Raw genomic sequence first — 57,671 nt, 5'->3', positions numbered from 1 at the left:
AGCAGAGATTTGATAGCAGGTAAAATACCAGATGTATATCCCGAGCGATATAGTGCCGAAGAGTTGGCGGCTATTACAGATAATGCCTCAAATACTACTCTATATGGAAAAACTCTTGCATATGATGAATTTATTTGGGAGTTTGATATACCAAAAGATGTTACTGGTTTTTCTTATAGTGGAAGTGACTCCCCGAAAGTCGATTTATTAGATGCTGACGACAATATCCTTCATACTTTCCCTCGTTTAAGATATGATACGAATCCGGGGGCGCCTATTGTTGGTGTGAAAAAAGTAAAGCTTTACCGTGTAGATAGTTACGTCGGGGTCAACAAACTAAGCATATTTGGAACAGACTCACAAGGTACCGTACCTACACCAGAGCCAACGCAAAGCCCTAGTCCAGAACCGACACAAGATCCTACACCAGTGCCAACACAAAGCCCTAGTCCAGAACCAACACAAAATCCTACTCCTGAGCCGACACAAAGCCCGGATCCTTCAGAAAACGAAAATGCAATTTTGACGATAACTTTGGATAATGGTTTTGAAAAAGAATACGACCTGACTGCAACTGAACTTAACGCTTTTTTAAATTGGTATGATGCTAAAGCGGGTGGAACAGGTTCGGCGAAATATGGATTTGAAAAAGACTGGAACAAAGGTCCGTTCACAACTCAAACGGAATATATCATTTTTGATAAAATCTTGACCTTTGAAGTTAGCAAGTACACGCTAAAGTAATTAGTAAGCAGAATGCAACTCAATGATTGGATATATGTATATCAACAAAATATTGAACTGAAAAAGAATATGGAAAACTTGAAAACAGTCCGTTCCTTAACCAAGGGAGGGCTGTTTTTGTTTGACTGCAAAATGCTGCTGTATGGCTGTCAGGATTTTAGAGATGAAATGACTTGGCAACAGAAGGATTGATTGCACTACTCAAGTAATGGATGCTAATAAAAGCCTTTAAAATGTCAAAATCCAAGACGCTTTATTCAAGTTATATCTCGATTGTATTCGCTTACAATAAATTGTTTGACAATTCTAATAACGCGGTGTTATAGTCAAATTGTGGGCCACATGAGTAAGGTGTTTCACAGTATTTGAAGATGAAGGGACTGTTTATGCATGCAAGGTAAAGTTAAATGGTTTAACGCGGAGAAGGGTTATGGATTTATCGAAACTGATCAAGGCGGCGACGTATTCGTTCACTTCTCGGCTATTCAAACAGAAGGCTTCAAAACTCTTGACGAAGGCCAAGCGGTTGAATTTGACATCGTAGAAGGCGCACGCGGTCCACAAGCTGCTAACGTCACTAAACTGTAATCATCAGGCTGTATTAGCCAGTCTATAGGATTCATTTATATGTAACTTTAAGCTCCGGGCAACCGGGGCTTTTATTTTTTTTGTCAAAAGCCTTTGATTAGAGAGGCTGTACTAGTAAGGATTCTAAGAATAAAAATAAAATATGGTGATGATGTTGTCACGGATAACGATTTGATTTACATTGTGCAGCAAATATGGGAGAACGCCAATTATACGCCAAACAACTAAATTATTAATCTAACCAAGTTGCAATTGTGTAAATGGTGATTGCACGACTTACACAACAAATAGCATATCAAAAATGCATCATCAGAAAAAGCTTCGGAAGCTCGAGGGGGACTACCCCGGGCTATTCCGAAGCTTTTTTTGCCATCTGCCTACCCACCCCAACCTCTGTTCAAACCTTCGACATAAATTATTAGAAAATTCTAAATAAATAGAAAATAGTTTTACTATACCTCCCCTACTATGTTATAATAAGAACATGTAAAGGAGGCATGCCCCATGGAATACATCATTCGAGGTCAACATTTACAAGTGACAGATGCACTCAAGGATTATGTCGAGAAGAAGCTCGGCCGCTTAGAGAAGTATTTTGAAGCCCCTACCTCCGAAACAACCGTAACCTTATCGGTAACGAAAGGCATACACGCTGTCGAGGTCACGATTCCGATTGCCCGCAACTTTTTGAGAGCGGAGGAGAAAAGTGCCGACATGTACGCCTCTATTGATACAGTTGTGGATAAGCTGGAAAGACAAATTCGCAAACACAAAACGAAAGTCAACCGTAGATTCCGCCATGATAGCGGTGTGAAATCGCTGTTCAGGGAAGAAGGTTCCGCCGTAGGCGTTCTCGAGCATGAGGAAGAGGATTTCGAAGTCGTAAGGACGAAGAAATTTCTGCTCAAGCCGATGGATGTGGAGGAGGCCATTTTGCAAATGAATATGGTCGGCCATAACTTTTTCGTATTCGCCAATAGCTTAAATGAAGAGGTGAACGTCGTATACAAACGCGATGATGGAACATATGGATTAATTGAACAAGGCTAATAGAAGGCCAGTCGTACTTATACATCTATTGCAAATTCAAGCCTTTCCTCCTGCGGGAGGGAGGGCTTTTTCATTTTTTTGAAATATAGGAAAGGATATGATTTTCCCACCCTTTCTCTATATTTCTCGGAATGAAACGCGCTGCACCGTCAAAGGACGGCGACAGCCGTTTCACCTTGAAATATAAGATCTTATAAGTTTTACACTTATAAAGGGGCTTTTATTCCACCCTCGAAACAGCAGCTTAGCCGCCAGAGGACGGCTTCAGCCGTTTACGCTTGACATGGTGCATTTAACCATAGGGGAGAGAGCCGCTTTTTAATAGGAAGTCGTTTTGATTTCGCCCTCTGCGCGATGTATAATGAACTCAGTTGAATACGTAGGCGATACGCCTTTTTTCTTTTTGGTAAAAATGGTTATATTCTTACCTGAAAATATTGGTGATGCGTTGCGGTGCATCCTGCAAACTGTTACAATTTAAGGCAAACAAGCGTAAGGTGAAAGGGGAAGCCCCATGCTCGGATTAGTGAAAAAAATATTTGGTGATGCGAACGAGCGCGAGGTTAAGCGCCTCACGCGTAAAGTAGAAGAAATCAATGCACTGGAGTCCACCATCTCGGCTTTGTCCGATGAGGAGCTCGCAGCTAAAACTGTACAATTCAGAGCTCGCCTTGCTAAAGGGGAGACGATTGATCAAATATTGCCAGAAGCTTTCGCAGTTACTCGTGAAGCTTCGAAGCGTACGCTCGGCATGCGTCACTTTGATGTGCAGCTGATGGGCGGTATCGTTCTTCATGAGGGCAAAATCGCTGAGATGAGAACCGGTGAAGGTAAAACGCTCGTAGCGACACTGCCTGTGTATTTGAACGCGCTGCTCGAGAAAGGCGTGCACGTCGTAACGGTCAATGATTATTTGGCTTCTCGTGACAGCCAGCTGATGGCTCAGCTTTACAATTTCCTCGGCATGACGGTCGGCTGCAACCTGAACGGCTTGTCGCATGAGGAGAAGCAAAGCGCCTATGCTTGCGATATTACGTACGGTACGAACAATGAGTTTGGCTTCGATTATTTGCGCGACAACATGGTTCTTTACAAAGAACAAATGGTTCAGCGCCCGCTTTATTTCTCAATCATTGATGAAGTTGACTCCATCCTTGTCGATGAGGCGCGTACACCGCTTATTATTTCGGGACAAGCTGCCAAGTCGACTGAGCTTTATTATTCGGCAGACCGCTTCTTGAGCCGTTTGAAGGCGGAAGAGGATTACACGATTGATGTGAAGCTGCGCAATGTCATGCTGACGGAAGAAGGCGTGGAGAAGGCGGAGAAGGCGTTCCACATTGAAAATCTTTTTGACCATGAAAATGTGACGCTCAATCACCATATCCAACAGGCGCTTAAGGCTAATGTCATTATGAAGCGCGATGTCGATTATGTCGTTCAAGATGACGAAGTCCTCATCGTTGATGAATTCACTGGACGTCTAATGTCTGGTCGCCGTTACAGTGATGGCTTGCATCAAGCGATTGAAGCGAAGGAGCAGCTCAAAGTACAAAATGAGAGCATGACCTTGGCTACGATTACGTTCCAGAACTATTTCCGGATGTATCGCAAGCTTGCGGGCATGACGGGTACGGCGAAGACGGAGGAAGAAGAATTTAAGCGGATTTACGGCTTGGACGTTATTCAAGTTCCAACGAACCGCTCCATGATTCGTAAAGACCTTCAAGATGTCGTTTATAAATCGGAAAAAGGCAAATTCAATGCCGTTGTGGAAGAGATCGTAGCTCGCCACGCGAACAAACAGCCTGTACTAGTCGGTACGATTTCCATTGAAAATTCCGAGCGTCTGGCAGAAATGCTTAAACGCCGCGGTATTGCACATAAAGTACTGAATGCGAAGTTCCATGCGGAAGAGGCTGAAATTATTTCGCGTGCCGGTCAAGAGGGCTCCGTTACTATTGCTACTAACATGGCGGGACGCGGTACCGATATTATGCTCGGTGAAGGGGTAGCTGAATTTGGCGGCCTTCATATTATTGGTACGGAGCGCCATGAGAGCCGCCGGATCGATAACCAGCTGCGTGGTCGTGCCGGACGTCAAGGCGATCCGGGCTCGTCCCAGTTTTATTTGTCGCTGGAAGATGAACTGATGCGCCGTTTTGGCTCGGATAATATTATGGCCATGATGGATCGTCTCGGTCTGGAAGAGGATCAACCGATCGAGAGCCGGATGATTACCCGTGCAGTAGAATCGGCTCAGAAGCGTGTAGAAGGAAACAACTTCGATCTGCGTAAAGTCGTTCTTCAATATGATGATGTCATGAACCAGCAGCGTGAAGTGATTTACAAGCAGCGTCTGGACGTGCTCACTTCCGATAACATTCGTGAAATCGTCATGGAAATGATTAAAGCGGTCATTGATCGCACGGTTAAAGCTCACTGTACGGAGGATATTCCAGAAGAGTGGGATTTGGAAACCATTATCGACTTCGTAGATGCGAACCTTCTGAATGAAGGCACCGTGACGAGAGACGATATTTGGGGCAAGGAAATTGAGGAAATTACCGAATTTATTTATGACAAAGTCGTTGCTTATTATGACGAGCGTGAAGCAGAGCTTGGTGAAACGACGATGCGTGAATTCGAGAAGGTCGTTTCACTTCGCGCGGTTGACAGCAAATGGATGGATCACATCGATGCAATGGATCAGCTGCGCCAAGGTATCCACCTTCGGGCATACGGCGGCACGGATCCGCTGCGCGAGTACCAATTTGAGGGCTTTGAGATGTTCAAGGCGATGATTGACACGATCCAAGAAGAAGTTGCCAAATACATTATGAAGTCGCGCGTAGAAAGCAACCTGGAGCGCCAAGAGGTAGCTCAAGGCCAGACGACGACGAACAGCCCAGGCGAAAGCCAGGAAAAGCGTCCGGCGAAGCGTTTGGACCGGGTCGGCCGCAATGATGATTGCCCATGCGGCAGCGGCAAGAAATACAAGCAGTGCCACGGTAAATAAGGTGCTGTGATCGGATAGGCAAGGCTTAACGCGCCAGTGTGCGGAGCAATGCGGCAAAAGCTGCAGCGCTTCGCAGCAGGCGCGTTTATGCCATCAGGCAGTAGCAGAGCAGCAGAGCAAGAAAAAGCTGGGCAACCAGACAAGATGAGAAATTTGAGGTGAAACGTACGCTATGATAGAACCAACGGTGAAACAAGATTTGCGGGAAATAGCGAAGCGGCTCCAAGATCTCAGGGGGTCTCTTTGACTTAGATCTAAAAAATGAATTAATCGCCAACTATGAGGAAAAGATGACGGCGCCTGATTTTTGGGATGACAATGACAAGGCGCAAAACGTTATTTCCGAAATGAATGCGGTCAAATCGGTCGTCGATCAATATTTGCGTTTGAACGGCGAGATGGAAGATTTGCAAACGATGCTGGAGCTGGCAGAGGAAGAGCAGGACGAGACGCTTGAGCCTGAGCTGCTGGAAGGAACAGCCCAGCTGCTGCGCAAGCTGAATGATTTTGAGCTGACGCTGCTCCTCAACCAGCCTTATGATAAGCTTAACGCAATCGTTGAGCTGCATCCTGGCGCAGGCGGCACCGAGTCGCAGGACTGGGGCCAAATGCTGTACCGGATGTATACGCGCTGGGCAGAGAAAAGTGGTTTCAAGGTCGAGCTGCTGGATTATCTTCCAGGCGATGAGGCAGGCATCAAGAGCGTTACGATTTTGGTCAAAGGCTACAACGCCTACGGCTATCTTAAAGCGGAGAAGGGCGTACACCGCCTCGTTCGCATTTCGCCGTTTGATGCGTCAGGCCGTCGTCATACGTCCTTCGCATCTTGCGATGTAGTTCCGGAAATAACCGATGACATCGATATTGAAATCCGCAGTGAGGATTTGAAGGTTGATACATACCGCGCCAGTGGAGCGGGCGGACAGCACGTCAACAAGACGGAATCGGCGATTCGTATTACGCATATTCCTTCGGGTATCGTCGTTGCCTGCCAGCAGGAGCGTTCGCAAATCCAGAACCGTGAGCGGGCGATGAATATGCTGCGCTCCAAGCTTTATGAGCGGAAAATTGAAGAGCAGCGGCAGCATCTCGCGGAAATTCGCGGTGAGCAATCGGAAATTGCCTGGGGCAGCCAAATCCGCTCCTATGTTTTTCATCCGTACAGCATGGTCAAGGATCATCGCACCTCGGTGGAGACAGGCAATGTAGGCGCCGTTATGGATGGCGACCTGAATGCCTTCATTAACGGATATTTGCGCCATCAAATTCGCCACGACTAAACGGCAGGCTGTTATAGCGCTCCTAGCAGTTAGCTACCGCATCTGGCAAATGCGGTTATAGGTAATAGGATATGGATGAATACGCATGGATCAAGCCATATTGACGTAAGCTAAGAAGAGTTCCGACTCGAACAAGGGTGGAACTCTTCTTTTTTATGAGCGCTTATAGGTATGACTTTATGAATTTGGGTGGGATTCGAGATGAGCAAAGAGACGAATGATGCACGAAACGGCAAGCTGCATGCGGCCAATTCGAAGGTAATAAACAAACGGAAGAAAAAACCGCTCAGCCCTGGTAAACAGCTCATTTGGAGCATGCTTCTGGTGCTGCTGGGCTCTTTTATAATGGCGGCAAGCTTTAATTTATTTCTGGTGCCTAATGAGATTGCCTCAGGCGGTGTTTCCGGCATTTCGATTTTGGTCCAGCGTTTTGCTGACATTTCGCCAGCATATACGCAGTGGGCTGTTAATATTCCTTTGTTTTTTGTAGGGCTGTGGCTGCTGGGCAAACGCTATGCGCTTAAAGTGGCGCTTGGCTCCGTCGTGCTGCCGTTATTCGTCCTGCTTACTTCCCATTGGGATACACCGACACATAATCCTTTGCTTGCTGCTATTTATGGCGGGATCGGCGTTGGGCTCGGGCTTGGCATCGTCTTTCGCGGAGGCGGCTCAACGGGAGGGCTTGGTTTGGCTGCGCAAATTTTGCATCGTTACACGGGATTGTCGCTGGGGCTCTCCGTCGCTATTTTTGACGGGTGTGTCATCATTGCGGCGGGCCTGCTTATTTCGCCGGAAGTGGCGTTGTATGCTTTAGTCGGGCTGTTTGTAACGAGTAAAACAATTGATATTATTCAAAGCGGGCTGCCGGTGTCGAAGGTTGCTTTTATTATTAGCAGCGAGCCGGAAAAATTGTCAGAGACGATTCTTTATGATCTCGACCGCGGTTTGACGAGGCTTGATGGACATGGCGGCTACAGCGGGGAGGGGCGGACCGTACTTATGGTCGTCGTGGGGCAAATGGAAGTAGCGAAGCTCAAGCAGCTCGTTCGTACAGTTGACCCAGCTGCTTTCGTCATCATTAGCAATACATCAGAGGTAGTAGGGGAAGGTTTTAAGCTGGAATAGGAATAGCGACATTGATCCCAAACAACGGGTTGTACGAGCGTGCTAGGCACAAAAATACATCCATTCGCTCATTGTATTAATATGAAATGACATGTATAATAATACGGAAAAACAGTGTATTTTAATCGACTGCCGAATCATGTACAATATACTTTTAGATAGTCTCATAGGGAGAGATGATGGATATGAGCGATAAACTGAAAATAGCTATTATCGGTTCAACCGGCTACGGCGGCGTTGAGCTTATTCGATTGTTAGCCTCACATCCTCTTGCTGAGGTGACCTCGGTTATTTCATCATCCAGCGCGGGGACGCCGATTACGGAAGGATACCCGCACTTAACAGGCATTCGCGAAGAATTGCTAGATGATGTAGAGCCACAAGCGATCCGCAGCAAGGCGGATGTTGTATTTTTGGCAACACCAGCGGCTGTCGCATCTAGGCTGGCACCTGATTTGCTTGCTGTAGGTCTTAAAGTGATAGATTTATCCGGCGACTACCGCCTGCAAGATAGAGCTTTATATGAAAAATGGTACAAAAAGCCCGCTGCGAACGAGGAGTATTTGAAGCAAGCGGTGTACGGATTGGCTGAAGTGTACGGCGACCGTGTACAGGGTGCTAATCTCATTTCCAACCCGGGCTGTTACGTTACGGCGGCGCTTCTCGGCCTTGTTCCAGCTGTGCAAGCTGGCTTTATCGATCCGGACAGCATCATAATTGATGCGAAATCCGGCGTTTCTGGAGCGGGACGCGGCGCGAGCCTTGGCACTCACTATTCCGAGCTGAACGAGAGCTTGAAAGCGTACAAGCTGAATCAGCATCAGCATACGCCGGAAATCGAAATGGTGCTTTCCGATATTGCAGGCCGCTCGGTTGTGATTACGTTCTCGACGCATCTCGTGCCGATGACGCGCGGCATTATGACGACGATGTATGCAACGGTGAAAGACGGCAGAAGCGCGGATGATTTTATGGACCTGTATCGCAGCTATTACGAGAACCGTCCATTTGTGCGCATTCGTCCTGAAGGACAGTTGCCTGCCACGAAGGAAGTATGGGGCTCGAATTATTGCGATATCGGCTTTGCGTTCGATAGCCGTACGGGCAGAGTGACGATTGTTTCGGTCATTGATAATTTGGTCAAAGGCGCAGCGGGACAAGCGATTCAGAACATGAACCTTATGATGGGCTGGGATGAGACGCTTGGTTTGCAGTTTGTTCCTGTTTATCCATAAGAAGCAGCATAACCTAATTTAGAATGAAGCGAAGGAGAACGATGTAATTATGGGACAGGGACACACTGCACCCCTTTATAAGGTTGTGGCGGAAGGCTCGATTACAACACCGAAGGGCTTTACAGCGGGCGGCATACACTGCGGCCTCAAAAAAACGACGCGCAATGACCTCGGCGCAATCGTATGCGAGGTTCCGGCGGCAGCGGCGGGCGTTTACACGACAAATGTTTTTCAGGCGGCACCGCTTAAGGTGACGCGCGAGAGCATTGGCGAAGGCGGCCGCCTGCGTGCTGTGCTGGTCAATAGCGGCAACGCCAATGCATGCACTGGCGAGCAGGGCGAGGCGGATGCCTATGAAATGCGCAATAAATTCGCTGAGCGTGTTGGCATTGCAGCAGATGAAGTGGCGGTAGCTTCTACCGGCGTCATTGGCGAGCTGCTCAAGATGGACAAAGTGCGCAGCGGCATCAGCGAGCTGCCAGCTAAGCTGGGTTCGGACAAGCAAGCGGCAGAAAGCTTCTGCCAAGCGATTTTGACGACCGATTTGGTGCAAAAAATGGTCTGTGTATCTGTTGAAATTGACGGACAGCTCATTCATATCGCTGGAGCGGCGAAAGGCTCCGGCATGATTCACCCGAATATGGCAACGATGCTTGGTTTCGTTACGACGGATGCGGCAATTGGCAGCGAGGCGCTGCAGCAGCTGCTGCGTGAAGCGACGAACCATACTTTTAATATGATTACGGTAGATGGCGACACAAGCACGAACGATATGCTCGTTGCGATGGCGAGCGGACTTGCCGGCAACAGCGAGCTTAATGCGCAGCATGAAGGCTGGGCAGCTTTCGGCGCGGCGCTTCGCCATGTGTGCGAGGTGCTTGCGAAAGCGATCGCGCGTGACGGCGAAGGCGCAACGAAGCTTGTCGAGGTTCAAGTGCGTGGAGCGGTTAGCGATGCATCGGCGCAAGCGATTGCGAAGACGGTCATAGGTTCTTCCCTTGTGAAATCGGCAGTGTTTGGCGCAGATGCGAACTGGGGCCGGATTATTGCGGCAGTAGGCCGCGCTGGCGAGCCTGTCAACCCGGATACGGTCGACATTTCGCTGGGCAGCATTGTGACGCTGCAGCAGTCAAAGCCGGTCGCTTTTGACGAGGAGAAGGCGCTGGAGTATTTGAAGGGCGATACGGTCGTCATTCATGTGGATCTGCATATGGAAGCAGGCGCAGCAACGGCTTGGGGCTGTGACCTGACTTATGACTACGTGCGAATTAATGCGGCTTACCGTACATAACGGTGCATGAGGCGGCATTAAGCGATAAAGGAGCTCATAATAGCATGACGCAACGATTTGTAATGAAATGCGGCGGCAGCACACTTGCTGCGCTGCCTGAATCCTTCTTCGGCGAGCTGCGGGAGCTGCAGCAATCTGGCGTTAGCCCGGTTATTGTACACGGCGGCGGACCGGCGATCTCGGAGACGCTGGCAAAGCTCGGCATTGAGACGGAGTTTGTCGGCGGCTTGCGCAAGACGAGCGAAGCGGTGCTGGATGTCGTCGAAATGGTTTTGTCGGGACGCATCAACAAGGAAATTGTACGGAAAATGTCTTCCTGCGGCGCACAGGCGCTCGGCTTATCCGGTGTGGATGGCCAGCTGATTACCGCACGTCCTGTGGCGAACGCCGATGAGATCGGCTTTGTAGGCGATGTGACGGACATTAACGCTGCTGTTATAGAAGGCGTGATGGCAATGGGTTATATTCCTGTTATCGCGCCTGTAGGCATTGATGCACAGGGGCAGCGCTACAACATTAACGCGGATACCGCGGCTGGGGCTGTAGCTTCCCATCTGGGTGTCCATCAAATGATCGTAGTAACCGATGTGCCGGGCATTATGCGCACGGTTGATGGTGTGAAGCAGGTGCTGCCTGTGGTCACCGTTGCCGATATTGACGAGATGATCGCAAGCGGAGAAATATATGGCGGAATGATTCCGAAGGTCCGAGCAGCTGTACAATGTATACAAGGACAGGTGCAGGAAGTCGTCATCGTCAGCGGCGAGGAGCCAGGCGTATTGACTAAGGCAGTGCGCGAGGGCGGAGTCGGTACGCGTATTGTCAAAGGGGTTTAAATCGCGAGAGCGGGAGGGAGGATATAAACGATGAGTGAGAAAACAACATCTGCGGCAGCGGCAAATTCGCTGCTGCCTACTTATGCGAGATACCCAATCGCGCTGGTGAAGGGCGAAGGAAGCTGGCTGTGGGATGATCAGGGCAAGCGTTACCTCGATTTCATGAGCGGCATCGCCGTTACGAATTTGGGACATGCGCCTCGCAAAATCAAAGAAGCTTTAGTGAAGCAGCTCGATGAGCTGTGGCATGTATCCAACCTGTTTCATATTCCGAATCAGGAGGAAGCTGCTAAGTTGTTGACGGACAACAGCAGCGGCGACGCTGTATTTTTCTGCAACTCGGGCGCAGAGGCGAATGAAGCGGCAATCAAGCTGGCGCGCAAATACCAGCAGAAGATTAAAGGCAATGGCCGTTACGAAATCATTACATTCGAAAATTCCTTCCATGGACGGACGCTGGCAACCTTGACAGCGACAGGCCAAGAGAAGGTTAAGGAAGGCTTTGCTCCGTTGCCGGAGGGCTTCCGCTACATTCCTTACAATGATATTGAAGCTTTGGAAGCGGCAATCAGCGACAAAACAGCGGCGGTCATGCTGGAGCTTGTTCAGGCAGAGGGCGGCATTTATCCAGCTGATCCGGCATTTGTGCATGCGCTGTGCAAGCTGTGCCGCAAGCATGGCATTTTGCTTATTGTCGATGAGATCCAGACAGGCATGGGCCGTACAGGCAAGCTGTTCGCTTACGAGCATTACGGCATTGAACCGGATATTTTCACGCTGGCCAAAGGGCTGGGCAGCGGCTTCCCGGTAGGGGCGGCTGTGTGCAGGGAAGAGCTTCGCGAAGCGTTTGGCCCAGGAAGCCACGGTTCGACCTTTGGCGGAACACCTATCGCAACAGCTGTTGTGAAGGCGACGCTGGAGACGATTGTCGGCGACCGTCTGTCTGAGAGTGCGGAGGAGAAGGGCGAATATTTGACGTCGCAACTGAAAGCGAAGCTTGAAGGCAATCCTTTCGTGAAAGACATTCGCGGCAAAGGGCTGCTCGTAGGTATCGAATGCGCGGCACCAATCGCTGGCTTGCTTACTGCAGCGCAGGATAAAGGGCTGCTCGTCATTTCGGCGGGGCCGAGTGTCATCCGTCTGCTGCCAAATCTGCTCGTGACGAACGAGGAGATTGATCAAGCGGTGGGCATTTTGGCAGAGCTGCTGGCAGGCGCAGGCGACAATAAATAACAGCTATCATTAATAAAATGCATAGATGGAAGTGGAGGAGATACGATTGCAAGAAGCAGTAAAAGAAGAAATGGCTGCGAGCCTGAAAGGCCGCGATTTTCTCATGCTGGTCGATTATGCGCCAGCGGAAATCCGTTACCTGATCGATCTCGCTATCGAGCTTAAGCAAAAGCTGAAAGCGGGCGAAACGCATCATTTGCTTAAAGGAAAAACACTCGGGATGATTTTTGAAAAATCCTCGACGCGTACGCGCGTATCGTTCGAGACAGGTATTTACCAGCTCGGCGGTCACGGATTGTTCCTTAGCGGCAATGATTTGCAAATCGGGCGCGGCGAGTCCATTTGGGATACGGCACAGACGCTTTCCCGCTATTTGGACGGCATTATGATTCGTACATTCGCTCATCGCAAAGTAGTGGAGCTGGCGCGCGGTGCAACGATTCCGGTTATTAACGGCTTGACCGACCTTTCACATCCTTGTCAGGCGCTGGCCGACTACCAGACTATTCTGGAGCATAAAGGCAAGCTGGAAGGGCTGAAAGTAGCTTACATCGGCGATGGCAACAACATGGTTCACTCCCTGCTGATGGGAGCGGCTAAGCTGGGCATCGACATGTCGGTAGCTACTCCGGAAGGCTACGAGCCGGATGCGGACATCGTGCAGCAAACGAAGGATCATGCAGCTGAGACGGGCTCGCGCATTCATGTATGCCGCGATCCTAGAGAAGCTATTGAAGGCGCTGACGTCGTTTATACGGATGTTTGGGCGAGCATGGGACAAGAAGCGGAGCAGAAGGAACGCGAGCTTGCTTTTGCCGCTTATCAAGTGAATGAAGCCTTGACTGCACATGCCAAGAAGGACTTTTTGTTCATGCACTGCCTGCCTGCACATCGCGGCGAGGAAGTGAGCGAGGGCGTCATTGACGGCGACCACTCGATCATTTTTGACCAGGCGGAAAATCGTCTTCATGCTCAAAAGGCCATCATGGCCGCCATTATGTAATAAAGCTTAACTCGGCGTTATTCGGCTTGCCACCCGCATAGCGGGATATTCGCCGAGATTATTCATATTGATTTTAAGGAGTGCGACAATAACAATGGCTAAGGAAAAAATCGTATTGGCATATTCGGGCGGTCTGGACACGTCCGTTATTCTCAAATGGCTGAAAGAAACGTATGATGCGGAAATTATCGCATTCACAGCAGACATCGGACAAAAGGATGAGCTGGACGGACTGGAAGCAAAAGCGCTTGCGACTGGCGCTTCGAAAGTTTATATCGACGATCTGCGCGATGAGTTCGCGTCTGATTTTATTTTCCCTATGTTCCAAGCTGGCGCTTTCTATGAAGGTCAATACCTGCTGGGAACCTCAATTGCCCGCCCGCTAATCGCGAAGCGTATGGTTGATATTGCCCGCGCTGAAGGTGCGACTATTATCGCTCACGGCGCGACTGGCAAAGGGAACGACCAAGTTCGTTTTGAGCTCGGCGTTGCTGCGCTTGCTCCTGATATTAAAGTGATTGCGCCTTGGCGTGAAGAGCAGTTCCGTGAAGAGTTCCCGGGACGCGCGGAAATGATCGCTTATGCGGAGAAGCACAACATTCCAGTTCAAGCTTCGGCAGCCAAGCCCTATTCCACTGACCGCAACCTGCTGCACATCAGCTTTGAGAGCGGAATGCTGGAAGATCCTTGGTTCGACCCTAGCTCCGATGAGAACAAAGATATGTTCGTGCTCAGCGTAGCGCCGGAAGATGCGCCGGATCAATCCGAATACGTGGAGTTGTCCTTTGAAGCGGGCAACTGTACGGCGATTAACGGCGAGTCGCTTACTCCGCTGCAAGTCATGGACAAGCTTAATGACTTGGGTGGCAAGCACGGTATTGGCCGCGTGGATATGGTCGAGAACCGCTTTGTCGGCATGAAGAGCCGTGGTGTGTATGAGACGCCGGGCGGCACGATCCTGTTCAGCGCCCACCGCAAAATGGAGTCGCTCACGATGGACCGTGAAGTCATGAATCTGCGTGATTCCCTCATTGCAAAATACAGCCAGCTTGTATATAACGGCTTCTGGTTTGCGCCTGAGCGTCTTGCGCTGCAAGCACTTGTGCTGGAATCCCAGAAAAACGTGACTGGTACTGTACGCCTGAAGCTGTACAAAGGCAATATCATCGGCGCTGGCGTACAAAGCCCTGTGAGCTTGTACAATCCAGAAATCGCTACGATGGAAGCTGATCCGACACAAGCCTATGATCAAGGCGATGCTACAGGCTTTATCCGCCTGAACGCGCTGCGTTTGAAAGTCGGAACGAAATACAGCGGTAAATAAAAATAAGTGTACGTCATTTATTAATAGATGCCGGAAGCAAAGGAGAGGCCGCTGCATGCAGCGGCCCCGCGCCTTTTCCGGGAGGGAGTGCGATAACGTGAGCAAGTTATGGGGCGGCAGATTTACGAAGAAGACCGATCAGCTGGTGGAGGAATATACAGCATCCATCCTGTTCGACAAGGAACTGGCGGAAGAAGATATTCAAGGCAGCTTGGCTCATGTAACGATGCTGGGCAAGCAGGGCATTTTGCCAGATAAAGATGTGGAGACGATTCAGGACGGCCTGCACCGCGTCTTGCAGCGCATTAAGCGCAATGATCTGGAGTTTTCGGTGTCCGACGAAGATATTCATATGAATATCGAGAAAACGCTCATTGACGACATTGGCTCGGTAGGCGGCAAGCTGCACACCGGACGCAGCCGTAATGACCAGGTTTCGACCGATATGCATCTCTATTTGCGCAAGCGTGTTGTTGAGTTTGTGGATTTGCTGCAAAAGCTGCAATCGTCGCTCGTAGAGCAGGCGAAAGCGAATACGGCTACAATCGTGCCGGGCTACACGCATTTGCAGCGTGCCCAGCCGATTTTGTTCGCCCATCATCTGATGGCTTACGTAGCGATGTTCGGACGCGACATTGAGCGCCTGCAAGACAGCTACAAACGCATTAATATGCTGCCGCTAGGCGCAGGCGCGCTTGCGGGAACGACGTTCCCAATCGACCGCCATTTTGTAGCGAGCCAGCTGAAATTTGATCGTGTTTATGAAAATAGTCTGGATGCAGTCAGCGACCGCGACTTTATTTTGGAATTTCTCTCCCATGCTTCGATCATTATGATGCATCTGTCGCGTCTGAGCGAAGAGCTAATCCTGTGGTCCAGCACAGAGTTCAATTTCGTCGAGCTGGATGATGCTTTCTGCACAGGCAGCAGCATTATGCCGCAGAAGAAAAATCCGGATGTGCCTGAATTGGTTCGCGGCAAAACAGGCCGTGTCTATGGCAACCTGGTTGGCCTGCTGACGGTTTTAAAATCGCTTCCGCTGGCGTACAACAAGGATATGCAGGAAGACAAGGAAGGCATGTTTGATACAGTTCGCACGCTGCAAGGCGCGCTGCAGCTGTTCGCGCCGATGATTGCGACGATGAAGGTCAACAAAGACCGGATGCGCCAAGCGGTCAATCAGGATTTCTCCAATGCGACGGATATTGCCGATTTCCTCGTAGGCAAAGGGCTGCCTTTCCGCCAAGCGCATGAAGTTATTGGCAAAACGGTGCTTTATTGCATCGAGCAGGGCAAATACTTGCTAGATCTGAAGCTGGAGGAATTCAAGCAATTTTCCGAGCTGTTTGATGATCGCATTTATGCGGTGCTCCAGCCGGAGCAGGTTGTCGATGCCCGCAACGTCTATGGCGGCACAGCGACTGTACAGGTTGAAGCAGCTATTGGCCGTGCCGATGAGGACCTGCTGAAGGTAGCTGCATGGGTAACGGAATACGCTGAGCGCAGCCGTTAAGCTATGCTTAGGGTTTAAAATCAAAAATCTCCAAACCCGCCGTAAAGGTGGGTTTGGAGATTTTTTTGCTTTCTCGCGTGAGCTTGTGATCATTGTAATCGCAAGTGTAGGTGCTTCTCCTTTAAGGGGCAAGTACAGGAGCGACGCGATGCTTCGTCCCTTGCTCGTATGAGTAAGCCAGCTTGATCAGTGTCGGCTCGCTGTATTCGCGGCCGAGGAATTCAATGCTCGCTCCGAGCCCTTCAGCTGTGTAGCCGGCAGGCACGGTAATGGCTGGGAACCCGGAGAACGGGCTGAGGCGATTGTTGCCGCCTGCATTTTGCGCTTCGCCAATCAATGCAGCTGTTTGCGTAGTGGATGGATAGACAATCGCATCCAGCTTATTGTCAGCCATCACCTTCAGCAGCGCGTCTTTTGTCGTTTTGGTACGGAACAGCACGATGTCCTTGTAATCCTCTGTATTCAGCGATTGCCGGGCATCACGTGTTTTGAGCGAAGCTTCCATCGATTTGTCGAATTGGCCGGAAGCGATAATTTCAGTAAGCGAGTGGTAAGGGGCTTTGGAGCCCAGCTCTGCCAAATATTCATTCAGCTGGAATTTGAATTCATAGCCGCTGAGGCTTGGGTAAGCCATAATTTCCTTCAGGTTCGGAATGGTAACATCGACAGTTACCGCACCTAGTTTAGCTAAGTCTTTAACAGCTGCTTGTACCACTTCAGTGGTCGGCTGCTCCGCTTCTGTAGTACCGAATAGCTCTGTCGCCACTCCGATGCGTGCGCCCTTTAAGCCTTTTGCGTCCAGATAGCTCGTGTAGCTGCTTGGAATGTGGCTAATGCTTCCTGCTGTCGCTACGTCGTCAGGGTCATAACCGACCGTTGCATCGAGTACGATGGCTGCATCCGTTACGGTGCGGGTCATAGGTCCGCCTACGTCCTGCGACAGGGCGAGCGGAATGATGCCGTCGCGGCTGGAGAGGCCGATTGTTGGGCGAATGCCGACCAGACTGTTATAGGTCGATGGGATGCGGATGGAGCCGCCTGTATCGGTGCCCATGCCGATGACGCCGAAGTTTGCTGCAATGGCAGCGCCTGTGCCGCCGCTGGAGCCGCCGGGGTAGTGGTCAAGCGCATAAGGGTTCAAGGTTTGGCCGCCTAAGGAGCTGCTCGTTGTAATGCCGAATGCAAACTCATGCAAGTTGGCTTTGGCTAAAATAATGGCGCCAGCTGCCTTAAGCTTGGCAACCTGATCGGCATCCTCAGAAGGAATGGAATCCTTTAGGCACAGACAGCCTGCCGTCGTAGGCATATCATTCGTGTCATAGTTGTCCTTCACGATGACGGGAATGCCGTGCAGCGGGCCGCGAATGCCAGAGGCTGCGCGTTCTTTATCCAGCTCCTCGGCCATTTCGAGCGCCTTTGGATTAATCGTCAAAATCGCATTCAGCTTAATGCCTTGATCATCGTATTTCTCGATGCGATCCAAATATTGCTGAACCAGCTCTTTGTAGGTGAGCTTGCCTTGGCCGACAGCCTGCTGAATGCTGGCAATCGTCGCTTCCGGCAGCAGGAATGGCATGCTGTAATTATAAATGCGATAGGCAAGTGCATAGGCGCCCGCATAAGTCAGCGATTGGTTTGGTGCAAAATGGGATTGGTTCACGCCAAGCATCAGCTTCGCTTCCATAACTGCTCCTACTGATGAAGCATAGGATGCTTTATCCGGCACATCTTTATATGGCTCGGCAGCTGGGGACAAATGCAGTCCCTTTGCAATCATAACTGCAGCATCCTTGCGAGTGATGGTCGCCCCTTTCGCCGCAGCTGTAAACGTAGCGTCTCCGCCTGCGAGCTTGGCGCTTTGATCAAACAGTTTTTTCAGCTCCGCAGCTGGGATGAGCTTATCAGGGGAAATGCTGGCATCCCCCAGCTTAAGCTCTATCGCTTTCGTAGCTTCTCCTTGATAGACAGCTGCTGCCGCAGCAGCGGTAGAGGCTGTTAGAGGCCCTGTGAGCAGCAATGCGCCGGCAAGCAAAGCAGCACTGTGTTTTTTCCATGATGAAAGAAGATTTGGCATCTTTAAACTCCCTCTCTAATATGTAATGTAACCTAACATTAATAAAAGAGTATAGTAGGGGGCTTAGAGAGCGCAAGTCTTGAAAACCATCCAAGTAAGCGATTGAATAAGTATATTTCTAACTATATCGACTATTTAATCTCGTTATCTCATTATGTTAATAATAATGACATTATTTATAACTAAGAACCTATTTGCATTATGTCTATGTTACATTTTCCGGGCATGAAATGAACACTAGCTAATGCCATCTTCAAGCAGCGGCCCTGTCGGTGTGCCCGATCCATTTGGTGTACTCGGTGCGTTTGGAGCCGGATCGAGTTGTGGTGCTGGTGCTTGATCGGTGCCCCCTGCTTTCCCCGTGCCAATATGAATGACAGTAGGCTGGGCACGGTAAGTGTCGCGCGAAATGCGTTCCTTAATTGGAGGTTTGCCATTTTCCAGCGTCACTCTGAATGTGTCGACGACATAGCCGTTTCGTCCTGGAGCAATCACCTTGCGTGTGCCAGCTGGCAGCGCAGGGTCTTGAAGCTGCTGCACCTCTGGAGACAAAGTGCCGACGGTAACCGATTCAATGCGGTATTGGACATCCTCGGACATTTTTCCGAACAGTTTGATTGTCAGCTTGCGGCCCGCAGATGTTGCGCGAATGACGATGTACTTGTCCGTTGAATTGCGAAATCGAAAGTTTATGGCGCCGTCGGCATAGGTAGCGTCTTGTCCAACGGGCAAATAAGAGACGGGCAGCGAGTGGTTGCGTCTTTCGACAATTTCAAGGCCTGCGCGCAGTGCGGCGTTGTAAAGTGTGCTGGACACTTGGCAGATGCCGCCGCCGATACCGGGAACAAGCTTGCCGTTCAAGATGACGGGAGCTTCCCGAAAGCCGTATTTTTCCTCAACCCTGCGAATGACTTTGCTGTAATCAAAAATTTCGCCCGGAGCCAGCAGCCAGTTGTCGAGAGCCGCCGCCGTTGAGGCGACATTATAGGCGCGGCCCTCGGCGCTTGCAGCAAAGTCGGTCGTGAATGACATCAGTTTGCGCTCAACCCCTTGCGCCTTAAGCTGCTCGAGCGTGACGGAAGGAGACAGGGTAAGGATAGGAAGCTCAGTGTTATATGCCGCTTGCTCCGCAGGGGATTTAGCATCGGCGGCGAGCCAAAGCCAGCTCTTCACGTCAGCGGATAGTCGGCTCATTTCAATACGGTATGCTTCTGCTTCCGGCTCATAAAAAATTTCATCCTGGTCCGTAATAATACGAGCAGCGTCCTTGGGCTCATTTTGCTCCAGCCAGCCCCACTGCTGGCGAATAAGCTTTTCGAACAAAGCTTGATCAAACGTCTGCGCAAGCTCAAAGTTTCGCGGAAAATGATAGCGGTATTTCACTGCTTCCCATAACTCTCCTTTGCCAAGCTGCTGCAAAGCCCTGCGCACCTCGGAGGTATCGGCCTTGTAGCCAAACGCTTCGGCCTTCCACGTGCGCCTGTCCGAGCCGGCATTGCCGGTAGCGACCGTCAGTTCACGCGCTCCAAGCGCCTGCTCATAGTCATTCAGCAGTTTAATCGCTTCTGGAATAGGCAGCCCGCCAATATTCAGCCCTCCCGCCGTTACGCCTGCCGGCACGGTGCGCTGCTCGGCATAATACGTGAGTCCACCTGAGCTGACGGACGCTACAAGCAGCAGGGCAAATACAAAAATGCTGATGAGATGCAATTTTTTCAATGGGACAATCCCCCTTCCTTCGGGTCAAGCAAAAATGACTTCGTCGTCCTTCTGGGACGAGCGAAGAGCTTTGCCCTAGAATTCTAAGCGGATAAAAGATGAAACTTTTAAATTCTTAGAATTCAAGGTGAAACGGCTTTCGCCGTCCTTTGGCGGCGCAGCTCGTTTCACTCCGAGAAATATAAGCCCATTTATAAGTGCGTAACTTATAAATTCTTATATTTCAAAAGTGACTCTGTTATGTATATGCAAGCAGCTAGAATGAATATGAGAATTGTGAAAAATGAGGAAAGAAACCGTCGAAAAGAAAGGATTTACCACGTCATTGTCGAATTACTAATGCTGACTAAAAACAGGATGTGATAACGTGATTGAAATGCAAGACATTTGGAAGACTTACGTCGACGGTACTCATGCACTGCGAGGGGTGTCCGTACGCATAGATCGCAATGAATTTGTGTATTTGGTAGGGCCTTCCGGGGCAGGGAAATCAACCTTCATGAAGCTGATCTATCGCGAGGAAGTGCCTACGAAAGGGCAGCTTTCCGTAAATGGTTTTAATATAGGCAAGCTGAAGCCGCGCAAAATTCCATTTGTACGGCGGAACATAGGCGTTATTTTTCAAGATTTTAGATTGCTTCCGAAGCTGACCGTGTTTGAAAATGTCGCTTTTGCGATGGAGGTTATCGAAGCTCCCAAGCGGATTATCAAAAAAAGGACGATGGAGGTTCTCGATCTCGTCGGCCTCAAGCATAAGCATGCCAGCCTGCCGGCCCAGCTTTCAGGGGGAGAGCAGCAGCGTGTGTCGATTGCCCGGGCAATAGTGAATAACCCGTCGGTTATTGTAGCGGACGAGCCTACCGGCAATTTGGACCCGGAGACGTCCATGGAAATTATGGCTTTGCTGGAGGAAATCAACTTTCGCGGCTCGACCATCGTCATGGCGACGCATAACCGCGATATAGTAAACAGCTTGCGCAAGCGTGTCATCGCAATCGAGAATGGCTTGGTCGTTCGGGATGAGGCGAGAGGGGAGTACGGTTATGAAATTTAGAACCCTGCTCCGCCACCTTAGAGAAGGCTGTAAAAATATTATTCGCAACGGCTGGATGTCGTTTGCTTCCATTAGCTCGATTTTTATTTCGTTGTTTTTGCTCGGGGCTTTTATGCTGCTGGCGCTGAATGTCAACAATTTTGCCTCCTCGGTGGAGAGCAAGGTGGAAATTCGCGTATTTCTGCAGCTGGATATAGACAAGGCGAAGATGAAAGAGGTCGAGAATAAAATTCTCGCCCTTTCTGAAGTGAAGCAAGTTACGCTGGTTACGAAGGAAGAGGGACTTGAGGAGCTTCGCAAAAACTTGAGCGACGAAGGCTTGCTTGACGGCTATGATGATGCGAGCAATCCGCTGCCGGACTCTTTTACGGTAGAAGTATTTAAACCTCAGTCTGTCAGTATTGCAGCTGCGCAGATCGAGGCACTTAACACAGGCGATGAAACAGCGCCTATTACGAGCGTGAAATATGGGGAAGGCAAAATCGAAACGCTGTTCAAAATTACGAATGCGGTACGTACCATTGGCCTCGTGATCGTGCTTGCGCTTACGGTAACCGCTATGTTCCTCATTTCCAACACGATTAAAGTGACGATTGTTGCTCGGCGCCGGGAAATTGGCATTATGAAATTGGTAGGCGCGACGAATGCGTTTATCCGCTGGCCGTTTTTTATTGAAGGTGCGCTTATTGGCATGATTGCTTCGATATTGACGACGGTTGTGCTGCTCATCAGCTACGCACAGTTTGTTACATTGACGCAGGAGGGACTTGGGCTGATGATGCTTAGTCTCGTATCGGTTCAGGAAGTAGGACTTCAAATTAGCGGTGTATTGATTGGACTTGGCACCTTGATCGGCATATGGGGCAGTACGATATCCATTCGAAAATATTTGAAAGTGTAGGTGGAAGCGTCGGTGAAGAGAAGAAATCTAATCGTTCTTATGGTGATAATGACGGTATTGCTTGTACAGCCACTGAGCAGTAGTGCCGCATCGCTGGACAGCATTAATAAGCAGCTTTCGGATGCCAAGAAGGCCATTGACAAGGCACAGAAGGAAGCTGACGCGACAGAGCAGCAAAAGACGGAAGTATCGACACTCAAATCTGATGTACAAGCTTCTATCAAAGCCGTATTGGCACAGCTGGATGCTGTTGTAGTCAATATGAATAATACGCAAGCAAAGGTTGATCAAACGGAGTCGGAGCTGCAACAGGCTGGCGCGGAGCTGGTAGAAGCGGAAGGCCGTGTCAAAACACGCGACATTCTGATTCAGCAGCGTCTGCGGCTTATGTATGAGAACGGCTCGGTGTCGTATCTTGACGTTTTGCTGAATGCGAGCAGCTTTTCCGATTTTATCGACCGCTTCGATTCGCTTCAGCTGATTTTAAGCCAGGATCGCAGCATTTTAGAGCAAAACAAGGTTGATCAGGCGCTGGTTGAGGAGAAAAAAGCTGAGGTCGAGCACAAGCTTGAAGAAGTCAAAACGATGTACACCAAGCTGCAAAACTACCAAAGCGATCTAGCGAAAAAAGAAGCCGAGAAAAACAAGCTCGTTGCTGAATATGATCATCAGCTTGAGGATCTCGAAGATATAAGCGCAGAGCAGGAAGCGCTAATGATTGAATTTGCACAGAAGGTATCCGAGCTGGAAGCCGAGAAGGTGGCGAAGCTGGAAGCGGAAAGAATCGCGAGGGAAAAAGCTGCTGCAGCTGCGGCGGCGGCTGCGGGTAAGGGCAATGGCAGCAGCGGAGGCGGAAGCGGCGGTACGGTCTATACGGGCGGTAAGCTGGGCATGCCTATTTTTGACTCTTATCGTGTCAGCTCGGGCTATGGCTATCGGATTCACCCGATTACGGGTGCCAAGAAGCTCCATACCGGCATCGATTTTGCAGCTCCGCAGGGAACGGCTATTCATGCAGCGGAAAGCGGCGTTGTTATTATGGCGCAGCGCTGGAGCGGTTATGGCAATGCCGTCATTATCGACCATGGCGGCGGCATGTGGACGCTGTATGGCCATATTCGCGAAGGCGGCATTAAAGTAAGCAAAGGCGACAGTGTTACAAAAGGCCAAAAAATTGCCGAGGTTGGCAGTACGGGCAATTCCACCGGACCGCATTTGCATTTTGAGGTGCGTATTAACGGGACAACAACCGATCCAAGCAGCTATTTAAAATAGGACGATCAGCAACAAGCGGCAGCCTTCGGGCTGCCCTTGTTCGAAATACAAGCAATTATACATGACTTTATAATAAGTCAGCTTCTATTTCTGCTTCTGCGTGAAACGAGCGTTGCCGTCAAAGGATGGCAGCGCCGTTTACGCTTGAAATATAAGCATTTATAAGTTACCCACTTATAATGGGCTTATATTTCAACGCGAAACGGTAGCTTGGCCGCCAGAGGACGGCGACAGCCGTTTACGCTTGAAATATAGAGAAAGGATATTCTAACGCTATCCATTCTCTATAGTTCTCGGAATGAAAAATATGGAATGAGCAGGTCGCTGGTCGGACGCAAATAAATGGACAGAACTTGTCATATACTAGGGCGTGTCCTCCAAGCGGGAAGGCATGAACCGAAGTAGGTTCTATTTAATGCTGTGGTCAAACGAGAAGGTGGTGTCCTGAATATGCAGTTTAGAGGCCGTACAGTCATTGCTTTTGTAATGATTACGATGCTCGCTTCTGTTCTGGTCACGCTTGTAGTGGCTCGCGATCTTGTCGTGAGCAGCTACCAGGCGTCAGGCTCCGCTCCGGCAGCTGCCGAAACTAGCGGGCAACATGATCTGAATGAAGCCGAGATTGACAAAATGAATGCGGTGCTTGATTTGATTGAAACCAAATATGTGAAGAAGACGGATCGTGAAGAGCTGGTAGACGGCGCAGTCAAAGGCATGCTGGAATCGCTGGATGATCCTTACTCCGTTTATATGGAGAAGACGTCAGCGCAGCATTTTTCCGAATCCATCGAAGGATCTTTCACAGGTATTGGTGCGGAAGTGACGCTGCAAAACGGCAAGCTCGTCGTCGTATCCCCGATCAAAGGCTCTCCTGCCGAACGGGCGGGACTGCTGGCGAAGGATGTCGTCATTTCGGTCAATGGAGAGAAGCTGGAGGGTCTTGGGTTGAATGAGGCCGTAGACAAAATTCGTGGCCCGAAAGGGACGAAGGCCAAGCTGCAGATCCAGCGGGTGGGCACAAGCGAATCGATCCAGCTGATTTTAATACGGGATGATATTGATGTGGAAACCGTATATGCCCATTTGTCCGATGACCGGATTGGCGTCATTGAAATCCGTCAGTTTTCGCTCAATACGGCCGAACGCTTCAAGGAAGAGCTTGCCCGTCTGGAGCAGGAAGCGAAGCAGCAGGCAGCAGGGCAGGCACAGGTACAGTCTGGTGCCCAGGTCAGCGAAGGAGCAGGCGATAAGGGACGGCAAGGGCTTAAGGGCCTCGTAATTGACGTCCGCAATAACCCTGGCGGCGTATTGCCGGTCGTTGTAGAAATTGCCGAGCAGTTTATTGCGAAGGGCAGTGCGATTGTTCAGGTGGAGGATCGCGACGGCAAGCGGGAGAAGACGTTGTCCAAGGGCAGCCGCAAAGCTTATCCGGTCGCCGTAGTCATGAACAAAGGCAGCGCCAGCGCCTCAGAAATATTGGCTGGTGCGCTGGGCGAGGAAGCCGGTGCGATACTGGTCGGTGAGACGACGTTCGGCAAAGGAACGGTACAGGTGAGCTACAATAAAGCGCTGGGCGATGGCAGTCTTGTGAAAATGACGATTGCCAAGTGGCTGACGCCAGAAGGCATCTGGATTCATGAGAAGGGCGTTGAGCCGACCGTGGCCGTAGCCCCGCCTTCGCTTTACACCGTTGCGCGGCTGACGATAACCGAAACGCTGAAGCGCGATATGAACAATGAGCAAATTCGCAGTGCGCAAATTATGCTTAAAGGGCTTGGGTATGAGCCGAAGCGCGATGATGGTTATTTCAATGAGGAAACCGTGCAAGCCGTTAAGCAATTTCAGCGAAACTCAAGTCTTCCGGTGACGGGAGAACTGGACAAGTCAACAGCCACAGCATTGGAGAAGGCGGTTATTGCATGGATTAAAGACAAGAACAACGATGTGCAGCTTCGGGAAGCGATTGAACGGGTAGGCAGGAAATAACGCCTCGTTGTCGAATCCATTACAAGGTTGACTCTGTCTTCGGAGTCAGCCTTTTCTTTTGAATCGGCAGCAGGTGTGAGACGAGAAAATGCCGCAAAGGCGGCTTGAGGAATAAGTTGGTAAAAATGAAGGAGTGTATGCGGTGAATCAGGCTCTTGCTTTGTTGCAGCAATTCCAGCTGGCGTTGCTTCAACTGCTGGTACAACCTTTTTATTATGTGGCTATTTTATTTATTTTGCTCCAATACACAAAGCAGATTAAGCTTGAACGGCAATTGTTCGCCGTCAAGCTGCATATATGGCCCCGGCTGCTTGGCCGGGCAATCGTCACAGGCTTGCTGGTAGGACTAGCTGTATCCCTTGTAGGCGCGTTTATTGGCGTTGCAGTTACCCAGCAATCAGTGATGTGGTTATGGGGCGTCTCAGCGCTGCTCATGCTGTTTCGCATCCGTTATTTATGCTTCGCTTATGCTGCCGGCGTACTTGGCATGCTGCAGTGGATCGTTGGGTTTACGCCGCTGGCTTCGGGCGAAGGCATAGCCAGTCAAGCTGCAGCTTCACTCGCCGCCATGGATATGACGGGGTTGTTCATGCTGGTAGCTCTGCTGCACTTGGCAGAGGCGCTGCTTGTGCGAAATCAGGGCGGCAAGCTGGCGACGCCACTGTTCCTCTCGGGCAAGAGAGGGAAAATTGTCGGCGGCTACATGCTGCAAAGCTTTTGGCCGGTGCCTTTGCTGCTGCTCGTTCCTGTTGGTGGAGGTGCAGGCACTGGCGCTGCAACAGCAGCATTGCCGTGGACGCCGCTGCTCGGTGCAGACTGGTCGCAGGGCTGGACGATTGCCGCGCTGCCGATGATTATCGGCTTTAGCGAATTGACACGCTCGATGCTGCCTGAGGAGAAGGCCAGACACGCCGCGAAAGGCTTGCTGCTTTACAGCGTCGCACTCGCAGCAGCAGCTTTGCTGGCTTGGTGGCTGCCCGTGCTGCTGCCAATTGCCGCGCTCTGCTCGCTGCTGCTCCATGAAGCGATCATTTGGCGCAGCCGCAGGCTGGAAAATGCCAGCAGCCCGCTATTCGTCCATGACCAGCGCGGCTTGCGCTTGCTAGGCATTTTGCCGCAAACGCCGGCTGAGGCCCTGGGGCTTCAAGCTGGAGAAATTATTTCCAAGGTTAATGGTGTTCGCGTGCATTCGAAGGCTGATCTGCATGCCGCGCTGCATCTCAACTCGGCTTTCTGCAAGCTGGAAGTGCTGAACTATGCGGGTGAAGTAAAGTTTGTGCAGCGCGCGCGTTATGAAAATGAGCATCATCAGCTCGGAGTTATTTTGGCGCCAGACGAGGATGCGAATTTCTATGCGGCCTCAGGCCCTGCCTCGCTGATTGACTTGTTGAAGCACAAGCGTACGGCGCATCGCCGGGGTTCATCTAAAGTGTCGGCTTCTGAAAATAATGCTGCGTCTGGCGAAAAAACGCCAGTATAGCACAAGCTTCAGTACTACCGTTCTAAATGGCTTTTGTCTAGGCTTGCTTGACAGGCTAATAGCAAATATTGTTCCAAAAGCGTGGTGACAGATTTTTCGATTCTGTCCCTACGCTTTTTATTTGGCCTCATGTAGGGAAATTTAGCTGGTTGCATCGGAGAATGCTTAGAGCTATAATAAACGGGAACACATATTCTTATAAAAGAGTAGATTTGCCTGAATGAAATGGAATTACTTGTAACAGCATGAACAAATTGAGGCTTGCTGCTTCTTTTGCACGATATTGACTATAATGATAGATAGCTGAGGAACGAAGAAGGAGTGGATGGCTGAAGTGAGTAATCTTGCACCGCAAGCCCGTAACTTTGAGATTAAGTCCGACTATACGCCGCAAGGCGACCAGCCGCGTGCTATTAAGCAGCTGGTTGAAGGCGTTGAAGCAGGACAGAGATTTCAAACGCTGCTTGGGGCGACTGGAACGGGAAAGACCTATACGATTGCCAATATGATTGCGCAGGTGAATCGGCCTACGCTCGTTATTGCGCATAACAAGACGCTCGCAGCGCAGCTGTGCAGCGAATTTAAGTCTTTTTTCCCCGATAATGCAGTTGAGTATTTCGTCAGCTATTACGATTATTTTCAGCCGGAAGCTTATATTCCTTCAACCGATACGTATATTGAGAAGGATTCGAGCATCAATGAAGAGATTGATAAGCTGCGCCACTCTTCGACCAGCTCGCTGTTCGAACGCAGAGACGTTATTGTTGTAGCCAGCGTTTCCTGTATCTATGGCTTAGGTTCGCCGAAGGAGTACGGCAGCATGCTGCTGTCGCTGCGCGTAGGGATGGAGAAGCCCCGCGATGCGATTTTGCATAAGCTGGTCGATATTCAATATCAGCGCAACGATATTAACTTTATTCGCGGGACATTCCGTGTCCGCGGCGATATTATAGAGATTTTTCCCGTTGCCAATAATGAGCGGGCGATTAGAATTGAACTGTTCGGCGACGAGATTGAACGGATTACGGAAATTGACGTATTGACCGGCGAGATCGTGGGCGAGCGTGAGCATGTAGCGATTTTTCCAGCGTCTCACTTTGTAACTCATGAGGAGACGATGAAGCTTGCGCTCGTTAATATTGAGCGAGAGCTGGAGGAGCGGCTTGCTGAGCTTAAGGAAGCGGGAAAGCTGCTGGAGGCGCAGCGGCTTGAGCAGCGTACGCGCTATGATATTGAGATGATGAGCGAGATGGGTTTTTGCTCAGGCATCGAGAACTATTCGGGTCCATTGACGTTCCGGGAACGGGGAGCAACGCCTTATACGCTCTTCGATTATTTTCCGGATGACATGCTCATTGTGATTGATGAGTCGCATGTATCGCTGCCGCAGATTCGCGCCATGTACAATGGCGACCGGGCTAGGAAGGAAATGCTCGTCAATCACGGTTTCCGGCTGCCATCGGCGATGGACAATCGGCCGCTTAAGTTCGAGGAGTTTGAGGCGAAGGCTAAGCAGACGATTTATGTCTCTGCTACACCGGGGCCTTTTGAACTGGAGCAATGCCCGACAATGGTAGAGCAAATTATTCGCCCTACCGGCCTGCTTGATCCGATCATTGAGCTTCGGCCAACGAAGGGACAGATCGATGATTTGCTGGGCGAAATTCGCGATCGGGTAGCGAAGGATGAACGGGTATTGGTGACGACGCTGACGAAGAAGATGGCGGAGGATCTAACCGATTATTTTAAGGAAATTGGCGTGAAGGTGCGTTATTTGCACTCGGATATTAAGACGCTGGAGCGGATTGCGATATTGCGCGATCTAAGGCTTGGCGTGTTCCACGTGCTGGTGGGCATTAACCTGCTTCGGGAAGGACTTGATTTGCCCGAAGTATCGCTGGTAGCGATTTTGGATGCGGATAAGGAAGGCTTCCTGCGCTCAGACCGCTCGCTCATTCAAACGATTGGACGCGCGGCACGCAACAGCGAAGGCCGGGTTATCATGTACGGCGATAAGGTGACGGATTCTATGGGCCGTGCGATGAAGGAAACGGAACGTCGGCGGACGATTCAAGAAGCTTTCAACGAGAAGCATGGCATTACGCCGCAGACGATTCGCAAGAAAGTATTGGAAGTGATTGAAGCGACCAAGGTTGCCGAGCAGAAGGCCGATTATTTGGCGGATGCCGGATCTGGCAAGATGTCGAAGAAAGACCGTCAGTCGATGATTAATAGATTGGAAGTTGAAATGAAGGATGCGGCGAAAAACCTGCAATTTGAGCGGGCAGCCGAGCTTCGTGACGCGTTGCTGGAACTGCGTGCAGGATTGTAGAAGCGAAGCAAGAGGATGGACAGGATAGAGGAGGAAATAAGATTGGGTAGCGACAAAATTGTAGTCAAAGGCGCTCGTGCACACAATTTGAAAAATATTGATGTCACCATTCCGCGCGACAAGTTTGTTGTATTAACGGGATTGAGCGGCTCAGGAAAATCGTCCCTTGCATTTGATACGATTTACGCCGAAGGACAGCGCCGTTATGTGGAGTCCTTATCTGCCTATGCCAGACAGTTTCTCGGCCAGATGGAGAAGCCCGATGTGGATTCCATTGAAGGCTTGTCTCCGGCCATTTCGATTGACCAGAAGACGACTAGCCGCAATCCTCGTTCGACTGTAGGTACGGTAACGGAAATTTACGATTACCTACGCTTGCTGTTCGCGCGGATTGGCAAGCCGCATTGTCCGGAGCATGGGATCGAGATTACTTCGCAGACCGTAGGACAAATGGTTGACCGTATTATGGAATATCCCGAGAAGACGAAGCTGCAAATTTTGGCTCCACTCGTATCCGGCCGCAAGGGCGAGCATACGAAGCTGTTTGCCGATATTCAGAAGCAGGGCTTTGTCCGTGTTCGTGTAAATGGCGAGCTGCGCGAGCTCAGTGAGAAGATCGAGCTGGAGAAAAATAAAAAACATAGCATTGAGGTCGTTGTCGACCGCATCGTTGTGAAGGCAGACGTCCACAGCCGCTTGGCTGATTCAATAGAAACGGCGCTTAAATTAGCTGATGGCCGGGTGCTCGTTGACGTAATGGAGAAAGAAGAGCTGTTGTTCAGCTCAAACCTGGCTTGTCCAGTATGCGGCTTTAGCGTAGAGGAGCTCGCGCCGCGGATGTTTTCGTTCAACAGCCCGTTCGGTGCTTGTCCGGATTGCGACGGTTTAGGCGCGAAGATGATCGTCGATCCAGATTTGCTCGTTCCCGATACGAGCAAATCCATTAAAGATGCAGCATTTCTTGCCTGGGCCGGAAGCACATCCAATTATTATCCGCAGTTTTTAAGCTCGGTTTGCGAGCATTATGACATTCCACAGGATGTGCCCGTTTCTGAGCTCAGCGACGAGCAAATGAATAAGCTGCTTTATGGTACGGGCGGAGAACGCGTTCGCTTCCTATATGAAAACGATTTTGGTCATCGTAAAGAGGCTTATGTGCCGTTTGAAGGTATCGTTAACAATTTGGAGCGGCGCTACCGCGAGACGGCGTCTGATTCCATGCGGGAATATATCGAAGCTTATATGAGTGCCAAGCCATGTGGCGGCTGCAAAGGCCAGCGGCTGCGCAAGGAAACACTAGCTGTAACGATTGCCTCCCAGAACATCGCTCACGTCACTTCGCTTTCCATCGGCGATTCGCAGCGTTTCTTCGAAGGATTGGTATTAACGGAGAAGGAACAAACGATTGCCAATCTGATTTTGAAGGAGATCAATAGCCGGCTGGGCTTCCTTGTCAATGTCGGGCTGGAATATTTGGCAATGAACCGTGCGGCTGGGACGTTGTCTGGCGGTGAAGCACAGCGAATTCGATTGGCAACGCAGATCGGTTCGAGCCTGATGGGCGTTCTTTATATTTTGGATGAGCCGAGTATCGGACTTCATCAGCGGGACAATGATCGGCTGATTGAGACGCTTGTGCACATGAGGGATATCGGCAATACGCTTATTGTTGTAGAGCATGATGAGGATACGATGCTGGCGGCTGACTACATTATTGACATTGGCCCTGGTGCGGGCATTCATGGCGGTACCGTTATCGCCGAAGGAACACCAGCGGAGATTATGCACAATGAGCATTCGTTGACAGGCCAATATTTGAGCGGTCGCAAGTTTATTGAGGTACCGCTGGAGCGCCGCGCTGCGGGCGATAAGTGGCTGGAAGTTCGCGGTGCGAAGGAAAATAATTTGCGCGGGGTCAATGTAAAAATTCCGCTTGGCATTTTTACGGCGGTTACTGGCGTATCTGGTTCGGGCAAATCGACCTTCGTCAATGAAATCGTATATAAGACGCTTGCTCGTGATTTGAACCGAGCGAGAACACGTCCAGGACAATATAAGGAAATGCGCGGTATCGAGCATTTGGAGAAGGTCATCGACATTGACCAATCGCCGATTGGCAGAACGCCGCGCTCGAACCCCGCTACGTATACAGGCATGTTTGATGACGTTCGCGACCTTTATGCCTCGACTAATGAGTCCAAGGTACGGGGCTATAAGAAGGGCAGATTCAGCTTTAATGTGAAGGGCGGCCGCTGCGAGGCTTGCCGTGGAGATGGCATTATCAAGATTGAAATGCATTTCCTGCCTGACGTGTACGTTCCTTGTGAAATTTGCAAAGGCAAGCGTTACAATCGCGAAACGCTGGAAGTGAAATATAAAGGCAAGAGCATTGCTGATGTTCTCGAAATGACGATTGAGGATGGCTGCAAGTTTTTTGAAAATATTCCGAGAATCCAGCGCAAATTGCAGACGCTGCTTGATGTAGGCTTAGGCTATATGCGCCTGGGACAACCTGCAACTACATTGTCTGGCGGTGAAGCACAGCGTGTTAAGCTGGCTTCCGAGCTGTATCGCCGGAGTACGGGCAAAACGATGTACATTTTGGATGAGCCGACGACAGGCTTGCATGCTGATGATATTGACCGTCTGCTAATGGTGTTGCACCGCCTTGTTGATTCGGGTGAATCGGTACTCGTCATTGAGCATAATCTGGATGTTATTAAGACAGCTGATTATTTGATCGATTTGGGCCCGGAAGGCGGAAGCGGCGGCGGAATGATCGTGGCAACGGGAACGCCTGAGGAAGTGGCCAAGGTAGACAAGTCCTATACAGGAAAATACCTGAAGCCTATTATGGAGCGTGACCGGGAACGGACTATTCAGCGGCGCGAGACGGAATCTTCCGTTGCGGCAGCATCTAATTAAGCTTAGTATTATGAGGCTAGCCAACCGATGGGGGCTAGCCTTTTTTCTATGTTTGATTTTTCCTCTAGCTACATTTCATGACGGCCGCAGGTTATAAGGTTGGACAAAGCTGGACACCGTATAAGGAGATAGCAGCAAAGCCTCCTGCTAGCGGTTAGTCAGGATGCGGCGTACTTCATGGACAAACGTGACAAAGTTGTTACGAAAACAGATTCGGACTTGCGTCAGACGCATGGAAAAGATAACATATAGGTTAGGATAGGATGAGTATGGCCAAATGGATTTTTTAAAATATAGGAAAGGATATGATGTTTCCATCCTTTCTCTATATTTCTCGGAATGAAACGCGCCGCGCCGTCAGAGGACGACGAAAGCCGTTTCACCTTGGTTTGGAAGACTGGTCCTAAAGCAAGTGGAATGGAGCAAAAGCTTAACTGTGGGAGGGGTCATTCAAATGTTTTTGGCAGAAGAAGCAGCACAAACGACCAGCAACATTAACACGTTTGACTGGTTCATGCTTGCGTTTACAATTTTGTTATTGATCGGCTTTGTCCGGTTGGTCAAAGAGCGCAAGAAGAACATTTTTGCGATTGGTTTCACAGCTGTATCTTTGGGATTGTTTTTGTTTATTGATTACATCATGATCGCCAAAGTATGGTTGGCATAAGGAAAAACAAAAAAAGTTCGTCCAAGTTGAATCCAACCTGGGCGGACTTTTTTTGTTGCCTACTTGACAATATACCAGTGATCCGATAGGATTTAAATCAAAACTGACTGACGAGTCAATCAATGGAGGCGATGCTTTATCGGAACCGTAGATCGGAATACGGCGAACAATGCGGAGCGCAAACACCAGATTATGGAGTCCGCACTGAAGCGTTTTGCCCTTTATGGTTACCATTCGACGAAAGTTTCGGATATTGTAGCGGATGCAGGGGTTGCACAAGGCACTTTCTATTGGTATTTCAAAAGCAAAGAAGCGATAGCTATAGAAATTGTACAGGATGGTCGGGAGCGGCTGCTTACGGTTATTGGACAAGGCTACCGTAAAAATGCTGGTTCGGTGCAGGACATGGTTTCGGCCTCCGAGCATTTGTTGACCGAGCTGTTCCATTTTGCCAAGGAAAATCGTTATTTAATGGGAATGCTGCTGGATGGCACGGGATTCAGCGAAGTCGTTAGACAAGAAATAACGGTTACTCAAATGGCGATGGAACAATCTTTTGTACTCAATATTGAACGCGCCACTGAGCTGGGCATGCTGCCGGCTACCATTGATGCCAAGCTGCGAGCAGCATTTCTGATGAGTCTTATTGAAGGCGTATTGTCTCGTTGGCTGTTTCGCAGCACGCCGGAAAGCGATGCTATCGCGGTGAAATCTGCGGAATTGCTGGCTGCAGAAACGGCGCGCTTTGAATTTTTCGGATTATTAGGCATTTAGCTGCATTTCCCTGAGAAAGCCGGACACATTAATAAGCAACAATATAAATATTAGAGAAGCTATGAAGGAGAGAGTGGAAGATGAGGATTCAAATGAAAAAAACAACATTATGGATGATGACAGCTATTTTGCTGCTGGCGGTTATTGTGGCGGGCTGCGGTTCGAAGAACAGCAACAGCGGAAATGCGGGTTCGGCATCGCCAACAGCGGAAGCAGGAGCAACTGCTTCTTCTAATTTGCTGGAGCAGGTGAAACAGGCTGGTGTAATTAAGGTGGGGTTAATGGGAACCTATGCCCCGTATAACTTTTTGAACGAAAACAAGGAAATGGATGGCTTCGACGCGGATATTGCCAAAGAAATTGCGAAGCGCCTTGGCGTTAAAGCCGAGTTTGTCGCACAGGAGTTTTCCGGCATGATTGCCGGTCTGCAGGCGAAGAAATTTGATGTCGTCATTAGCCAAATGACGATAACAGACGAGCGCAAGGAGCAGATGGATTTTACCGAACCGTATATTACGAACTCTGTAAAAATCATCGTTGCCGAGAAAAACGATACAATTACGAAGCTGGCTGATTTTAAAGGCAAAAACATTGGCGTAGGCCTTGGTACGAACGACGAAACGTATCTTCGCAAAACGGTGCTGCCTGAAGTCGGCAACTTCACCATCAAAACCTATGACGATGTCATTACGTCGCTGCAGGATTTGAATGCAGGCCGTATCGATGCGACGATCAACAATATGTATGCTCTGAAGCCGATCGTCGAGAAAAATGGCTTTAAAATCAAAGCGGTTGGCGATCCAATCAAATCGGACAATGCAGGCATCGCAGTGCGCAAAGACAATCCTGAATTCCGCGACGCGCTGAATGAAGCTTTGAAGGCGATGAAAGCCGACGGCACGTATAAAACTATTTTTGTAAAATGGTTCGGCGAGGAGCCAGCGGCTGAGTAAGCCCGGCTCTCGTCAAAATTTTTGGCTCATATGAAGGGAACCTTCACGATATGAATCTCGTTTTTGAAAATTTCTTTTTTCTGCTTAAGGGCGCTTATTATACGCTGCTGCTGACGATGATGTCGATGTTTTTTGGCCTTATTATCGGCGGAGTAGTAGCGATTGCCCGTTTGAAAGGCAACCGCCCCATTCGGCTATTGGCTCGGGGGTACGTCTCGATTATTCGGGGAACACCGGTGCTCATCCAAATTTTTGTCGTTTATTATGGGCTGGTTGATTACGGCATTGTATTCGGGCCGCTTACGGCGGCAACACTAGCGCTAAGCATTAATGTGGGTGCGTATTTATCGGAGACGTTCCGCGGGGCGATTGTGTCCATTCCAAAAGGACAGATGGAGGCCGCTTATGCAACGGGCATGACCTCATGGCAGGCGCTATACCGGATCGTGCTTCCGCAGGCGGCAAGAGTGGCCATTCCGCCAATGGGCAATACGTTTATCGGAATGCTCAAGGAGACCTCGCTCGTTTCATTTATTACCGTAACCGAGCTGCTGCGCCAGGCGAATTTGCTTATCGCGCAGTATTACGTCAATATGCCGTTTTATATCGGAATTGGAGTCATGTATTGGGTGATGAGCACCGCTTTTTCAGCTATTTTGGAAGCGATTGAGAAGCGCTTGTCCAAAGCTTATTAAAAATATAAGAAATGATAAGTTTCACTCTTATAATGGGCTTATATTTCATCGCGAAACGGAAGCTTTTCCGCCAGAGTACGGCGACAGCCGTTTACGCTTGGGTTGGGGCGTGAGAAATACAATGATTACGACAGAAAAATTAACGAAGTCCTTTCAAGGCACCGAGGTGCTGAAGGGGATTAATCTTCAAGTCAACGCTGGGGAGATCATTGTGCTGCTCGGGCCAAGCGGTTCGGGAAAAAGCACACTGCTTCGCTGCCTGAATGGGCTGGAGACGCTGAGCGGAGGCAGTATTGAGATGAACGGTGTTCACCTGAATACACAAATGAAGCCACGCGAGCGCACGCAGAATGTCCGAACCATTCGCCGCCATAGCGGGATGGTCTTTCAGCAGTTTAACTTGTACCCGCACAAAACGGCGCTAGGCAACGTCATTGAATCACTGCTCATCGTGAAAAAGCTGCCCAAAAGCGAAGCCATCGCGATCGGCAAAAAAATGCTGGAGCGCGTCGGGCTGGAAGGCAAGCTGGATGAATATCCATCCAGGCTGTCTGGCGGGCAGCAGCAGCGGGTAGCGATTGCCCGGGCGCTCGCGATGGAGCCGGACGTTTTATTGTTTGACGAGCCGACCTCGGCGCTTGATCCGGAATTGGTCGGCGAGGTGCTCGATGTCATGCAGCAGCTGGCGCGCGAAGGGATGACGATGCTGGTGGTGACGCATGAAATGGCTTTCGCTCGCCATGTCGCGAACCGGGTTGTGTTTATGGATGACGGGCAAATTGTCGAGGAGGCTGCGCCGGAGATATTTTTCGACCATCCAGCTACCGAACGGGCCCGACGATTTCTAAATAAGCTGGGCCAGCACAGAGGGGTGCAGCAAGAGCAGCAATAACGAACAACAGAACATTATAAAATAAGTTTCACATAACGAAGCGACCTAGGCAATACACGAACTTCAGAGTTAAAGTAGGAGGCATGGCCTTCGATTCTTACGAAAGAAAGAGGGTACACCGCAATGAAGGTTACAACAACATGGACAGGCAAACGTGCATTTACATCTGTAGGGCCATCTGGCTACAGCGTTGGAATGGATGCAACCGCAGCATATGGCGGCGACGGACAAGGAGCTACACCGATGGAGCTGCTGCTGGCGGGCCTCGCGGGCTGCATCGGCATCGATATTACGATGATTATGGATGCGTTCCTCGGTTCAATCACCAGCATCGAGATTGATGCGGAAGGCACGCGCAAAGAGGAGATGCCAAAAGGCTTTACGGCTATCGATCTGATTTTCAAAGTGAATGGCGATGTGCCGGATTACCGAATTTGGAAAGCGATTGAGCTCGGCAAAGAAAAATATTGCGCCGTCTCGGATTCGCTGAAAGCGGACATTCGTTACCGTCTAGTGCTCAACGGAGTAGAAATGACGCGGGGATAAGCTAATCTCAGCGAACACAAAAAAAGAGTCGTGATCCGATGCTGCCGTGGACGGTTCGGGTTACGGCTCTTTTCTTATTCAGAGAGGCTATTTAGCTAGAGAGGCAACGAAAATTCTCATGGAAATAAACAGGGATAGTGAGAGGATTAGGATCAATCCAAGAAGCAAACAGCATACTAAAAGCAATGGGTTCATCATGACAAGGGCTTCTAAGGATAGCTTCCCAGAATTAATAAGAAAAGCGCCTCCTGACGAGGATAGGATAACGATTAGCATCACAATGGAGCTGCCATTGGTTCCATTATAGTAAATGGAGGGGATCAGCAGGGACAGGTAAATAAACCCGATGGACAGCGCTGCGAATAAGGTCAGTATATGAACCGAAAAGGATAGATCGCTAAATAAGAAATAATAAAGTACATTAAACAATAATAGACCTAACAATACGGTGGTTATAATCGAAAAGCTCACAATATAGCGGCTTCCAACGATTTGTTTCTTGGATAGCGGTGAAGCTGCAACATAGGTGTGCCATCCCGCTTTCTCATCCTCTTGGAATACAGGTATGGCGAGAGCGCAGAAATAGATTGGGATAAATACGTTCAAAGCAATTACGCCAGTAGAGCCAAGTAAGTAAATGGCCAAAATTTCCAAAATACATAAAAGTATAAAGGGAATGATTTTCACTTTGCTTTTCAGCACCAATAAATCTTTAATTATTAAGCCTTTCAATGGAGTTCTCCCCTTTTACATATGATCTCATCATGTCTTCAAGGCTCCCATTCTGGGTGGCGTTTGAAATTTTTTCAGAAAAAACCACGTTTCCTTTGTGTAAAAAGGTTAATTTATTCGCTATACGTTCAACATCCGAGAGGATGTGTGAGGATAGGAGGACGCTACTGTTATTTGCGGTGACATAGTCATTCAGAACATCTAAAATTTCAATCCTCATTATAGGGTCCAGCCCGCTTGTAGCTTCATCTAAAAGCAATAATTTAGGATGATGTGACAAGGCGACAGAAAAATTCAGCTTCACCTTCATTCCCTTGGAAAACTGATTTATTTTTGTGTTTACGGGTAAATGGAACATTTCCAAATAATTATAGTAAGCCTGTTGATTCCATTGCTCATAGATACTGGACATCACGTAGTTAAATTGTTTGAGTGTTAACAATCCATGTAAATAATTTTCATCGAAAACAACGCCCAGCCTATTTTTAATGTACGATTCATGACCTTCATAATTTTTTCCGAATACTAAGATTTCCCCTTTTTCGGGAGTCAGCAGATTAAGCAGCAATTTCATTAGCGTTGTTTTTCCTGCTCCATTTTCTCCAATCAAGCCCATGATATCCCCAGGCAGCAATTCCAGATTTACATTCTTTAAAGAGAAATCTGAATAGCTCTTGTTAAGCCCGTTCACCATTAGTATTTTTTCCAATCCCAGCCCTCCACATGTTGTACAATAAATTATTAAGTCAATTAATTTTCTGCTATAAGTCCTTATATGTAAGCTGAATTCTGGTCTGCTCAGTAGACTGGTAAGTTTATGACCACTCTTGCTTAAGGTAAGGACCTAATCCCTTTTTAGTTCCATTTTATTTATCCATTTACTGAGATGGTAATTATAATCAATTCGACAAACAGACCTGAAAATCCTTATTTTCAGACAAAGAAATCTCCCCTGAATAGAGGAGACCTAAATAGTAATCTTTTTCCTTGGCTGTTTTGGGAAGGTAGTACTGGTATAATGAATGACTTGATCTGATTGAAGCTGATACTTAGGAGTAGGTTAGGCCGTTTTCTAAAACTGCAACATCGATGATACCCGCGAATTGGCCCTGTTCATTCGTAATAACGATACAATCGCTGCGCAGCTCGGGGTGACGATCAATAGCTTTATTTTTCAATGAGGAGATGCTGCCCAGATTAAAGTCTGTGTCAGTGGATGAGGCGACGGTGGAGAGAAAGCGGGTATTCATGAGCTTGGTGATGTCCGTCTGGTAATAGCCAAGGAAGCTGCTAGATAATTGGAGAAAAAAACGGTCGCGCATTACGAGCCCAACAGGCTCTGCCAGCGAATTGCAGACAACTGCGCAAGGTGCTTCCGGGTAGCTGCGAAAAAGCTGGAGCGCTTCATAGCAGCTTTGGCTTGTACTGACCTGAGGGACGAACGAAGAAGAAGCAGAAGTATAGCCAGTCATGCGGATCACCTATCCTCTGTTTTAGTGGGGGGTGCACTTATAGAGTACGTTAGCAGGATTAACGCGGAGAGTGTTATTTATTAGCGGAATGTAAAGATTACAAGCCCTCGTCCACAGTCTTATTGCAAAAAAACGGCCACATCCTCATCGGATGCAGCCGCCCTCCTTCAATCTATACCCACCACATTTCGCCTAGTGGTTCTTTAATCAGCACTTGCTGCAGGTTTTGCACCGCTTTCGTGAAGCCTTCATCAACGGACATCAGGCCGTCCTCATGCTCAATGCTCACGACATAGTCGTAGCCGACTAGACGAAGCGCGCTAATAATATCTGCCCATACTTTCAGGTCATGCCCGAAGCCGACGGTGCGGAATTGCCAAGCGCGATCCAGCATCAGCGAATACGATTGCATATCCGTTACGCCGTGATGGTTGACGTTGATTGGATCAATCGTCGTATCCTTCGCGTGGAAATGGTGAATCGCGCCAGCGCGACCCAAAATTTGCACTGCTTGAACCGGATCAATCCCTTGCCACCACATGTGGCTCGGATCCAAGTTGGCGCCGATAACCGGGCCAACCGCTTCACGCAGGCGAAGCAGCGTTGCCGGGCTGTGAACGGAGAAGCCGCCGTGCAGCTCAAGTCCGATTTTCACACCATGCTCGACAGCAAGCGCTCCGATTTCAGTCCAATAAGGGATAACTTTGTGCTCCCACTGCCAAGCCAAAATTTCTTGAAAATCATTTGGCCAAGGTGCAACCGGCCAGTTCGGATATTTAGCATCCTCGTGGTCGCCTGGGCAGCCGGAAAATGTATTGACGACAGGAACGCCCAAACGTCCTGCGAGTTCGATCGTTTTGCGAATGGTCGCATCATCTGCAGCAGCAAGATGCTTCTGCGGGTGCAGCGGATTGCCGTGGCAGCTCAGGGCGCTGATAATCAGGCCGCGTGATTCTACCGCATGCTTAAACGCTTTCAACTTTTCCTCATCAGCAAGCAGGACATCAGGATCACAGTGGGCTGTGCCAGGGTAACCGCCAGTGCCGATTTCAATAGCATCCAGTCCTTTGGCAGCTATGTAATCGAGCGCTTCTTCAAATGACTTCTGTGCGAAAAGCACGCTGAATACTCCTAATTTCATGTGCAATCATTCCTCCTATTTATAAGAAAAGCTAATTCTCATTATACCATTGCCCGATTGCCGATATCTAATGAAAAGTGCAAATTTGACATAATCGCATATAAACAAAACAAAAGGTTACCAAAAGCCTTCTCGTTCGTACAAGTTATAGATAAGGCTTGACAGTTTTTTCTGAGCATAAGCTATAATTTTGAATAGAAACTGCCGAAAACTATGGAGAAGCCACAGGAGAGCGGGAGGAACAAAGAGATGGCAAGTGTCATGCTGGTAGATGATGATCCAGATATACGCGAGCTCATGCACGCGCAGCTTAGCAGTGAGGGATTTCAGACGATTCAGGCAAGCCACGGCATAGAGGCCATTCGGCTGCTGCGAAAGCAAAAAGCAGACTTAGTGGTGCTTGATGTGATGATGCCCTTCATGGATGGCTGGGAGCTATGTAAATATGTAAAGGAAGAATACCCGAATATCCCTGTGCTGATGGTAACAGCAAAGCGTGAAATTAATCAGAAAATCAAAGCGTTTGGCCTGGGAACTGATGATTATATGGTGAAGCCTTTCGAGCCCTATGAGCTAGTGCTGCGTGTTCGGGCATTGTTGAAACGCTACCGAATTGAAGCGTCAATGCGGCTGCAGTTGGGCGATTTTGTGCTGGATCGGCATACGTTTGAGGTGATGCAGGGGCAGGCACGGGTGGCGCTGCCGCTGAAGGAATTTGAGCTGCTGTTCAAGCTGGCGGGCAACCCGGGTAAAATTTTCACGCGCAACGAGCTGATCAGCCAAATTTGGGGTCCGCAGTTTTTCGGCGATGAGCGGACAGTGGATGTACATATTAAGCGATTGCGCGAACGTTTTGCAGAAATGGATGCGCCGTTTACGATTGTAACTAAGCGTGGGCTTGGCTACAGGCTTGAAATGGTGGATGCATGCTAAGAACGTTATATGTCAGGGTTATTATTAGTTTTATAACGGCGGTGCTGGTCGGTCTGGTCAGCGCCTTCTTTATTACGATTACGCTGTTTAAGGACCAGGTGATCACGGAAGTGAAGAAGGAGGTTTTAGGATACGGACAATCTATCGCGACCATATATGAGCAATATGGCATAGACGAAGGGAAGCGTATTGTAACGATATTGCAGCCTACTCCGTCCTATACATTCATGGTTATGGATGAGAAGGGCTGGTTGAATGAGGAGGGGAAGCCGTTTGCAGAATACGGTATTACGCCTGGAGACAGCATTTCAAAATCTGTCATAGGCGGCGAGCCGTTCGTGAATATTGGTTTTGGCTTCACAGCAGGGAGTGGCCTTGTGCTCGGGATGCCATTTACATGGGATCATAAATCTTACGGGCTGTTCGTGCACCAGCAGTCGAGCCAGGTGGCTATTTTCAACCAGATGCTGTTCGTAGCGCTTGCTGTTGTTCTGGGGGTTGGCGGCCTGTGTATTTTTGTGGCGGCCATTTATTTGGTACGTCCGCTTAAGGAAATGAAGCAGGCGGTGGAACGAATGGCGAGTGGGCGTTTCGACATTCAGCTAAAGTCAGGCAAGCGTACGGATGAGCTAGGGCAGCTGGCACAAAGCTTTAGCGGCATGGCAAAGGAGATCCAGCAGATGGATGAACTGCGTGGGCAGTTTGTCAGCAGCGTCTCGCATGAAATCCAATCGCCGCTGACGTCAATTGCCGGATTTTCACGGATGCTTATGCTGGATGCGGTGGAGGATCCCGAGCAGAAGCAGCGTTATTTGCAAATTATTTATACAGAAAGCCAGCGTCTGTCGCGTCTTAGTGATAATTTGCTAAAACTGGCGGAACTGGATTCAGCCGTGCCTGCTTTTGATCCGGTGACCTACGATCTTGATGAGCAGCTGCGGCAAGTTATTGTCGCCTGCGAACCGCTGTGGTCGGAAAAGTCGCTTGAAATGATATTGGAGCTGCCCCATGTGAAAATTAATGCCGATGAGGATCAGCTGAGCCAGGTATGGATCAATGTCATCGGCAACGCGATCAAATTTGCTCCGGAAGGCGGTTATATTCGCATTGAGATGAGCCTTGATACAGACTCCGTTAAAGTATCCGTATCGGATAATGGCAGCGGGTTTCCTGACGAAGACGGCTATAGGTTGTTTGAACGATTTTATAAGGCAGACAAATCCCGCAGCAAAAAGCTGGGTGGCAGCGGTCTTGGCCTATCCATCGCCCAAAAAATCGTCAATTTGCATCAAGGCGTCATCCGTATTACGAACCGGGCGGAAGGCGGGGCACGCGTAGATGTGACGCTGCCGAGCATGGCAGCCAAGAAGCGGATTCCCTGACAGGCTGAAGGCGCCGCCCGCTTCCTCTCAGATGATGGGCTAACGATAAGATCATCCCTTGAACGCCTATCATTTCACTTCTGCGAAGGCGAACGCTGCAAAAAAAATGGTCGCTTGCATCATTTTTTTTGCATGGTTCACGTTATGTTCATACAGAAAGTTTAACGTTGAGGTATACACGCGAGTAGGAGGGGTTCTGGTTGAATGGTTTAATCCGCTTTTCGATGAATAAAGTGGCTGCAATGGTTATATTGATTGCCCTGCTTGTAGGAGGGGGGCTATACGCAACGGCGACTCTGAAAATGGAGACGATCCCCGATATCTCTTTTCCAGTTGTCATGATTCAAACGACATATCCGGCACCGCCAATGGATGTGATGGATGAGGTGACGAAGCCGATTGAGGATAAAATCGCGAACATACAAGGGCTGGATACACTCAGCTCAACGTCTAGCGATAATGTTTCCAGCATCGTTGTCCAGTTCAAGCAAGGCTACGATGTAAAGGAGAAAAAGACGGAGCTGGAAAGCATGCTGCAGGAAGTAGTGCTTCCGGGTGGCGCGAGTACGCCAAAAGTTCTGACCTTCGGCTTTTCCTCCCAGCCTGCTTATTACTTAACGCTTTATGCCGGGGAGGGCATGTCGCAAACCGAGCTTAACAAGCTTTATGAGGATAGCATCGAGCCATCGCTGGAAGGCGTTAATGGCATTGACCATGTCAATTCGATCGGGGTCAGTTCAACCTCGCTTGATATTTTACTGGATGCAGATGCTTTATCCGTCTTCAACTTGTCTGCGATAGAGGTAACGAATGCCATTCAATCTGCTCTGACGGATGGTGCAGTCGGTTCTGTAGAGCTGGACGGCAAATCGCAGATGGCGCGGGTGACTGGCGATTTGAACAGCATTTACGGCCTCCGCAATTTGGAGTTTGCGACGAGTACAGGCCAAACGGTGCTGCTTCAGGATTTGGGAGATGTCCAGGCTGTAAACGAATCAAAGTTTATTGCCCGCTTCAACGATCAGCCTGCGCTGGGCATTCGTCTCTATAAGATGAGCGAAGCCAATGCGGTTGATTTCTCCAATGAAGTCAACGCGGTGCTTACCGATTGGGAGACCAAGCAGCCAGCGATTACATTCCAAAAAATCTACGATGGCGCCGATGAGGTTAGAAAATCGATCAGCGGCATTTTGAAGGAAGGCTTAATCGGGGTTGCGCTTGCCTCGCTTATGATTCTGCTGTTCCTTCGCAATATTCGGATGACGATGATCGTTCTCGTCTCGATTCCGCTCTCGATTTTAATCACCTTGATTATGATGTCGAGCATGAATATTACGCTGAACATAATGACGCTTGGCGGCATGTTCATCGCCATTGGGCGAATTGTGGACGATAGTATCGTCGTCATTGAGAACATATACAGCAATCTGGAAAAAGCGCAGGAGCGCGGCGAATCCGTCATCATTATGGCGACCCGCCAAGTTTCCATGGCGATTACGTCCTCGACGCTCGTTACGGCAGGCGTGTTCCTGCCGCTCGCTGTCGTTGGCGGCATCGTTGGACAGATGTTCCGGCCGTTCGCGCTGACTGTATCTTGTGCCCTGCTTGCTTCACTGCTCGTGGCACTAACGGTCATTCCAATGATGACAAAGCTGCTCGTACTTCGCAGCCGCAAGCAGATTAAGCAGAATGAGCATGCGCATGACGGCAAAGTAACGCGTCTATATGAGCGTATTCTAGTATGGTGTTTGTCTAATCGGATCAAAACCTTGCTGATGTCGCTTGTTATGCTTATCGTGACAATGGCGATTACGATACCGAATTTGGCGGTTAACTTTCTGCCTTCTAGCGGTCCGGAGAAGCTTGTGTTCTTCCAGGTGAAATACCCATATGAAACGTCGCTGGAAAGCAATGACATGCAGTCACAAGAGATTGAGAAGATGCTGCTGGATGCCAAAGACAGCCAAGGCGGCAGCCTGTTCACCTTCGTGGAGTCCTTGGTCGGATATGCAGACAGTGACGATACCGTTCCTTATACAACCTCGCTTACCGCTGAGATCAGCGAAGCAGAGGATGCGACGCTAGTCTTGAACAACTATGTAGAAATAATTAAAAACCAGCTGCCCCAAGGCACAGAAGTAACGGGCCAAATGGCAAGCGGCGGTGGAGGCCTTAGCGGCGGAACCTTCTCTTATGTGCTGAAAGGTGACGATCAGCAGCTGCTTGAGCAGGGGGCTGCGCTCATCAAGGATAAAATGAAAGAGTTCCCTGAGCTTACCAAAATCACCGATACGCTTAGCGACGCCAAAACGGAAATCAGCATTTCCGTTTCCCAGACGAAGGCTAGAGAGCTTGGACTTAATCCTGCTGGGGTCAGAGATTCCGTCCGGATGTGGCTTGCAGAGCAGCGTCTCGGAGATGTTCGCTTTGATAATGTTTTGTATTCCACGGTGGTTAAGCTTCGCGATGAAGATAAAGGCTCGCTTGAGAAGCTTGGCAGAATGCCGATTTTATCGCCAACGGCAGGCATCGTTTATTTGCAAGAGGTTGCTAAAGTAGAGGAAGTACAGGCTCCTGCTGCTTTGAGCCGGGAATCGCGCTCGCAAGTCGTGAAAATGTCGGCTACCATCGATGCAGCGAACCAGACCGAGGTCAGCACAAGAGTGGCGGCAGCGCTGGATGCGATTGAGCTTCCAACGGGTGTATCTACCGAGATACAAGGCGTGTCGGAAGACATCGCCGAAAGCTTCACGCAGCTGTTTATGGCTATGGCTGTATCTATCGCAATCGTTTATTTTATACTCGTTCTGTGCTTCGGCAATGCCAGCACGCCATTTGCAATTCTATTCTCGCTTCCGCTCGCCATTATTGGCGGTTTGCTCGGCCTGCTGGTTACGAATGAATCGATTAATATTACATCGCTCATCGGGTTTATGATGCTGATCGGCATCGTCGTGACCAACGCGATCGTATTGCTCGACCGAGCGCAGCAGCTGCGGCATGAAGGCTTCTCCGTCCGCCATGCACTGGTTGAAGCGGGCAGAGTCCGGTTGCGTCCGATTATTATGACGGCAGGCGCAACGATAGTAGCGATGATACCGCTGGCAATGGGCGCTGGTGAAGGCGTACTTATTTCTAAAGGACTTGCGGTCGTTGTTATCGGCGGCTTGATCACTTCTACACTGCTCACGCTTGTGGTTGTACCCGTCGTATATGAGATGCTTGAAGCGATTACGGGCAAACTGTTCCGCAAAGGGAAAGGCCAATCTGCACCAGTAGATTTCAATAAGCCTGCTAATTTGGAAGGTTAACCATTTAGCACATAAATGATTAAGAGGGTTAACAATATAGAGGGGAGCTGGAACATATGTTTTTTCGTTTGATCAAGCAGGAGCGGCGAAGCAAAGCCGCACTCGCAACCGTGTTTGCGGTGGCTTTAATGGCTGCCGGATGCTCGAGCGCGGCACCTGCTGCAGAGGAGACAGTAGTAGAGCAGCAAGTGACAGTCATTAAAACTGAGGCGGCAGCCAAGCACAGCATGGGAAATCCGCGCGAGCAGGTCGCTGAGGTAAGCGCCTCGGTACGTCTGGATATCCCGACAATGGCTTCTGGCAAAATCGCCCGCGTGCTGAAGAACAATGGCGACACGGTTAAAAAAGGAGAAGCCATCATTCGATTGGAGTCGAATCTCGCAGAGCTGGACCGCAAGCGCGCGGAAACCAGCTTGACGGCAGCAGAGCAATCATTGGTAAAGGCTAAGCAGGATATAGCTTCAAGCCGTTCCACTTTGCTGAATAATATTGCTAGCCTGGAGACGCAGTACATTCAAGCTAGTGCCGGTGACGATCAAAATTTGATTGATGCCGCACGCCGCAATCTGGAGTCGGCCAAGCAGCAGCTTTCCGATCTGGATAATGGCAGCTCGCTTTCCGGCTTGCAGTCCCAAATCGATGCGGCGAGATTAGCCGTCGAGCAGGCGGATATTCAGCTGGACAGCTATCAAATTACCGCTCCAGCGGACGGTACGATTACTGATTTTTCCGTGAGCGAGGGCATGACGATTAATGCAGGTACGGTAGTAGCTGTGGTGCAAAATGTGAAGCAAATCTCAATTAAAACCGAGCTGAGCGAACCAGCGGCCGAGCTTGCACGAGGCAAGAAAGAGCTCGTTTACTACAATGCCGATAACCCTTCGGTGAAGAAAAAGGCGAAAGTGGTCTACCTCGCTTCGGTACCTAATGCCAAAACGAGAATGTACGCGCTTGAGCTTACAACGGAAAATACGGATGGCTCGCTAAAACCAGGCGGACGCGTTCAGGTGGAGCTGACGACGGTTGCAGAGGAAGAGGTTATTGCCGTTCCTTCGCTGAGCATTGTGCGTGAAGGCAGCGAAACTTTCGTCATGCTGTCCAATGCGGGTACAGCCGAGAAGCGCGCAGTTAAACTGGGCCGCGTCAATGGCGTCTATCAGGAAGTATTGGAAGGATTGAAAGCAGGCGAGACCGTTGTCGTCTCCGGCCAGCATACGCTGAGCGATGGGCAGAAGATTGAGAACGAAGAGGCTGCGAAGCAGTCAGAGAGCAAGTAAATATTTTAATAAGCCGTAATTTAAAATAGTTATTCATCCCGTATTTGGAGTCTTGCTCCTCATAATGCGGGATGTTTTGCTATAAAAGCATATTGTTCAGGGGGATACAAAATGCGTATAAATATGTCAATCAAAATACTATTAAGTTTGATTATGATATTTTCCTCGGTGCCGGCACTAGGCATGGCGGAAGCTCCGGCAACGGAGAAACAAAGATTAAGGCATATGATTGATTTTGATTATTGGGTTTTTGGTGACTCGGTTAATTTAACAACTTATAAAATAAGCTACGATACAGGCTTGGTTAAACGTGCGGATTATAGGTTTACTGATGAATCTTTACTTCCGCAAGTAGGTGATGGGTATTTACACAACGGAATAGCCAGTGTTGTAGAGAATACTCCTTCAGGTCTTAAAGGTTATGGTTTGGTTGATTTGATAAATAAATCAAAGCAAAGGGTAGTAATCATTTATGAGTTTGATTATGCAATGCTTACTTTAAGGAAGATCAACGAGTTTTCATTGAAACAAGATCAAGAAGCTTATTTGAATTCAGGTATTGGTTTATACTCCATTAAGTCAAAAGGTTCGAATTCGAAATATTACTCATTAGCCGATAATCAACCTGTTTTTACGGGAGGAGTCATGATAGGAGGCTATCAGGTTGGGAATACCGACTATAGCGTGAATCCTCTTCCTGAAGGCAGAGATTATATGGTTTATTGTTCGGATTCGAAGCTTAATGATTGTCATCAAATACTATTTGGTGGGGAAAAGGGCAAGAAAATAAAAGTTATAGCAAATAAGGCCAAGTATCATGCTACTGAAAAAATACGTTCTCGTACATTTACAGCAGGAGATGCAAAAGTAACGCTGGAAGAAAATCGAAAGTTCAGCCCCCCTAAATGGAAAGTAACAGCCGTTAAAAACGGTCAAACTAACGTTTTCTTTGAAGGTTACGCATCCGATATTAAGGCATTCGCTTCGCCTCATGAAAAAAATCTGCTTTTAACGGTGGAAACCAACAAAGGAAAAAAGGTGGAGTCCTCAGTTGTTTATATGATTAGCCTGGATAAATTCCAATTGGTTAAAAAATATAAATCGCCTTATAACAAAGAAATGACGGGGGTAACTTGGGTTTCCGACAATCTATATGTTAGTGAATACAGTCTAGGTATAATTTCTGATTATCCAATGTACTTCACCAGTTTTTCAAGTCTTTCGAGTATAAAAGCTAAATATGATCCTTATTTAGATGAATTTATGTATTCGGGCTGGACAACTTTTAGTTATGACGATTTTTTCATAGTCGCTGTTCCTGTAGTAATTAAAGCAGGTAGTACTGTGCTTGAGTCGAAAGACCAAAATGCTTTTTATTTGAATGAGAAGTATTATGTCCCCTTGAAAGAGTTTTCCGAAGCCTTCCATATTGATTATTCTGTGGGCAAAGAAAATATAACCTTTTCTAGAAATGAACGTCGTGCATCACTCTTAATGAAGGATAGTGATGTAATTAAAAGAGGTAATAATATTTTTCTTCCATTAGGGACATGGAATGAATATCTTGGTTTAGTGGTGACTGAAACAAAAGGACCTTCTTATACCCAATTTTTAAATAAAATGAATATGGAGGTTACCCTAGTAGATAAAGAAATAGAAAAAGGCGATGGTATGAGTGAAGATGTAAATCTTATTGAAGAGAACGTCCGTATGCTGAAGCGTGACTATCCTGAAGCTCCCTTTGAAGAATCAGATGAAGTGGAAATTAGTCGTTATAGAGCTAAAGTAACGTTAGAGCATAATAAACGATTAAACATTGAGGGCTACAATTTTCATTATAAGGATCAAATAATAATGATTGAAGTATATACTACTGACTTGAAAAAGCTTCTCGCGAAAATTCCTGTAGATGTGGGTTGGGGAAAAATTGATATGCATATACCGGCTCAGTTTATTGAAGATAGTGCTACGATTGTCATACCGTATAAAGAGAATCAATATGAAGCCAAAACCGTTCACTATCAACCATTCGATAAGGAAGTATTCTAAAAAGCATCGTTTCTTAAAAAAATCATAAAATAGCGCTTTTGCAGCATTTTGCTTATGATTCTATTATTTTGTCAACAATGTATGGTGGAATAGCTGGCGGCGGTTTGTTACACTAGTAGCAACAGATTGCTAACTATTGAGGAGAATGTGCGGTACTATGAAAGCAAATATAACGCGTCAAGATGTAGAGTTGCTTGCTCCGGCAGGCGACTGGGAATGTATGCGGGCGGCGGTTGCGAACGGTGCGGATGCTGTCTTTTTTGGTGTGGAAAAATTCAATGCGCGTGCGAGAGCGAATAATTTCCGCAGCGAGGAGCTGCCTGAGATTATGGCCTTTTTGCACAGCTATGGCGTGCAGGGCTTTTTGACTTTTAATATTCTAGTGTTTGAGGACGAGCTTCGCGATGCTCAGACGCTCATTGAAATGTGTATAGATGCAGGTGTGGATGCGGTTATCGTGCAGGATTTGGGACTAGTGAAGCTCATTCGCGAGCTTTCCCCGGATTTTCCGATTCATGGCTCGACGCAGATGACGATTACTTCTCCGGAAGCGGTGGAATTTACGAAGCCGTTTAATATGGAGCGCGTCGTTCTCGGCCGCGAAAATAACTTAAAGCAAATCAAAACGATCGGCGAACAAGCGAAGCTTCCGATGGAAGTATTCGTGCATGGCGCATTATGCGTATCGTATTCCGGTCAGTGTCTAACGTCGGAAATGTGGGGCGGACGCTCGGCGAACCGCGGCGAATGCGCGCAGGCGTGCCGTCTGCCTTATGATCTGATGGTCGATGGCAAGCATCAGCCGATGGGCGATATTTCGTATTTGCTGTCACCGAAGGATTTGGCGGCGATCGATCTCGTGCCTGAGCTGATTGAAGCAGGCGTCGTTTCCTTCAAAATCGAGGGACGTCTCAAAAGCCCGGAATACGTAGCCAATGTGGTCAGCAAATACCGCAAGGCGATTGATAAATATTTTGACGGCGACCTGTCCAAGCCATCGGTAGAGGAAGTTCGCGAATTGCAGCAAAGCTTCTCGCGCGGCTTCACACATGGCTTCCTGTCGGGCACGAACAATAAAATGCTCGTCGAAGGCACGTTCCCAAAAAGCCGGGGTGTCTTCATTGGCCGTGTCGAGCGGATTCTCCGCGATGCGGTAACGGTGCGTCTGGAAGCTCCGCTTAAGCGTGGCGATGGCATCGTCTTCGACGCTGGCGATCCGACGAAGAAGGAAGAGGGCGGCCGCGTCTACGACATTCGCCGCCAAGGCGTGAAGATTGAAGGCGAAGCGCAGGAAGGCACGCTGCTGGAGCTCGTTCCAGGGCGCAGCGATGTTGATTTGCGCAAGGTGCATGTGGGCGACCGCGTCTGGAAGACGAATGACCCGGCGCTGGATAAGCGTCTGCGTGCGACCTATGAGACGGAAAAGCCCTACCGCGTTTTCCCGCTTCATGTTTCGGTAACAGGCAAGCTTGGCGAGCCGCTGCGGACGATATGGACAGATATGCAAAAAGGAACGACGGTAGAAGTAGTATCCGAACTGATGCTGGAGCAGGCGCAAAAGCGTCCGATGGATGCCGAGCTGCTTAATGATCAACTGGGCCGTCTAGGCGGAACGGTTTATCAGCTCGATCATTTGGAAGTTCTGCTTGAGGGCGAACTTATTGTGCCCGTGCGCGAGCTTAACCGGATGCGCCGCGAAGCGGTGGAGCATTTGGCTGGAGAACGTCCGAAGCCGCCCGTCTATGTGAAAAATAACATCGACCCGCTGGCCTATACCGCGGATCAAGAAGCTGTTCCAGCAGCTGTCTCCGGCTATTCGCACGAAGGCGATCTTGCGCCGCGCCTGACGGCTCTATGCCGCGGCTTGCCGCAAGTCGAAGCGGCAATCGCCGCCGATGTCGATATGATTTATGCTGATTTTGAATTTATTAAGCAGTTTCCGGCAGCTGTAGAGCTGGCGCGTGCGGCTGGCAAGCCGATCGCCCTGGCAACCCCGCGCATTCATATGCCGGGTGAAAACGGCTACCATGCTAACATTTTGAAGCTTAAGCCAGATGCTGTGCTTGTCCGTAATACGGGTGCGCTTTATTATTATTTGCGCGCTAAGGCCGAAAACCCAGATCAGCCATTCCCTAAGCTGATTGGCGACTTCTCGCTTAATGTGGCTAATCACAAGACAGTGAAGCTTTTTGAAGAAGTTGGCCTCGATATGATTACGCCGTCTTACGACCTGAACATTCAGCAAATGATGGACATGCTGAACAAGGCTAATACAGCGAAGCTGGAAGTCGTAATCCAGCAGCATTTGCCAATGTTCCATACGGAGCACTGCGTCTATTGCACCTTCATGAGTGAAGGCACCAACTTCACGAACTGTGGACGCCCATGTGAAGATTCGCGCGCTTCCTTGCAGGATCGTATTGGCATGTCCCATCCGGTTCGCGTAGACGAAGGCTGCCGCAATACGGTGTACAATGCGATTGAGCAATCAGGCGCTGAATATATTAAGCAATTTTTGGAGCTGGGCATTCCATCGTTCCGCGTCGAGTTTTTGGAAGAAACGCCGGAGCGGGTGACGGAAGTATTGTCCCTTTACCGCGATGCGCTCGATGGCCGTATTACGGGCACTAAAGTATGGCGTACGCTGAAAGCAACGAACCAAATCGGCGTAACGCGCGGACAATTGGTGAAGTAAGAAAGCAGCAAGAGGGGGGAGCCGGCATTGCGGGAAACGCAGTGCCGGCTCTTTTTTGAAGGAGATGACCAGATCACTCTCAAGGGCGAATTTTGAGCTTATCGAAGTTGTTTGACACCGCCATGCGGCTCGCTTAGCATAGGAAGAAGCAGGCTGCAATTTAGAGCCGTATTTACTGAAATAACTGAAGCGCTCATAACGACAAGAGACTGCGACGAAAGAAAGTACCGCTAATTTGTTGGCAAAACTCCCAAAACCGTGGAGATTTTGTCAACAAAAGCGGTACTAATTTCCTCGTAGCTCCTAAGTGAGTCGCATAACGGATAGGGATAAGCGGGGTAATGTTGAGGATGGACGTACAATGGTATGCAGGTTGGAGACATGTATTTAAGCTGGACCCGGAGCGCAGCATCTCGGATGAGGAGCTGGATGCAATTTGCATGTCGGGTACAGACGCTGTATTAGTAGGAGGCTCTAGTGGCGTAACATTTGAAAATACAGTAGATTTAATGGCGCGCATTCGCCGTTATGCGGTAGATTGCGCGCTGGAGGTATCGACGATGGATGCGGCGGTTCCCGGCTTTGATGGCTATTTCGTGCCGCTCGTATTGAACACGAGCCAGGCAGAGTGGATTAATGGCCGCCAGACAGAAGGGCTGCAAGCATTCGGCTCTTTCATTCCTTGGGAGGAAACGGCGGCGCAAGGTTATATTATATTGAATGAAGAAGCGACCGCGGCCAAGCTGACAGGCGCGAATGCCGACTTGGACGAGGAGCAGCTGCTTGCGCATGTGCAAATGGCAGACCGGCTCATGCGCCTACCCGTCATTTATATCGAATACAGCGGACGTTACGGCGACATGGCACTCGTTCACAAAGCGTATGATACGATCGCGCAGGCCCAGCTATTTTATGGTGGGGGCATCGACAGCGCAGAGAAGGCGAGCGAGGCGGCATCGGCTTGCGATACCGTCGTCGTCGGCAATATTATTTATGCAGATTTGGAGGCAGCACTGGCTACTGTGCCTGCCGTTCACAACACGATTCGCAAGCATACAAGAAACGAAGCCTAGCTTTTATAAAAACAACCGTCTATTTAGGGATTTATTTGCATCGGTAAATTGACACTTCACGGCCCGTTGTCTACACTGTTGATAGGCGAACAAATGCGAACAAAGGAGAACGACCATGTTTAATTTTATAAGCATCGACGAGGCGGTACAGAAGCTTAACCCACCGCAGCGCGAAGCGGTAAAAGCAACCGATGGGCCGCTATTGATTATGGCGGGAGCGGGCAGCGGCAAAACCCGCGTATTAACCCATCGGATAGCTTATTTAATTGAGAAGAAGCGCGTAGCGCCTTGGAGCATTTTGGCGATTACCTTTACGAATAAGGCATCGCGTGAAATGCGTGACAGAGTTAGCGCACTGATTGGCCCGTCGGGCAACGATATTTGGGTATCAACGTTCCACTCGATGTGCGTGCGGATTTTGCGCAAGGACATTGACCGGATTGGCTTTACTTCGAATTTTACGATTTTGGATTCAGGCGATCAGCTGTCGGTTATTCGCAATTGCATGAAGGATCTGAATATCGACACGAAGAAATTCGAGCCGAAGGCTGTTCAAGCGTCCATTAGCGCCGCGAAGAATGAGCTGCTAACGCCGGAGCGGTATGAGCAGAAGGCGGGGGACTATTTTCAGGATATCGTCATTAAGGTGTATAAGTCCTATCAGAAGCGGCTCAAAAGCAACAACTCGCTCGATTTCGACGATTTGATTATGAAGACGATTCAACTGTTCCAGGAAGTGCCGGAGGTGCTGGATTTTTACCAGAACAAATTCCGTTACCTCCATGTCGATGAGTATCAGGATACGAACCGTGCGCAATATATGCTGTGCCGCATGCTCGCAGACAAGCATCACAATATTTGCGTCGTCGGCGATAGCGACCAGTCGATTTACCGTTGGCGCGGAGCGGACATTACGAATATTTTGAATTTCGAGGGCGATTATCCCGAAGCGCAGACGATTATGCTGGAGCAGAACTATCGTTCTACGGCCAATATTTTGAATGCGGCGAATGCGGTCATCAGCCTCAACACCGGACGCAAGCCGAAGAACCTTTGGACCGACCAAGGTGCCGGAGACGAAATTACGGTGTATCAGGCGGATTCTGAGCATGACGAGGGTTATTTTGTAACAGGCGAAATTCGCAAAAATAAAAATAGCGGACGCAAATTTGCAGATCACGCCATTTTGTATCGGACCAACGCTCAGTCGCGGGTCATAGAGGAAATTTTGATCAAGTCGGATATTCCTTATCAAATCGTTGGCGGCATCAAGTTCTACGATCGCAAAGAGATTAAAGATTTGCTCGCTTATTTGCGGCTGATTTCCAACCCGGATGACGATATTAGCCTTGCACGCGTCATTAATGTGCCGAAGCGCGGCATTGGCGATACGACGGTAGGCAAGCTGGCCGAGGAGGCAGCGCGGAGCGGCACTTCGATTTTCAACGTTTTGGGCAATTTACAGGGGCTGGATATCAATGCCCGTACGCAAGCGCTGCTTGGAGAGTTCTATATAATGATCAGCAACCTTGCCGGCATGGTTGAATATTTGTCGGTGACGGAGCTGACGGAGAAGGTGCTGGAGATGACCCAGTACAAGCTGGAGCTTCAGCGCGAGAAAACATTGGAATCGACGGCACGGGTCGAAAATATTGACGAGTTCCTGTCCGTTACGATGGACTTTGAGAATCGCAACGAAGACAAGACGCTCGTATCCTTCCTGACCGATCTCGCTCTCATTGCGGATATTGATTCCATGGATAAACAGGATGAGCAGGGCAATGCTGCCCCAAGTGACGCTGTTGTACTGATGACGATGCATAGCGCCAAAGGCTTGGAGTTCCCAGTTGTCTTTATTATTGGCATGGAGGAGAGCATCTTCCCGCACAGCCGCGCCTTAAGCGACAATGATGAGCTGGAGGAGGAGCGCCGACTTGCCTATGTAGGCATAACCCGGGCAGAGAAGCAGCTGTTTATGACTTCGGCCCGGATGCGCACCTTATTCGGACGGACCGCATCGAATATGCCTTCACGCTTTCTGGATGAAGTGCCGAGCGAGCTCAAAAAGGATGCTTCCGCTTCGGGCGGTTTTGGCCGCAGTGGAGGAGGCAGCAGGTACGGCGCTGGAAGCTCGACTGGCTTCGGCTCAGGCGGACGTACGGCTCCTTCGCGTCCGGCGGCAAATGGCGGGCTTGGCTCTGGCGGCCGATCTCTTGGCACGAGCACAAGCAGCGGCGTTCGAGTAAGCACGCCGCAAGCAGCCGGTGCAGGTGCAGCGGGCGCAGCTGGTGATGCAGGCGCGAAGCAGTTCGCTGCCGGCGACCGGGTAGCCCACGGCAAATGGGGCGAAGGCGTTATCGTTTCCGTGAAAGGAACAGGCAATGATATGGAGCTTCAGATCGCTTTTCCCGCTCCGACAGGGGTGAAACGCCTGCTTGCAGGCTTTGCGCCAATAACGAAAGTTTAGCTCATTATTGAAAGGGGACATTTGCTGTGGAAATGAACCAAGCGGAAACAGCTGCAGCTTCGCCTGCCCAAACCGAACGAATGATTACGCTAATCGATGAAATTAACGCACATAACTACCAGTATTACACGCTGGATCAGCCGTCCATTGACGATGCTGATTATGACAAGCTTTATGATGAGCTGGTCGCATTGGAGAAGGAGACGGGAACCGTGCTTCCTGATTCGCCAACGCAGCGTGTTGGGGGAGAACTGCTTAAGGGCTTTGAGCCGCATCGTCACCGGGCCAAGCTGTGGAGCTTGGACAAGGCGCAAAACATTGAAGGGCTGCATGCCTGGAACCAGCGGATGCTGCGGGCGGTAAACGATTATAATACGAAAAATCCAGATGTTGATCCGCTCCCAGACCCAAGCTATGTTATTGAGCTGAAGTTCGATGGATTGACGCTGAACTTGACCTATGAGGATGGACAACTGATTCAGGCGGCTACGCGGGGCAATGGCGCGATAGGCGAAGGGATTCTGGCACAGGTGAAGACGATTCGTTCTGTCCCGCTCACGATTCCTTATCGGGAGGGTTTGATTGAGGTGCAAGGCGAGGGTATTATGCAGCTGTCGGTGCTGGAGAAGTACAATCAGACGGCTGCTGAGCCGCTCAAAAACGCGCGCAATGCAGCTGCTGGCGCCCTGCGCAACTTAAATCCTAAGACGACGGCTGAGCGGAAGCTGAGCGCTTTTTTCTACAATATAGGCTATTCGGAAGAGCTGGCATTCACCACCCATCAGGAAATGCAGCAGTTTTTGCGGGACAACCGGTTTAAAGTAAATCCGTATGCAGTCTACTTTGATACGATTGAAGAGGTGGCGGCGGAACTGGAGCGTTTGGCAGAGGGCCGTACCGATCTCGATTATTTAATAGATGGAGCTGTGGTCAAGCTCACGGATATCCGCACTCGTGAAGCGCTCGGCTATACAGACAAGTTTCCGCGCTGGGCGGTTGCATTTAAGTTCGAAGCGGAAGAAGCGGCAACTATATTGCAATCCGTTTCTTGGGAAGTTGGCCGTACTGGCAAAATAACGCCTGTCGCACGCGTCGAAGCCGTTGAGCTTGCCGGAGTGACGGTGCAAAACTGCACACTCAACAATATAGGCGATATTGAACGGAAAAATCTTAAGTTTGCGCTTGGTACGTTCGTAACCATTCGCCGCTCCAACGATGTCATACCGGAAATACTCGGCAAAACCGATGAAATAGATGGCCAGGAAATCGTCTTTCCAGAGCAGTGTCCTTCTTGTGGCACAGAGCTTGAGCAGCGCGGCGCGCATTTGTTTTGCAACAACCGCTTAGGCTGTGGTCCGCAAATGATCGGTCGTATTACGCATTTTGCCTCGCGCGATGCGATGGATATTGATACATTCAGCGTTATGACGGCTGAACAGCTGTTTACAGAGTGCAAGGTGCATGACCCTGCTGATCTGTATGCGCTGGAGTATGACGATCTGATTAAGCTTGAACGGTTCGGCGAACGGAAGGCGCGCAAGCTGCTTGATGCGTTCGAGAAGTCCAAGAGCAGGGATTTGACGGCATTTCTATATGCGCTCGGGATTCCGAATACAGGGAAGTCCACCACGCGGACGCTAGCAGATCATTATGGCAGCCTGGATGCTGTTATGGCCGCTTCGGCGGAAGAGCTGGTGGAGCTGCCTGATATCGGAGGTATTGTAGCGGAGAGTATTGTAAGCTTCTTTGCCGATCCGGTAATGGCTGACAGCATCGCCCGTATGCGGGCTGCAGGTGTAAGCGCGGAAGCGGAGCATAAAGCCGTTGTACGGGAAGATAGTGTATTCAGCGGCAAAACGGTGGTCATTACAGGGACATTATCCGGCATGAGCCGCGACGAAGCTGCGAAGAAGCTCGAAGCATGCGGAGCGAAAGTATCCGGCAGCGTGTCGAAGAAGACGGATTATGTCATTGCGGGCGAAAATGCAGGCAGCAAGCTCACGAAAGCGAAGGAGCTTGGTGTTACCGTTATTGAAGATGAAGCCGAATTGCAGCGTTTATTAGAAGGAAACGAAGCGTAAGGGACCGAAAAGTGCCGCCACGCCTGGGTTTTGGGACGTGCGCGGCACTTTTTTCGTTATAAGGGCTAAGGATTCAAAGGTGATTTAATAAAAAATCAAAAGTTTTTTGCGAAAGTAGTTGCATTTCGAAAATGGACATGGTATATTACTTCTTGTCGCTTCGGAGACATCGCGTTACACAGCAGAAATATTGAGAAATAAATAATAAAATAAGCTGTTGACACTGTCGAAGAATGGTGATAACATATACAACTGTCACTACAAAATGTGACAAACAAGTTCCTTGAAAACTGAACAAATGGATCACGTCAAAATCCAAACAATGTTTTAAATAGCTAGTTAAGTAATGAGCAAGTCAAACACCTAAATGGAGAGTTTGATCCTGGCTCAGGACGAACGCTGGCGGCGTGCCTAATACATGCAAGTCGAGCGAAGTTGATGGAGTGCTTGCACTCCTGATGCTTAGCGGCGGACGGGTGAGTAACACGTAGGTAACCTGCCCGTAAGACTGGGATAACATTCGGAAACGAATGCTAATACCGGA

General features: G+C 49.4%; 42 protein-coding genes and 1 rRNA gene (1 of these 43 running past the window's edge). 37 read left to right on the top strand and 6 right to left on the bottom strand.

The features are described from left to right. The 14 genes from AC50X8_RS25535 to argH form a co-directional block, all read left to right on the top strand. Nucleotides 1-744, top strand: partial view of a hypothetical protein gene (locus tag AC50X8_RS25535; protein WP_494882281.1) — the 3' portion only. Its footprint begins 78 nt before the window's first position; 744 of the gene's 822 nt are visible here — the last part of the coding sequence; the start codon falls outside the window, past its left edge; the stop codon is at nt 742-744. 12 nt (nt 745-756) lie between these two features. Beyond that, nucleotides 757-936, top strand: coding sequence for a hypothetical protein (locus AC50X8_RS25530; RefSeq protein WP_494882279.1), 180 nt, complete (start codon nt 757-759; stop codon nt 934-936). A 198-nt stretch (nt 937-1,134) separates the two neighbouring features. Next, nucleotides 1,135-1,332: a cold shock domain-containing protein gene (locus tag AC50X8_RS25525; RefSeq protein WP_056036940.1), complete on the top strand. Its 198-nt coding sequence runs from the start codon at nt 1,135-1,137 to the stop codon at nt 1,330-1,332. Between the two features lie 504 nt (nt 1,333-1,836). Continuing rightward, a complete protein-coding gene (hpf, locus tag AC50X8_RS25520; RefSeq protein ID WP_099518253.1) occupies nt 1,837-2,382 on the top strand; it encodes a ribosome hibernation-promoting factor, HPF/YfiA family in 546 nt (181 codons plus the stop codon). 514 nt (nt 2,383-2,896) lie between these two features. Then, nucleotides 2,897-5,401: a preprotein translocase subunit SecA gene (gene secA, locus AC50X8_RS25515; protein ID WP_056036945.1), complete on the top strand. Its 2,505-nt coding sequence runs from the start codon at nt 2,897-2,899 to the stop codon at nt 5,399-5,401. 172 nt (nt 5,402-5,573) lie between these two features. Next, a protein-coding gene (gene prfB, locus AC50X8_RS25510) for a peptide chain release factor 2 (protein WP_494860797.1) occupies nt 5,574-6,681 on the top strand; the annotation gives its coding sequence in 2 pieces (ribosomal slippage) (nt 5,574-5,645 and nt 5,647-6,681; 1,107 coding nt in all). Nucleotides 6,682-6,882: 201 nt separating this feature from the next. Beyond that, on the top strand, nt 6,883-7,806 hold the full coding sequence (locus AC50X8_RS25505) for a YitT family protein (protein ID WP_494882277.1): 924 nt from the start codon (nt 6,883-6,885) through the stop codon (nt 7,804-7,806). Between the two features lie 185 nt (nt 7,807-7,991). Continuing rightward, on the top strand, nt 7,992-9,041 hold the full coding sequence (argC, locus tag AC50X8_RS25500; protein ID WP_494882275.1) for an N-acetyl-gamma-glutamyl-phosphate reductase: 1,050 nt from the start codon (nt 7,992-7,994) through the stop codon (nt 9,039-9,041). Nucleotides 9,042-9,090: 49 nt separating this feature from the next. Next, nucleotides 9,091-10,332: a bifunctional glutamate N-acetyltransferase/amino-acid acetyltransferase ArgJ gene (gene argJ, locus AC50X8_RS25495; protein WP_494860787.1), complete on the top strand. Its 1,242-nt coding sequence runs from the start codon at nt 9,091-9,093 to the stop codon at nt 10,330-10,332. Between the two features lie 44 nt (nt 10,333-10,376). Further along, nucleotides 10,377-11,168 carry an acetylglutamate kinase gene (argB, locus tag AC50X8_RS25490; RefSeq protein WP_056036956.1) on the top strand — a complete coding sequence of 264 codons (792 nt, stop codon included), beginning with the start codon at nt 10,377-10,379 and terminating at the stop codon, nt 11,166-11,168. Nucleotides 11,169-11,198: 30 nt separating this feature from the next. Then, complete coding sequence (argD, locus tag AC50X8_RS25485) at nt 11,199-12,401, top strand: acetylornithine transaminase (RefSeq protein ID WP_494882273.1); 1,203 nt, start codon at nt 11,199-11,201, stop codon at nt 12,399-12,401. A gap of 70 nt (nt 12,402-12,471) precedes the next feature. Next, nucleotides 12,472-13,404 carry an ornithine carbamoyltransferase gene (argF, locus tag AC50X8_RS25480; RefSeq protein ID WP_494861508.1) on the top strand — a complete coding sequence of 311 codons (933 nt, stop codon included), beginning with the start codon at nt 12,472-12,474 and terminating at the stop codon, nt 13,402-13,404. 94 nt (nt 13,405-13,498) lie between these two features. Then, nucleotides 13,499-14,728 carry an argininosuccinate synthase gene (locus AC50X8_RS25475; protein ID WP_046229721.1) on the top strand — a complete coding sequence of 410 codons (1,230 nt, stop codon included), beginning with the start codon at nt 13,499-13,501 and terminating at the stop codon, nt 14,726-14,728. 97 nt (nt 14,729-14,825) lie between these two features. Continuing rightward, nucleotides 14,826-16,241: an argininosuccinate lyase gene (gene argH / locus AC50X8_RS25470; RefSeq protein WP_494882271.1), complete on the top strand. Its 1,416-nt coding sequence runs from the start codon at nt 14,826-14,828 to the stop codon at nt 16,239-16,241. Between the two features lie 121 nt (nt 16,242-16,362). Here argH and AC50X8_RS25465 read toward each other — a convergent pair whose 3' ends face one another. Together AC50X8_RS25465 and AC50X8_RS25460 are read right to left on the bottom strand one after the other, a co-directional pair. Then, on the bottom strand, nt 16,363-18,315 hold the full coding sequence (locus AC50X8_RS25465; protein WP_494882269.1) for an amidase family protein: 1,953 nt from the start codon (nt 18,313-18,315) through the stop codon (nt 16,363-16,365). 237 nt (nt 18,316-18,552) lie between these two features. Beyond that, on the bottom strand, nt 18,553-20,034 hold the full coding sequence (locus AC50X8_RS25460; RefSeq protein WP_494882267.1) for a VanW family protein: 1,482 nt from the start codon (nt 20,032-20,034) through the stop codon (nt 18,553-18,555). 367 nt (nt 20,035-20,401) lie between these two features. On the opposite strand from AC50X8_RS25460, the gene ftsE reads away from it, so the two are divergent. The 13 genes from ftsE to AC50X8_RS25395 all read left to right on the top strand — a co-directional run bounded on the left by ftsE (nt 20,402) and on the right by AC50X8_RS25395 (nt 36,514). Beyond that, a complete protein-coding gene (gene ftsE / locus AC50X8_RS25455) occupies nt 20,402-21,088 on the top strand; it encodes a cell division ATP-binding protein FtsE (protein ID WP_046229739.1) in 687 nt (228 codons plus the stop codon). Continuing rightward, nucleotides 21,078-21,989: a permease-like cell division protein FtsX gene (gene ftsX, locus AC50X8_RS25450; protein WP_494882265.1), complete on the top strand. Its 912-nt coding sequence runs from the start codon at nt 21,078-21,080 to the stop codon at nt 21,987-21,989. Before ftsE ends, ftsX begins: the two co-directional genes overlap by 11 nt. Nucleotides 21,990-22,001: 12 nt before the next feature. Continuing rightward, a complete protein-coding gene (locus tag AC50X8_RS25445) occupies nt 22,002-23,264 on the top strand; it encodes a murein hydrolase activator EnvC family protein (RefSeq protein WP_063892575.1) in 1,263 nt (420 codons plus the stop codon). 450 nt (nt 23,265-23,714) lie between these two features. Further along, nucleotides 23,715-25,250: a S41 family peptidase gene (locus AC50X8_RS25440; RefSeq protein ID WP_494882263.1), complete on the top strand. Its 1,536-nt coding sequence runs from the start codon at nt 23,715-23,717 to the stop codon at nt 25,248-25,250. A gap of 142 nt (nt 25,251-25,392) precedes the next feature. Further along, the gene (locus AC50X8_RS25435; protein ID WP_494882261.1) at nt 25,393-26,730 is read left to right on the top strand and encodes a PDZ domain-containing protein; all 1,338 of its coding nucleotides are present in this window, start codon (nt 25,393-25,395) and stop codon (nt 26,728-26,730) included. A gap of 334 nt (nt 26,731-27,064) precedes the next feature. Continuing rightward, nucleotides 27,065-29,062, top strand: coding sequence for an excinuclease ABC subunit UvrB (gene uvrB, locus AC50X8_RS25430; RefSeq protein ID WP_056037112.1), 1,998 nt, complete (start codon nt 27,065-27,067; stop codon nt 29,060-29,062). 42 nt (nt 29,063-29,104) lie between these two features. Then, nucleotides 29,105-31,987, top strand: coding sequence for an excinuclease ABC subunit UvrA (uvrA, locus tag AC50X8_RS25425; RefSeq protein WP_056036969.1), 2,883 nt, complete (start codon nt 29,105-29,107; stop codon nt 31,985-31,987). Between the two features lie 454 nt (nt 31,988-32,441). Further along, nucleotides 32,442-32,654, top strand: coding sequence for a hypothetical protein (locus AC50X8_RS25420; RefSeq protein ID WP_056036971.1), 213 nt, complete (start codon nt 32,442-32,444; stop codon nt 32,652-32,654). Between the two features lie 192 nt (nt 32,655-32,846). Beyond that, nucleotides 32,847-33,428, top strand: coding sequence for a TetR/AcrR family transcriptional regulator (locus tag AC50X8_RS25415; protein ID WP_494860774.1), 582 nt, complete (start codon nt 32,847-32,849; stop codon nt 33,426-33,428). A gap of 92 nt (nt 33,429-33,520) precedes the next feature. Beyond that, on the top strand, nt 33,521-34,381 hold the full coding sequence (locus AC50X8_RS25410) for a transporter substrate-binding domain-containing protein (protein ID WP_494882258.1): 861 nt from the start codon (nt 33,521-33,523) through the stop codon (nt 34,379-34,381). A 50-nt stretch (nt 34,382-34,431) separates the two neighbouring features. Then, nucleotides 34,432-35,076 (top strand): amino acid ABC transporter permease, encoded by a 645-nt coding sequence (locus AC50X8_RS25405; RefSeq protein ID WP_494882256.1) that lies wholly within the window; start codon nt 34,432-34,434, stop codon nt 35,074-35,076. Between the two features lie 121 nt (nt 35,077-35,197). Further along, entirely contained in the window at nt 35,198-35,968 is a 771-nt protein-coding gene (locus AC50X8_RS25400) for an amino acid ABC transporter ATP-binding protein (RefSeq protein ID WP_494882409.1), read from the top strand. 123 nt (nt 35,969-36,091) lie between these two features. Then, entirely contained in the window at nt 36,092-36,514 is a 423-nt protein-coding gene (locus tag AC50X8_RS25395; protein ID WP_046229750.1) for an OsmC family protein, read from the top strand. Nucleotides 36,515-36,601: 87 nt separating this feature from the next. On the opposite strand, the gene AC50X8_RS25390 is transcribed toward AC50X8_RS25395, so the two are convergent. From AC50X8_RS25390 to AC50X8_RS25375, 4 genes are all read right to left on the bottom strand, one after another. After that, nucleotides 36,602-37,246, bottom strand: a complete 645-nt coding sequence (locus tag AC50X8_RS25390; protein ID WP_494882254.1) for an ABC-2 transporter permease — start codon at nt 37,244-37,246, stop codon at nt 36,602-36,604. Continuing rightward, nucleotides 37,227-37,955, bottom strand: a complete 729-nt coding sequence (locus AC50X8_RS25385; RefSeq protein ID WP_494882252.1) for an ABC transporter ATP-binding protein — start codon at nt 37,953-37,955, stop codon at nt 37,227-37,229. The genes AC50X8_RS25390 and AC50X8_RS25385 overlap by 20 nt, the downstream gene beginning before the upstream one ends. 340 nt (nt 37,956-38,295) lie before the next feature. Beyond that, nucleotides 38,296-38,718: a CBS domain-containing protein gene (locus AC50X8_RS25380; RefSeq protein WP_056036988.1), complete on the bottom strand. Its 423-nt coding sequence runs from the start codon at nt 38,716-38,718 to the stop codon at nt 38,296-38,298. Between the two features lie 172 nt (nt 38,719-38,890). Further along, nucleotides 38,891-39,859 (bottom strand): sugar phosphate isomerase/epimerase family protein, encoded by a 969-nt coding sequence (locus tag AC50X8_RS25375; protein ID WP_056036991.1) that lies wholly within the window; start codon nt 39,857-39,859, stop codon nt 38,891-38,893. A 249-nt stretch (nt 39,860-40,108) separates the two neighbouring features. On the opposite strand from AC50X8_RS25375, the gene AC50X8_RS25370 reads away from it, so the two are divergent. From AC50X8_RS25370 to AC50X8_RS25325, 10 genes are all read left to right on the top strand, one after another. Next, on the top strand, nt 40,109-40,792 hold the full coding sequence (locus tag AC50X8_RS25370) for a response regulator transcription factor (protein ID WP_046229753.1): 684 nt from the start codon (nt 40,109-40,111) through the stop codon (nt 40,790-40,792). Next, entirely contained in the window at nt 40,786-42,174 is a 1,389-nt protein-coding gene (locus tag AC50X8_RS25365; RefSeq protein ID WP_494882249.1) for a HAMP domain-containing sensor histidine kinase, read from the top strand. Before AC50X8_RS25370 ends, AC50X8_RS25365 begins: the two co-directional genes overlap by 7 nt. A gap of 200 nt (nt 42,175-42,374) precedes the next feature. Next, the gene (locus AC50X8_RS25360) at nt 42,375-45,485 is read left to right on the top strand and encodes an efflux RND transporter permease subunit (RefSeq protein ID WP_494882247.1); all 3,111 of its coding nucleotides are present in this window, start codon (nt 42,375-42,377) and stop codon (nt 45,483-45,485) included. Nucleotides 45,486-45,541: 56 nt separating this feature from the next. Further along, on the top strand, nt 45,542-46,762 hold the full coding sequence (locus tag AC50X8_RS25355) for an efflux RND transporter periplasmic adaptor subunit (RefSeq protein ID WP_494882245.1): 1,221 nt from the start codon (nt 45,542-45,544) through the stop codon (nt 46,760-46,762). A 111-nt stretch (nt 46,763-46,873) separates the two neighbouring features. Beyond that, nucleotides 46,874-48,811 (top strand): hypothetical protein, encoded by a 1,938-nt coding sequence (locus tag AC50X8_RS25350; protein ID WP_494882243.1) that lies wholly within the window; start codon nt 46,874-46,876, stop codon nt 48,809-48,811. Between the two features lie 157 nt (nt 48,812-48,968). Then, nucleotides 48,969-51,506: a U32 family peptidase gene (locus AC50X8_RS25345; protein ID WP_494882241.1), complete on the top strand. Its 2,538-nt coding sequence runs from the start codon at nt 48,969-48,971 to the stop codon at nt 51,504-51,506. Nucleotides 51,507-51,856: 350 nt separating this feature from the next. Further along, nucleotides 51,857-52,579 (top strand): heptaprenylglyceryl phosphate synthase, encoded by a 723-nt coding sequence (pcrB, locus tag AC50X8_RS25340; RefSeq protein ID WP_099518277.1) that lies wholly within the window; start codon nt 51,857-51,859, stop codon nt 52,577-52,579. A 115-nt stretch (nt 52,580-52,694) separates the two neighbouring features. Next, on the top strand, nt 52,695-55,046 hold the full coding sequence (gene pcrA / locus AC50X8_RS25335; protein WP_494882239.1) for a DNA helicase PcrA: 2,352 nt from the start codon (nt 52,695-52,697) through the stop codon (nt 55,044-55,046). 32 nt (nt 55,047-55,078) lie between these two features. After that, nucleotides 55,079-57,127 carry an NAD-dependent DNA ligase LigA gene (gene ligA, locus AC50X8_RS25330; protein ID WP_494882407.1) on the top strand — a complete coding sequence of 683 codons (2,049 nt, stop codon included), beginning with the start codon at nt 55,079-55,081 and terminating at the stop codon, nt 57,125-57,127. 364 nt (nt 57,128-57,491) lie between these two features. Then, a 16S ribosomal RNA gene (locus AC50X8_RS25325) occupies nt 57,492-57,671 on the top strand; the annotation flags it as partial.

It is taken from the genome of Paenibacillus sp. JT22N15 (assembly GCF_059383755.1).
Note: the sequence above shows the minus strand (reverse complement) of the source record. Positions and strands in the feature narration are given on the sequence as shown.

Bases quoted from the DNA above. Each gene is read 5' to 3' on its own strand.
- hpf (WP_099518253.1), top strand. From the start codon at position 1,837: ATGGAATACATCATTCGAGGTCAACATTTACAAGTGACAGATGCACTC.
- AC50X8_RS25370 (WP_046229753.1), top strand. From the start codon at position 40,109: ATGGCAAGTGTCATGCTGGTAGATGATGATCCAGATATACGCGAGCTC.
- AC50X8_RS25440 (WP_494882263.1), top strand. From the start codon at position 23,715: ATGCAGTTTAGAGGCCGTACAGTCATTGCTTTTGTAATGATTACGATG.
- argJ (WP_494860787.1), top strand. From the start codon at position 9,091: ATGGGACAGGGACACACTGCACCCCTTTATAAGGTTGTGGCGGAAGGC.
- pcrB (WP_099518277.1), top strand. From the start codon at position 51,857: ATGGACGTACAATGGTATGCAGGTTGGAGACATGTATTTAAGCTGGAC.
- AC50X8_RS25415 (WP_494860774.1), top strand. From the start codon at position 32,847: ATGGAGTCCGCACTGAAGCGTTTTGCCCTTTATGGTTACCATTCGACG.
- AC50X8_RS25465 (WP_494882269.1), bottom strand. From the start codon at position 18,315: ATGCCAAATCTTCTTTCATCATGGAAAAAACACAGTGCTGCTTTGCTT.
- AC50X8_RS25350 (WP_494882243.1), top strand. From the start codon at position 46,874: ATGCGTATAAATATGTCAATCAAAATACTATTAAGTTTGATTATGATA.
- argB (WP_056036956.1), top strand. From the start codon at position 10,377: ATGACGCAACGATTTGTAATGAAATGCGGCGGCAGCACACTTGCTGCG.
- secA (WP_056036945.1), top strand. From the start codon at position 2,897: ATGCTCGGATTAGTGAAAAAAATATTTGGTGATGCGAACGAGCGCGAG.
- AC50X8_RS25475 (WP_046229721.1), top strand. From the start codon at position 13,499: ATGGCTAAGGAAAAAATCGTATTGGCATATTCGGGCGGTCTGGACACG.
- AC50X8_RS25505 (WP_494882277.1), top strand. From the start codon at position 6,883: ATGAGCAAAGAGACGAATGATGCACGAAACGGCAAGCTGCATGCGGCC.
- argC (WP_494882275.1), top strand. From the start codon at position 7,992: ATGAGCGATAAACTGAAAATAGCTATTATCGGTTCAACCGGCTACGGC.
- AC50X8_RS25375 (WP_056036991.1), bottom strand. From the start codon at position 39,859: ATGAAATTAGGAGTATTCAGCGTGCTTTTCGCACAGAAGTCATTTGAA.
- pcrA (WP_494882239.1), top strand. From the start codon at position 52,695: ATGTTTAATTTTATAAGCATCGACGAGGCGGTACAGAAGCTTAACCCA.
- AC50X8_RS25355 (WP_494882245.1), top strand. From the start codon at position 45,542: ATGTTTTTTCGTTTGATCAAGCAGGAGCGGCGAAGCAAAGCCGCACTC.
- AC50X8_RS25380 (WP_056036988.1), bottom strand. From the start codon at position 38,718: ATGACTGGCTATACTTCTGCTTCTTCTTCGTTCGTCCCTCAGGTCAGT.
- AC50X8_RS25395 (WP_046229750.1), top strand. From the start codon at position 36,092: ATGAAGGTTACAACAACATGGACAGGCAAACGTGCATTTACATCTGTA.
- ligA (WP_494882407.1), top strand. From the start codon at position 55,079: ATGAACCAAGCGGAAACAGCTGCAGCTTCGCCTGCCCAAACCGAACGA.
- AC50X8_RS25405 (WP_494882256.1), top strand. From the start codon at position 34,432: ATGAATCTCGTTTTTGAAAATTTCTTTTTTCTGCTTAAGGGCGCTTAT.
- AC50X8_RS25345 (WP_494882241.1), top strand. From the start codon at position 48,969: ATGAAAGCAAATATAACGCGTCAAGATGTAGAGTTGCTTGCTCCGGCA.
- AC50X8_RS25525 (WP_056036940.1), top strand. From the start codon at position 1,135: ATGCAAGGTAAAGTTAAATGGTTTAACGCGGAGAAGGGTTATGGATTT.
- argF (WP_494861508.1), top strand. From the start codon at position 12,472: ATGGCTGCGAGCCTGAAAGGCCGCGATTTTCTCATGCTGGTCGATTAT.
- AC50X8_RS25410 (WP_494882258.1), top strand. From the start codon at position 33,521: ATGAAAAAAACAACATTATGGATGATGACAGCTATTTTGCTGCTGGCG.
- argD (WP_494882273.1), top strand. From the start codon at position 11,199: ATGAGTGAGAAAACAACATCTGCGGCAGCGGCAAATTCGCTGCTGCCT.
- AC50X8_RS25400 (WP_494882409.1), top strand. From the start codon at position 35,198: ATGATTACGACAGAAAAATTAACGAAGTCCTTTCAAGGCACCGAGGTG.
- AC50X8_RS25530 (WP_494882279.1), top strand. From the start codon at position 757: ATGCAACTCAATGATTGGATATATGTATATCAACAAAATATTGAACTG.
- ftsX (WP_494882265.1), top strand. From the start codon at position 21,078: ATGAAATTTAGAACCCTGCTCCGCCACCTTAGAGAAGGCTGTAAAAAT.
- AC50X8_RS25420 (WP_056036971.1), top strand. From the start codon at position 32,442: ATGTTTTTGGCAGAAGAAGCAGCACAAACGACCAGCAACATTAACACG.
- AC50X8_RS25365 (WP_494882249.1), top strand. From the start codon at position 40,786: ATGCTAAGAACGTTATATGTCAGGGTTATTATTAGTTTTATAACGGCG.